Annotated in this window: 56 protein-coding genes and 1 pseudogene (1 of these 57 only partly in view); 33 read left to right on the top strand and 24 right to left on the bottom strand. The window is 67.2% G+C overall.

The genetic code is table 11. The features are described from left to right. Nucleotides 1-356 carry the start of a response regulator gene (locus ER13_RS01490; RefSeq protein WP_008262734.1) on the bottom strand. 382 nt of this gene lie to the left of the window's left edge, so the window shows 356 of its 738 coding nt (coding positions 1-356); the start codon lies at nt 354-356; its stop codon lies beyond the left edge, outside the window. An 82-nt stretch (nt 357-438) separates the two neighbouring features. On the opposite strand from ER13_RS01490, the gene ER13_RS01485 reads away from it, so the two are divergent. Then, entirely contained in the window at nt 439-1,317 is an 879-nt protein-coding gene (locus tag ER13_RS01485; RefSeq protein ID WP_008262906.1) for a branched-chain amino acid aminotransferase, read from the top strand. Nucleotides 1,318-1,324: 7 nt separating this feature from the next. On the opposite strand, the gene ER13_RS01480 is transcribed toward ER13_RS01485, so the two are convergent. Both ER13_RS01480 and ER13_RS01475 read right to left on the bottom strand, forming a co-directional pair. Then, nucleotides 1,325-1,960, bottom strand: a complete 636-nt coding sequence (locus tag ER13_RS01480; RefSeq protein WP_035305658.1) for an NrsF family protein — start codon at nt 1,958-1,960, stop codon at nt 1,325-1,327. Then, the gene (locus ER13_RS01475; protein WP_035305656.1) at nt 1,950-2,492 is read right to left on the bottom strand and encodes a sigma-70 family RNA polymerase sigma factor; all 543 of its coding nucleotides are present in this window, start codon (nt 2,490-2,492) and stop codon (nt 1,950-1,952) included. The genes ER13_RS01480 and ER13_RS01475 overlap by 11 nt, the downstream gene beginning before the upstream one ends. A 152-nt stretch (nt 2,493-2,644) precedes the next feature. Here ER13_RS01475 and ER13_RS01470 point away from each other — a divergent pair, with 152 nt between their 5' ends. The 7 genes from ER13_RS01470 (at nt 2,645) to ER13_RS01440 (ending at nt 7,622) form a co-directional block, all read left to right on the top strand. Further along, entirely contained in the window at nt 2,645-2,938 is a 294-nt protein-coding gene (locus ER13_RS01470; RefSeq protein WP_035305653.1) for a DUF2282 domain-containing protein, read from the top strand. Next, nucleotides 2,938-3,786 (top strand): DUF692 domain-containing protein, encoded by an 849-nt coding sequence (locus tag ER13_RS01465; protein WP_035305650.1) that lies wholly within the window; start codon nt 2,938-2,940, stop codon nt 3,784-3,786. The genes ER13_RS01470 and ER13_RS01465 overlap by 1 nt, the downstream gene beginning before the upstream one ends. Then, complete coding sequence (locus tag ER13_RS01460) at nt 3,783-4,532, top strand: DNA-binding domain-containing protein (RefSeq protein ID WP_035305647.1); 750 nt, start codon at nt 3,783-3,785, stop codon at nt 4,530-4,532. The genes ER13_RS01465 and ER13_RS01460 overlap by 4 nt, the downstream gene beginning before the upstream one ends. Nucleotides 4,533-4,543: 11 nt before the next feature. Next, nucleotides 4,544-4,972 carry a DoxX family protein gene (locus tag ER13_RS01455; protein ID WP_052004678.1) on the top strand — a complete coding sequence of 143 codons (429 nt, stop codon included), beginning with the start codon at nt 4,544-4,546 and terminating at the stop codon, nt 4,970-4,972. Between the two features lie 83 nt (nt 4,973-5,055). Then, the gene (locus tag ER13_RS01450) at nt 5,056-6,330 is read left to right on the top strand and encodes a NupC/NupG family nucleoside CNT transporter (RefSeq protein ID WP_035305644.1); all 1,275 of its coding nucleotides are present in this window, start codon (nt 5,056-5,058) and stop codon (nt 6,328-6,330) included. A 26-nt stretch (nt 6,331-6,356) separates the two neighbouring features. Continuing rightward, entirely contained in the window at nt 6,357-6,977 is a 621-nt protein-coding gene (locus ER13_RS01445) for a glutathione S-transferase family protein (protein WP_008258672.1), read from the top strand. Nucleotides 6,978-6,989: 12 nt separating this feature from the next. Further along, the gene (locus ER13_RS01440) at nt 6,990-7,622 is read left to right on the top strand and encodes a YoaK family protein (protein ID WP_081836072.1); all 633 of its coding nucleotides are present in this window, start codon (nt 6,990-6,992) and stop codon (nt 7,620-7,622) included. On the opposite strand, the gene ER13_RS01435 is transcribed toward ER13_RS01440, so the two are convergent. Then, nucleotides 7,606-8,040 carry a PaaI family thioesterase gene (locus tag ER13_RS01435; RefSeq protein WP_008262173.1) on the bottom strand — a complete coding sequence of 145 codons (435 nt, stop codon included), beginning with the start codon at nt 8,038-8,040 and terminating at the stop codon, nt 7,606-7,608. The two genes, ER13_RS01440 and ER13_RS01435, sit on opposite strands and share 17 nt — an antisense overlap. 47 nt (nt 8,041-8,087) lie before the next feature. Here ER13_RS01435 and ER13_RS01430 point away from each other — a divergent pair, with 47 nt between their 5' ends. From ER13_RS01430 to flhA, 10 genes are all read left to right on the top strand, one after another. After that, nucleotides 8,088-8,390: a DUF3253 domain-containing protein gene (locus ER13_RS01430; RefSeq protein ID WP_035305639.1), complete on the top strand. Its 303-nt coding sequence runs from the start codon at nt 8,088-8,090 to the stop codon at nt 8,388-8,390. Further along, nucleotides 8,380-8,988, top strand: a complete 609-nt coding sequence (locus ER13_RS01425; protein WP_035305637.1) for a uracil-DNA glycosylase family protein — start codon at nt 8,380-8,382, stop codon at nt 8,986-8,988. The genes ER13_RS01430 and ER13_RS01425 overlap by 11 nt, the downstream gene beginning before the upstream one ends. Beyond that, nucleotides 8,985-10,028, top strand: coding sequence for an alpha/beta fold hydrolase (locus tag ER13_RS01420; protein ID WP_035305635.1), 1,044 nt, complete (start codon nt 8,985-8,987; stop codon nt 10,026-10,028). The genes ER13_RS01425 and ER13_RS01420 overlap by 4 nt, the downstream gene beginning before the upstream one ends. 96 nt (nt 10,029-10,124) lie before the next feature. After that, entirely contained in the window at nt 10,125-11,762 is a 1,638-nt protein-coding gene (fliF, locus tag ER13_RS01415) for a flagellar basal-body MS-ring/collar protein FliF (protein WP_008259645.1), read from the top strand. An 11-nt stretch (nt 11,763-11,773) separates the two neighbouring features. Continuing rightward, a complete protein-coding gene (fliG, locus tag ER13_RS01410) occupies nt 11,774-12,796 on the top strand; it encodes a flagellar motor switch protein FliG (protein ID WP_154725765.1) in 1,023 nt (340 codons plus the stop codon). A 1-nt stretch (nt 12,797) separates the two neighbouring features. Then, nucleotides 12,798-13,445, top strand: a complete 648-nt coding sequence (locus tag ER13_RS01405) for a flagellar assembly protein FlbE (protein WP_035305631.1) — start codon at nt 12,798-12,800, stop codon at nt 13,443-13,445. Further along, nucleotides 13,445-13,777 carry a flagellar motor switch protein FliN gene (gene fliN / locus ER13_RS01400; protein WP_008258919.1) on the top strand — a complete coding sequence of 111 codons (333 nt, stop codon included), beginning with the start codon at nt 13,445-13,447 and terminating at the stop codon, nt 13,775-13,777. The genes ER13_RS01405 and fliN overlap by 1 nt, the downstream gene beginning before the upstream one ends. Before the next feature lie 69 nt (nt 13,778-13,846). Then, a complete protein-coding gene (locus tag ER13_RS01395; RefSeq protein WP_035305627.1) occupies nt 13,847-15,265 on the top strand; it encodes a sigma-54-dependent Fis family transcriptional regulator in 1,419 nt (472 codons plus the stop codon). A gap of 14 nt (nt 15,266-15,279) precedes the next feature. Further along, entirely contained in the window at nt 15,280-16,164 is an 885-nt protein-coding gene (gene bla, locus ER13_RS01390) for a class A beta-lactamase (protein ID WP_052004681.1), read from the top strand. A 7-nt stretch (nt 16,165-16,171) separates the two neighbouring features. Then, a complete protein-coding gene (gene flhA, locus ER13_RS01385; RefSeq protein WP_035305621.1) occupies nt 16,172-18,268 on the top strand; it encodes a flagellar biosynthesis protein FlhA in 2,097 nt (698 codons plus the stop codon). Between the two features lie 18 nt (nt 18,269-18,286). Here flhA and ER13_RS01380 read toward each other — a convergent pair whose 3' ends face one another. After that, on the bottom strand, nt 18,287-19,003 hold the full coding sequence (locus ER13_RS01380) for a hypothetical protein (protein ID WP_035305618.1): 717 nt from the start codon (nt 19,001-19,003) through the stop codon (nt 18,287-18,289). 132 nt (nt 19,004-19,135) lie between these two features. On the opposite strand from ER13_RS01380, the gene ER13_RS01375 reads away from it, so the two are divergent. The 5 genes from ER13_RS01375 (at nt 19,136) to ER13_RS01355 (ending at nt 22,843) form a co-directional block, all read left to right on the top strand. After that, complete coding sequence (locus ER13_RS01375; protein WP_035305615.1) at nt 19,136-20,662, top strand: CHASE3 domain-containing protein; 1,527 nt, start codon at nt 19,136-19,138, stop codon at nt 20,660-20,662. After that, nucleotides 20,659-21,084, top strand: coding sequence for a response regulator (locus ER13_RS01370; RefSeq protein WP_231492442.1), 426 nt, complete (start codon nt 20,659-20,661; stop codon nt 21,082-21,084). Before ER13_RS01375 ends, ER13_RS01370 begins: the two co-directional genes overlap by 4 nt. Beyond that, nucleotides 21,081-22,121: a sensor histidine kinase gene (locus tag ER13_RS01365; protein ID WP_008260327.1), complete on the top strand. Its 1,041-nt coding sequence runs from the start codon at nt 21,081-21,083 to the stop codon at nt 22,119-22,121. Before ER13_RS01370 ends, ER13_RS01365 begins: the two co-directional genes overlap by 4 nt. 13 nt (nt 22,122-22,134) lie before the next feature. Further along, nucleotides 22,135-22,578: an NUDIX domain-containing protein gene (locus ER13_RS01360; protein WP_008262403.1), complete on the top strand. Its 444-nt coding sequence runs from the start codon at nt 22,135-22,137 to the stop codon at nt 22,576-22,578. 85 nt (nt 22,579-22,663) lie between these two features. Beyond that, nucleotides 22,664-22,843: a CsbD family protein gene (locus tag ER13_RS01355; RefSeq protein ID WP_035305613.1), complete on the top strand. Its 180-nt coding sequence runs from the start codon at nt 22,664-22,666 to the stop codon at nt 22,841-22,843. Between the two features lie 76 nt (nt 22,844-22,919). Here ER13_RS01355 and ER13_RS01350 read toward each other — a convergent pair whose 3' ends face one another. From ER13_RS01350 to ER13_RS01340, 3 genes are read right to left on the bottom strand one after another with little or no spacing between them, the layout of a single operon-like run. Next, a complete protein-coding gene (locus ER13_RS01350; protein WP_035305611.1) occupies nt 22,920-23,420 on the bottom strand; it encodes a hypothetical protein in 501 nt (166 codons plus the stop codon). 46 nt (nt 23,421-23,466) lie between these two features. Continuing rightward, on the bottom strand, nt 23,467-24,645 hold the full coding sequence (locus ER13_RS01345) for a VWA domain-containing protein (protein WP_008262925.1): 1,179 nt from the start codon (nt 24,643-24,645) through the stop codon (nt 23,467-23,469). 20 nt (nt 24,646-24,665) lie between these two features. Then, nucleotides 24,666-25,193, bottom strand: coding sequence for a GNAT family N-acetyltransferase (locus ER13_RS01340; RefSeq protein WP_008259783.1), 528 nt, complete (start codon nt 25,191-25,193; stop codon nt 24,666-24,668). 64 nt (nt 25,194-25,257) lie between these two features. Here ER13_RS01340 and ER13_RS18210 point away from each other — a divergent pair. From ER13_RS18210 to ER13_RS01310, 7 genes and pseudogenes are all read left to right on the top strand, one after another. Continuing rightward, a pseudogene (locus ER13_RS18210) lies at nt 25,258-25,350 on the top strand (histone deacetylase family protein); the annotation flags it as partial. Nucleotides 25,351-25,390: 40 nt separating this feature from the next. Further along, nucleotides 25,391-26,053 (top strand): histidine phosphatase family protein, encoded by a 663-nt coding sequence (locus tag ER13_RS01335; RefSeq protein ID WP_035305679.1) that lies wholly within the window; start codon nt 25,391-25,393, stop codon nt 26,051-26,053. Nucleotides 26,054-26,101: 48 nt separating this feature from the next. Continuing rightward, nucleotides 26,102-26,353 (top strand): exodeoxyribonuclease VII small subunit, encoded by a 252-nt coding sequence (locus ER13_RS01330; protein WP_035305608.1) that lies wholly within the window; start codon nt 26,102-26,104, stop codon nt 26,351-26,353. Continuing rightward, a complete protein-coding gene (locus ER13_RS01325) occupies nt 26,350-26,691 on the top strand; it encodes a tRNA-binding protein (RefSeq protein WP_035305605.1) in 342 nt (113 codons plus the stop codon). Before ER13_RS01330 ends, ER13_RS01325 begins: the two co-directional genes overlap by 4 nt. A 5-nt stretch (nt 26,692-26,696) precedes the next feature. Next, nucleotides 26,697-27,602 carry a polyprenyl synthetase family protein gene (locus ER13_RS01320; protein ID WP_008261771.1) on the top strand — a complete coding sequence of 302 codons (906 nt, stop codon included), beginning with the start codon at nt 26,697-26,699 and terminating at the stop codon, nt 27,600-27,602. Nucleotides 27,603-27,659: 57 nt separating this feature from the next. Continuing rightward, nucleotides 27,660-29,573 (top strand): 1-deoxy-D-xylulose-5-phosphate synthase, encoded by a 1,914-nt coding sequence (dxs, locus tag ER13_RS01315; protein WP_197019693.1) that lies wholly within the window; start codon nt 27,660-27,662, stop codon nt 29,571-29,573. A 10-nt stretch (nt 29,574-29,583) separates the two neighbouring features. Next, nucleotides 29,584-30,828, top strand: a complete 1,245-nt coding sequence (locus ER13_RS01310; protein ID WP_035305597.1) for an MFS transporter — start codon at nt 29,584-29,586, stop codon at nt 30,826-30,828. On the opposite strand, the gene ER13_RS01305 is transcribed toward ER13_RS01310, so the two are convergent. The 8 genes from ER13_RS01305 to ER13_RS01270 form a co-directional block, all read right to left on the bottom strand. Further along, a complete protein-coding gene (locus ER13_RS01305) occupies nt 30,812-32,506 on the bottom strand; it encodes an alkaline phosphatase (protein WP_035305594.1) in 1,695 nt (564 codons plus the stop codon). The genes ER13_RS01310 and ER13_RS01305 overlap by 17 nt on opposite strands. Nucleotides 32,507-32,516: 10 nt before the next feature. Then, nucleotides 32,517-34,997, bottom strand: coding sequence for a TonB-dependent receptor (locus ER13_RS01300; protein WP_231492440.1), 2,481 nt, complete (start codon nt 34,995-34,997; stop codon nt 32,517-32,519). Nucleotides 34,998-35,216: 219 nt separating this feature from the next. After that, nucleotides 35,217-36,257, bottom strand: coding sequence for a LacI family DNA-binding transcriptional regulator (locus tag ER13_RS01295; protein ID WP_231492438.1), 1,041 nt, complete (start codon nt 36,255-36,257; stop codon nt 35,217-35,219). A gap of 66 nt (nt 36,258-36,323) precedes the next feature. Beyond that, nucleotides 36,324-37,868: a tryptophan halogenase family protein gene (locus ER13_RS01290; protein ID WP_008264259.1), complete on the bottom strand. Its 1,545-nt coding sequence runs from the start codon at nt 37,866-37,868 to the stop codon at nt 36,324-36,326. Between the two features lie 8 nt (nt 37,869-37,876). Continuing rightward, on the bottom strand, nt 37,877-39,406 hold the full coding sequence (locus ER13_RS01285) for a tryptophan halogenase family protein (protein ID WP_008262805.1): 1,530 nt from the start codon (nt 39,404-39,406) through the stop codon (nt 37,877-37,879). Between the two features lie 71 nt (nt 39,407-39,477). After that, entirely contained in the window at nt 39,478-42,639 is a 3,162-nt protein-coding gene (locus ER13_RS01280; RefSeq protein ID WP_230307583.1) for a TonB-dependent receptor, read from the bottom strand. A gap of 49 nt (nt 42,640-42,688) precedes the next feature. Continuing rightward, complete coding sequence (locus ER13_RS01275) at nt 42,689-44,977, bottom strand: glycoside hydrolase family 3 protein (protein ID WP_052004676.1); 2,289 nt, start codon at nt 44,975-44,977, stop codon at nt 42,689-42,691. Between the two features lie 448 nt (nt 44,978-45,425). Continuing rightward, complete coding sequence (locus ER13_RS01270) at nt 45,426-46,217, bottom strand: PhoH family protein (protein WP_154725752.1); 792 nt, start codon at nt 46,215-46,217, stop codon at nt 45,426-45,428. A 311-nt stretch (nt 46,218-46,528) separates the two neighbouring features. On the opposite strand from ER13_RS01270, the gene ER13_RS01265 reads away from it, so the two are divergent. Beyond that, entirely contained in the window at nt 46,529-47,056 is a 528-nt protein-coding gene (locus ER13_RS01265) for a gamma carbonic anhydrase family protein (RefSeq protein ID WP_035305583.1), read from the top strand. A gap of 37 nt (nt 47,057-47,093) precedes the next feature. Here ER13_RS01265 and ER13_RS01260 read toward each other — a convergent pair whose 3' ends face one another. The 4 genes from ER13_RS01260 to ER13_RS01245 form a co-directional block, all read right to left on the bottom strand. Beyond that, complete coding sequence (locus ER13_RS01260) at nt 47,094-48,023, bottom strand: bifunctional riboflavin kinase/FAD synthetase (RefSeq protein ID WP_035305580.1); 930 nt, start codon at nt 48,021-48,023, stop codon at nt 47,094-47,096. Next, a complete protein-coding gene (locus tag ER13_RS01255; RefSeq protein WP_008263736.1) occupies nt 48,023-48,484 on the bottom strand; it encodes a MaoC family dehydratase in 462 nt (153 codons plus the stop codon). The genes ER13_RS01260 and ER13_RS01255 overlap by 1 nt, the downstream gene beginning before the upstream one ends. Nucleotides 48,485-48,523: 39 nt before the next feature. Then, entirely contained in the window at nt 48,524-49,393 is an 870-nt protein-coding gene (locus ER13_RS01250) for a TIGR01459 family HAD-type hydrolase (protein ID WP_035305577.1), read from the bottom strand. A gap of 77 nt (nt 49,394-49,470) precedes the next feature. Then, the gene (locus tag ER13_RS01245; protein WP_008258738.1) at nt 49,471-50,745 is read right to left on the bottom strand and encodes an EAL domain-containing protein; all 1,275 of its coding nucleotides are present in this window, start codon (nt 50,743-50,745) and stop codon (nt 49,471-49,473) included. A 108-nt stretch (nt 50,746-50,853) separates the two neighbouring features. Between ER13_RS01245 and ER13_RS01240 the strand changes: the two genes are divergently transcribed. Both ER13_RS01240 and ER13_RS01235 read left to right on the top strand, forming a co-directional pair. Continuing rightward, on the top strand, nt 50,854-51,624 hold the full coding sequence (locus tag ER13_RS01240; RefSeq protein WP_008260395.1) for an SDR family NAD(P)-dependent oxidoreductase: 771 nt from the start codon (nt 50,854-50,856) through the stop codon (nt 51,622-51,624). A gap of 79 nt (nt 51,625-51,703) precedes the next feature. Beyond that, nucleotides 51,704-52,633 carry a lysophospholipid acyltransferase family protein gene (locus ER13_RS01235; RefSeq protein ID WP_035305573.1) on the top strand — a complete coding sequence of 310 codons (930 nt, stop codon included), beginning with the start codon at nt 51,704-51,706 and terminating at the stop codon, nt 52,631-52,633. Here the strand turns inward: ER13_RS01235 and ER13_RS01230 are convergent. The 4 genes from ER13_RS01230 to ER13_RS01215 form a co-directional block, all read right to left on the bottom strand. Continuing rightward, nucleotides 52,576-53,085, bottom strand: coding sequence for a response regulator (locus tag ER13_RS01230; protein ID WP_035305571.1), 510 nt, complete (start codon nt 53,083-53,085; stop codon nt 52,576-52,578). The genes ER13_RS01235 and ER13_RS01230 overlap by 58 nt on opposite strands. A 67-nt stretch (nt 53,086-53,152) precedes the next feature. Beyond that, nucleotides 53,153-54,016, bottom strand: a complete 864-nt coding sequence (locus tag ER13_RS01225) for a M23 family metallopeptidase (RefSeq protein WP_035305568.1) — start codon at nt 54,014-54,016, stop codon at nt 53,153-53,155. Further along, nucleotides 54,013-54,210 (bottom strand): DUF2093 domain-containing protein, encoded by a 198-nt coding sequence (locus ER13_RS01220; protein WP_008261088.1) that lies wholly within the window; start codon nt 54,208-54,210, stop codon nt 54,013-54,015. The genes ER13_RS01225 and ER13_RS01220 overlap by 4 nt, the downstream gene beginning before the upstream one ends. 43 nt (nt 54,211-54,253) lie before the next feature. Beyond that, on the bottom strand, nt 54,254-55,522 hold the full coding sequence (locus ER13_RS01215; RefSeq protein ID WP_052004674.1) for a cation:proton antiporter: 1,269 nt from the start codon (nt 55,520-55,522) through the stop codon (nt 54,254-54,256). Nucleotides 55,523-56,187 lie beyond the last annotated feature (665 nt).

Here is a 56,187-nt window from a genome sequence, read left to right as displayed (position 1 = left end):
TCGGCGCCCCGCGACAGCCCCTCGATCCGATCCTCGGGATCGCCGCGCGCGGTCAGCAGCAGGACCGGCGTCTTGGAGGTTTCGGCCTTGGCGCGAACCCAGGAGGTCAGGTCCAGGCCGCTTTCGCCCGGCATCATCACGTCCAGCACGACCAGGTCGAACTCGATCAGCTCCATCATCCGCTTGGCCGCCGCCGCGTGGGCGGCTCCGGTGACGCGGTAACCCTCGCGCGACAGATACTCCTTCAGCAGTTCGCGGATGCGGTCGTCGTCGTCGACGATCAGCAGATGGCGACCCACGCCCGGCCCGGCGATGGGACCCGAGCGGCCATATGCGCGCGTTTCGGCCATGCTCATCCGCAATTCTCCCGATCCCGGCCGTTGACCTGAGCGATTCGGGGAGCTCTAACAGACAGACTTCTGCAGGAGACGTGTTTCAATGGCCTTCGTTCCTTTCGACGATCGTGATGGATGGATCTGGTTTGACGGCGATTTCGTGCCCTGGCGGGAAACGAAGACGCATATTCTGACCCATGCCCTCCACTATGGCTCGTCGGTATTCGAGGGTGAGCGTATGTACGGCGGCGAAATCTTCAAGCTGACGCCGCATTCGGAGCGCCTGAAGCGGTCCGCGAACCTGCTCGATTTCGAGATACCTTACAGCGTCGCTGAAATCGACGCCATCTGTAACGAAACCTGCGCCAAAAACGGCTTGCAGGACTGCTACGTGCGCCCGGTCGCCTATCTCGGCCCGGAACAGACCAGTGTTTCGGCCCTGAACAACAAGGTCCATCTGGCGGTGGCCGTCTGGGACTGGCCCAGCTATTTCGACCCTGAGGTCAAGGCGCGCGGCCTGCGTCTGGAATGGTCCAAGTGGCGTCGCCCCGATCCGAGGACGGCGCCGACGACCGCCAAGGCGGCCGGCCTGTACATGATCTGCACCATGTCCAAGAACACAGCCGAGCGGAACGGCTTCGCCGACGCCCTGATGCTGGACTGGCGCGGCTATGTGGCCGAAGCCACCGGCGCCAACGTCTTCTTCGTCAAGGACGGCGTGCTGCACACGCCCAAGGTCGAGCACATCCTGGACGGCATCACCCGCCAGACGGTGATCGAGATCGCCCAGGCCAAGGGGATCGAGGTCGTGGTGCGCGACATCCTGCCGGAAGAACTGTCGGACTTCTCGGAGTGCTTCCTGACCGGCACCGCCGTCGAGGTGACGCCGGTGGCCGAGGTGGGCGACTATCGCTTCACGCCGGGCGCCCTGTCGCTGGACCTGATGGAGACCTACGGCCGGCTGGTGCGCCGCCAGGCCTGAGGCGGCGTCACCAACGCAGGGCGAAGCGGCCGACGGCGGCGCCGATCAGGCCGGCGGCCGCGACCCCCAGCGTATACCAGGTGGCGACGAAGGCGGCGGTCGCCTCGCCACAGTGCAGCAGACCATCGGCGGTGGCGGCGATGCCGCCCGTCGCCAGACCCAGCGCCAGACCGGCCGTCGTCGGCCGTGTCGGCGCCAGCCGCCGCGCCGACAGAAACACCAGCGGCGCGGCGAAGGCCGAGACCAGCACGATGTTGCGGCCGCAGATGTCCCAGGTCTGGCCCAGCCAGCCGGCCATCCGTTGGCCCGGCGGCGTTAGAACCGTCTCGATCCCGCCCCACGCCACGGCGATCCCGACCACAGCCAGCAAGGCGAACAGGGCCGGCCGCGGGTCCAGGCCGGGCCGTCCCAGCCGCGTCGCCAGCCAGATCGCCGTCTGCGCCAGGGCGGCCGTATAGATCGCCTTCAACCAAGGCGTGGGCGCCTGCAGCGCCTGGGTCAGGTCGGACCGCGCCCCCAGCAACAAGATGACCGCCACCGCAGCCGCGCCGCCGGCCCAGGCCAGCAGCGCCGGGTCCAGTCGGGCGGGGCGCACGGGCTCTATACCGGCGGCCAGGGCGTCGATCAGGTCTTCAGTCTTCATTTGGGTTCACGCTGGCGACCAGCGTCTTCATGGAGCGGTGGACGCTGACCTTGGCCGCGCCCTCGGTAAAGCCGTTGCGTTGGGCGGCCTCGGCCAGGCTGAAACCGCCGACGCGGACATCCTCGATGAGGCGGCGCTGGCGCAGCGGCAGGATGGACAGGACCTTCTTCAGATCCCGGCGGACGACGCCGTCCTCGACCGTGTGATCTGCCAGCAGGACCGACGCCTCCTCCAGCGGCACGTCGTGACGGCGGCCCTGGCGGCGGAAATGATCGATCAGCTTGTAACGCGCGATCGCATAGGCCCAGGCCGTGAAGGGCAGCGACCGGTCATAGGTCGCGCGCTTGGCGTGAATGGCGATCAGGCAGTCCTGCACGAGATCCTCCGCATCGGCTTCGCAGCCGGTCAGCCGACGTTTGAAGAAGGGGGTCAGGGCGCCGCGCATTTCGGTCAGCAGGGCGCGCCAGGCCACGGGGTCGCCGTCGAGACCCCGCAACATCAGACGTTTGAGCTCGGCTTCCTTGTCGACCACGCAGCATCCCATTCGCGCCGGACGGGGCGAAGGTTACACGCCCGGCGGCGGACGACGACGAAATATTTCTCGTAACCTTCGCCGCGCCGGGACCGAAACCTCTGCTGTCAGGCCGCTCCGCCCCGGACGGCTGTCACACAGGAAATCGTCCCATGAATATCTCCGCCAAGATCCTGGTCGGCGCCGGCGCCTTGCTGGCCCTGGGCGCCAACGCCGCCGCCGCGCAGAACCGGCCTACGGCCCAGCAGGAAAACGCCATGGAGAAATGCTATGGCGTGGCCAAGGCTGGCCAGAACGACTGCGCCGCCGGGCCCGGCACCACCTGCGCCGGCACCTCGGTGCGCGACTATCAGGGCAATGCCTGGAAACTGGTCGCCAAGGGCACCTGCGCCACGATCCAGACGCCCAAGGGCAACGGTTCGCTGACCCCGATCCCGAACCGCTGATGCCCCCGCTTCCGACCGCCGGACTGGGCCTGAAGCCCCAGCATTATTCGGAGGCCGCGGCCTGTCCGGCGGCCGGAGCCCAGCGCGGCCTGTGGTTCGAGGTTCATCCCGAGAACTACATGGTCGCGGGCGGCCCCCGCCTGTGCTGGCTGGAGACGGTGCGCGCCGTTCACCCGCTGTCGCTGCACGGGGTGGGCCTGTCCCTGGCCGGCGACGAACGCCCGGATCGCGACCATCTGGCCCGGTTCCGCGCCCTGATCGACCGGTTCGAGCCCTTTGTGGTGTCCGAACACCTGGCCTGGTCGCGGCGGGGCGGCGTCTATCATCCCGATCTCCTGCCCGTCCCACGCAGCCGCGAGATGCTGAACCTGGTGTGCGACCATGTCGACGAGGCGCAACAGGCCCTGGGGCGACGGCTGCTGATCGAGAACCCGTCCGCCTATCTGGCCCTGGCCGGCCACGAGTGGGACGAGGTCGAGTTTCTGGTCGAGATCGCCCGGCGGACCGGGTGCGGCCTGCTGATCGACGTCAACAACGTCCATGTCAGCGCCTCGAACATGGGCTTCTCCGCCGAGGCCTGGCTGGACGCCGTACCCGGCGAGCTGGTGGGCGAAATCCATCTGGCGGGTCATCGCCCCGATCCGGTCTGGGGCGAGGCCCTGCTGATCGACAGCCACGACGCCCCCGTGTCCGAGACCGTCTGGACGCTCTATGACCGTCTGATCGCGCGCATCGGCCCTCGGCCGACCCTGGTCGAGCGCGACGGCGATGTTCCCGAATTTCCGGTTCTTTTGATCGAACAGGCGCGCGCCGCCGCAGCGATGACCGCCGTGGAGGCCGTGGCGTGACCGGGTTTCACGCCGCTTTCGACAGGGCGCTGACCGGCGATCTGGAGCCTTTATGGCCGCACCTGGAGCCGGGCGACCGGACGCTGGGGGCGCTGGCCGTCTATCGCAACACGACGATCAAGGGGCGGATCGACGCCCTGGAAGCCAACTATCCCACCGTGTTGCAGATGGTCGGCGAGGACTGGTTCCGCGCCGCCGCCAGCGTCTTTGTCGCAGAACAGCCGGGCGATAGGCCGGTCCTGGTTGACTACGGCGCAGGCTTTCCCGACTGGCTGGCCCGCTTCGAGCCGGCGCGGGACATGACCTATCTGGCGCCCTGCGCCCGGCTGGACCGGGCCTGGACCCAGGCCCATCTCGCGGAGGATGCGGCGCCGTTAGAGGCGCGGGAGGCCGCCGCGCTCGGACCCGCCCTGGCGGGGGCGACGGCGGCTCTGCACCCATCGGTCCGGCTGTTCTGGTTCGAGTGGACGGCGCCCTCGCTCTGGCTCGCGCATCGCTATCCGTCCCCGGACGCGTCTCTTGAATGGCGGGCCGAGGCGCAAGGCCTGCTGGTGCACCGCTCGGGCGCCGAGGTACAGGCGCGGCGGTTGAGTCGCGCGGAATGGGTCTTTCTGGACGCCTGCCGCCTCAACCGGCCGTTCGGCGTCGCTGCGGCTGCGGCCCAGGCCGCCTCGCCCGGCCTGGATCTGTCCGCTCTGTTTGCCGACCTCATCGCGCTCGGCGTCTTCACTTCACCCTCAATCTAGAAGGACCGATCATGAACCGCATCGCGGATATTCACCGACGCATCACCGCCGCCGTACCCGAGGCCGGTCTCGCCCTGTTGCTGCGCGTGGGCGTCGCCACGCCCTTCTTCCTGTCGGGACGGACCAAGGTCGAGGGACTGCTGACGATCACGCCTTCGACGCGCTACCTGTTCGCCGAGGAATACCGCCTGCCCCTGCTGTCCGCTGACCTGGCGGCGCATCTGGCGACCTATGCCGAGCATCTGGCGCCGATCCTGATCGTGCTGGGTCTGGCGACGCGGCCGGCGGCGGCGGGCCTGCTGTTCATGACCCTGGTGATCCAGGTCTTTGTCGAGCCGGGCGGCTGGCCTGTCCACCTGCTTTGGGCCGGACCGCTGGCCTATCTGATCGCGCGCGGGCCGGGTGCGATCAGTCTGGACCGTGTGCTGAAGATCGCCTGATACGCGCACGCCCCTTGTCAGCCGCGTCACTTTGTCCTTGAAGCGGATGAAGCCGGCGCGGGCCGGTCAGGGATCCATCTTTCATGTTCAGCCTTCTGAACCTCCAGAGCCTGTTCGGCCTGGTCGTCATCATCACCCTGTGCTGGGCGATTTCAGAGAACCGCCGGGTCTTTCCTTGGAAGCTGGCCCTGGGCGCCGTGGCGGTTCAGGCCGGGCTGGTGCTGGCGCTGTTCGGCATCCCGGGGTCGCGCACGGTGCTGGCGGCGGTGACGGGCGCCATCGACGGGCTGGCGGTTGCGACGGCCCAGGGGACGCGGTTCGTGTTCGGCTATCTGGCCGGCGGGGACCAGCCCTATGCGGTTCAGAACGAGGGGGCGCTGTTCACCTTCGCCTTCAACGTCCTGCCGCTGATCATGGTGATCTCGGCGCTGTCGGCCCTGTTGTGGCACTGGAAGATCCTGAAGTGGTTGATCCGCGGCTTCGGCCTGCTGTTCCAGCGCACCATGGGCCTGGGCGGCGCCTCGGCCCTGGCTGTGGCGGCCAACATCTTCCTGGGCACGATCGAGAGCCCCATCGTCATCAAGGCCTATCTGGACAAGCTGAGCCGGTCCGAGATCTTCCTGATGATGACCGTGGGCCTGGCGACCGTGGCCGGTTCGACCATGGTCGCCTACGCCAGCATCCTGTCGCAGACCCTGCCCAACGCCGCCGGCCACGTCCTGGTCGCCTCCATCGTCTCGGCCCCGGCCGGGGTGCTGCTGGCGCGGATCATCGTGCCCGAGCCGGACAAGGAGGCCATCCAGTCGATCAGCTATGACTCGGCCCTGAAGTATGACAGCGCCATCGACGCCATCTCCAAGGGCACGTCGGACGGCCTGATGGTGGTGCTGAACATCTCGGCCGTGCTGATCGTCTTCGTGGCCCTGGTGGCCCTGGTCAACCTGATGCTGGGCGGCATCATCATCTTCGGCGAGCCGCTGACGGTCGAGCGGATCCTGGGCGTCCTGTTCACCCCCTTCGCCTGGCTGATCGGGATCGAGGCGCGCGAGGCGGCCCTAGGCGGCTGGCTGCTGGGCGTCAAACTGACCCTGACCGAGTTCGTGGCCTTCATCAATCTGGGCAAGCTGCCGGCCGAGGCGATGAGCGAGCGGACGCGGATGCTGATGACCTACGCCCTGTGCGGCTTCGCCAATATCGGCTCGGTCGGCATCACCGTGACCGGTCTGTCGGTGCTGATGCCTGAACGCCGGCACGAGGTGCTGAGCCTGATCTGGAAGGCCCTGTTCGCCGGCTTCATGGCCACCCTGATGAGCGCGGCCGTCGTCGGCGCCTTGCCAGCGGCGGTGTTCGGGCAGTAGGTTTTTCAAAAGAACGGAGGCGTCCGATGAAGCTCTACACCTCGCACCGCGCGCCCAATCCGCGCCGGGTCCGCTGGGTCATGGCCGAGAAGGGCGTCGAGGACGTCGAACTGGTCGAGATCGACATTCTGACGGGTGATCACAAGAAGCCGGAATATCGCGACAAGGTCGGGGTGCCCCACCTGCCGGCGCTGGAGCTGGACGACGGCACGACCATTTCGGAATCCGTGGCCATCGGCCGCTACCTGGAGGCCCTGTATCCGGAGCCCAATCTGTTCGGTCGCGATGCGCGCGAACAGGCGGTGGTCGAGATGTGGACCCGCCGGTGCGAATTCTATCTGTCCAACCCGATCATGCTGAACGTGCGCCACTCGCATCCGGCCCTGGCGGCGCTGGAGGCGGTGCAGATTCCCCAGGTGGCCGACTACAACCGGCTGTCGGCGGAACGGTTCATGAAGACCCTGGACCGGCATCTGGCCGAGCGGGAGTTCATCGCCCTGGACCGGTTCACCATCGCCGACATCGTCGCGGTGGTCGGCCTGGATTTCGCGCGGATGGTTCGCTATCGCCCCCCGGCCGAGTTCGAGAACCTGCACCGCTGGTTCGACGCCTGCCGAGACCGACCGGCGGCCAAGGCCGGGGTCTGAACGGCCTTGCGGTTGCTGACGCCTTCGGACCGTTGGCTGGCCCTGCTGCTGGCGGGGTTGGCGGGCTATGTGGACAGTCTGGGCTTTCTGCATCTGGGCGGCGTCTTCGTCTCCTTCATGAGCGGGAACTCCACCCGGTTCGCCGCCAGCGTGGCCGAGGGACAGTGGCCGGCGGCGGCGCATCTGGCCGCCATACTCGGCCTGTTCGTCCTGGGATCCTTCGCCGGCGCCCTGGTCGCGGGCGGCGAGGACGTACGCTCGCGTAGTCGGGTGCTGATGTTCGAGGCCTTGCTGCTGGCGCTGGCCGCCGCTGCGGCCGGCGCGGGGCTGACGCCCGCCGCCGTCGGCCTGATGGTCATGGCCATGGGCGCCGAGAACTCGGTCTTCCTGAGGAACGGAGAGGTCGGGGTCAGCCTGACCTATATGACCGGAACCCTGGTCAAGCTGGGGCAGGCCCTGGCAGGCGCTGTAAAGGGCGGAGACCGATACGCCTACAAGGCCTATCTGACCCTGTGGGCAGGGCTGAGCTTCGGGGCGGTGCTGGGCGCCCTGACCTTCGGCCGTCTGGGACTGGCGGCCCTCTGGCCCGCCGCCGGCTTCGCCCTGCTGATGGCCCTGATCGTGCGGCTCAACCGCGCGGCGTGAACTTGCGGATCACGCCCGAGAAGGTCATCAGCAGCCGTTCCCCCGTGTTGATCTGGCCGCGCACGAAGATCAGGCTCTTGCCCGCCTTGGTGACCTGGCCGGTCGCCTCGATCAGTTCGCCGACATAGGCGCCGTCGATGAAGGTGGAGTCCAGCTGGACCGTGACGCCCGAGGCGCCCTCCATCTCCTGATAGGCGATCTGGAACATGGCGATGTCGGCGAAGGTCATCAGGCATCCGCCATGCATCCGCCCGCCGGCGTTCATGTGCTTCTGCTCGGCGCGGAAGGCGCAGCGCATGTGACCGTCAGGATCGAGCTTGCCGTAGAAGGGCCCCACCACGACGTCGAAGGTGTCGTGGAGGTCATAGGTCTGCCAGCCGGCGAATTCGCCCTCGGTGACGGTGATTTTCTTCGGCATGACGACTCGGCCTTACTTCTGGTCTCGCTGTGCAGCATATAGGCGCAATGAGCGATCCGATCGAAACCGCAATCCTGAACAAAATCGCCGGGCTGGAGCCCGGCAAGAGCATCGAGCCGGCTGAAGTGGCCAAAGAGCTACAGCCGGAGCAGTGGCAGCGCATGCTGCCCAAGGTGCGCGCCCTCGCCCTGAGCCTGATGCGCCAGGGCAAGCTGACCATCACCAAGAAGGGCAAGCCGGTCGATCCGGACAATTTCCGAGGGGTGACGCGTCTGCGCCAGCCGACCGAGGAAGAGACGGCCCTGGCGCTGAGCCGCCGTCCGCCGGTCGTCGAGGATGATGACGACTGATCTCGATGCAGTCCTGAGCGACATCCGCGCCTGCCGCGCCTGTGCGGGCGTGCTGCCGCATACGCCGCGCCCGGTGGTGCGGGTCTTTCCCGAGACGCGGCTGCTGATCTGCGGCCAGGCGCCGGGGCGGCGGGTGCATGAAAGCGGCCTGCCGTTCACCGACCCGTCGGGCGACCGGCTGCGCGACTGGATGGGCGTGGACTACGACAGCTTCTACGCCGACCGCCGCATCGGCGTGGCGGCCCAGGCCTTCTGCTATCCGGGCACGGCCCCGAAAGGGGGCGACCATCCGCCGCCGAGCCGGTGCGCCGACCTGTGGCGGCCGTCCTTGTTGGAGGCCCTGCCGCAGATGGAGCTGACCCTGCTGGTCGGCGGCTACGCCCAGGCCTGGGCGCTGAGCGAGCGGGCGAAGCGGAACATGACGGAGACGGTGCGCGCGTGGCGGGACTATGCGCCGGACATTCTGGCCCTGCCGCATCCGTCCTGGCGCAACACGGCCTGGCTGAGAAAGAACCCCTGGTTCGAGGATGAGGTGGTTCCCTATCTGCGGGAACGGGTGCGTTCGATCCTGACGCCCCCCGCAAGGATGCGCGCATGAAAGCCGCCTTCCCCGCCGCCGCCATCGCTCTGACCTTGGGAGCGTCCGCCTGCGCCGCGCCCCACATCCAGCCGCCGCTGACGCCGCCGCCGGACTTCGCCGGCGCTCACGTCGAGGATCGCGCCCTGGTCATGTCGGACGGGGCGCGGCTGCCCTATCTGCGCTGGGGGCCGACCGATCGGGCGCCCTGGGCGGTGATCGTGGCCCTGCACGGCATGAACGACCACGACGCCAGCTTCCGTCTGGCGGGGCCGTGGTGGGCCGAGCAGGGGATAGAGACCTGGGCCTATGACCAACGCGGCTTCGGCGCGGCGCCGGGACGGGGCGTGTGGGCTGGACAGCAGCGGATGACCGACGACCTGCGCGAGGTCACGGCCCTGGCCCGCGCCCGCTATCCCGACGCCGTCATCGCCGTGGTGGGCGAGAGCATGGGCGGATCGGTGGCGGCGGCCGCCTTCGGTTCAGACAATCCGCCGGACGCCGACCGGCTGGTGCTGCTGGCGCCGGGGGTCTGGGGGTGGTCGACCCAGGGGCCGCTGAACAGCGCGGCCCTGAATATCGCGGCGCGCGCGCTCGGCGATGTGGCGCTGGAGCCGCCCGAGTTCATCACCCGCGACATCCACGCCTCCAGCAATACGCTGGAGCTGATCCGCAACGGGCGTGATCCGATGAACATTCTCGCGACCCGGTTCGACACCGTCTATGGCCTGGTCGATCTGATGGAGACGGCGTCGCGCAGCCTGGGCCGCATCCGGGGCGACGCCGTGCTGATGTATGGCGCGCACGACGAGATCGTGAAGCGGGGGCCGATGCGTCTGGCCCTGGAGCGGGCGCTGGCTGACGGCGGCGCCCTGAAGACGGCCTGGTATCCGAACGGCTGGCATCTGCTGAACCGCGATCTGGACGCCGAGATCGTTTACCGGGACGTCGCCGCCTGGCTGAGGAATCCCGACGCGGCGTTGCCGTCGGGCGCGCCCGCGGTGCTGCCGGAGCTGGAGAAGCCGGCCGCTCCCGATGGCCGAGCGGCGAGCCGGCGGTGACCCCGTAAACGTCTCTTAACGTGACGTTTACCATCCAGGCGGCATTTTCTGCCTAGCGGGGCGTCAGTGTCTCCCGCGAGTTTGGGGCGGGAACGCGTGGGCGGCTTTACAGCGGCGTTGCAGAAGTTCGGGATCGGCCGTCTGGCGGCAGTCCTCGGCGTCGCCGCAGGCGTGACCGCCGTGCTGGTGGCCGTCATGCTGCGCATGGGTCAGGCGCCGGACGCCCTGCTGTATTCCAATCTGGATCTGCGCGAGGCCGGCGAGATCACCACGGCCCTGCAACAGGCCGGCATCAAATACACCTCCAAGGGCGACGGTTCGACCGTGATGGTGAACCGGGACGACGTCGGCACCGCGCGGATGCTGATTGCAGGAAAGGGCCTCGTGACCTCGGGGTCGGTCGGCTACGAAATCTTCGACAACCAGTCGGTGCTGGGCCAGACCGAGTTCCAGCAACAGCTGAACGAGCAGCGCGCCCTGCAGGGCGAACTGTCGCGCACCATCATGTCCATGCGCGGCATCACCGCCGCTCGCGTCCACATCACCATGCCGCGTCGCGAGATGTTCACCGCTGCGGCCGGAGATCCCACAGCGGCCGTTCTGGTCGGGCTGGGCGGTCGGGATCTGACGCCTGACCAGGTGCGGGCGATCCGCAACCTGGTGGCCTCGTCCGTGCCGAACCTGAAGCCTGACCGCGTCACCGTCGCCGATCAGAACAACCGCACCCTGGCGGCCGGGTCCGATGACGGAACCTTCTCGTCCGCCTCCGCCGCCGAGACCAAGGGCAATACCGAGGCCCAGCTGCAGTCGCGGATCAAGGATATCGTCGAAGGCGTGGTCGGCATCGGCGCCGCGCGCGTCCAGGTCACGGCCGACATCGATCAGAGCCGCTCCACTACCCAGGAGCAGAAGTTCGATCCCGACGGTCAGGTCGTGCGCTCGACCACCGCCAATGGCTCGCAATCCTCGGACACCACGGGCCAGAACGACGGCGGCGTGACGGCCGCCAACAACATCCCCGGCGGCGCGCCGCCTGCCACCACGCCGGCCGGCGCGACCAGTGCGGAAAACGCCGAGACGACAAATTACGAGATCTCGAACACCACCACCACGACGACCAAGGAGCCGGGCGAGGTCAAGAAACTCGCCGTCGCCGTCGCTGTCGATGGCAAGTGGACCCCGGCCGCAGACGGCAAGGGCGAGCCGACCTATGCGCCGAGAACCGCCGAGGAGATCGCCCAGATCAAGTCCCTGGTCGCCGCCGCCGCAGGCATCGACGAGGCGCGGGGCGACAAGATCGAGGTGATCAATGTCCGCTTCAACCACGACACCGGCATCGCCGGCGGTCTGGAAGGCAAGTCGTCGCTGCTGGACTTCTCCCGCACCGACGTGATGCGTCTGATCGAACTGGGCATCCTGGCCGTCGTGGCGTTGCTGCTGATCTTCTTCGTGCTGCGTCCGCTTTTGAAAACGGCGGGCGGCGCGGCGCCTGGGGCTGTGGCCGCAGCCCCCGCCGGCCTGCCCGTGGCCACGGTGACGACGACCGTCATCGGCGCCGACGGTCAGCCCCAGCTGGTGCAATTGCCGGCCCCGAACGAAATGGATCAGAAGATCGACATCGCCCGTATCGAGGGTCAGGTGAAGGCGTCTTCGGTCAAGAAGGTCGCGGATTTCGTCCAGGCGCACCCGGATGAGGCCGCCGGGATCCTGCGCAACTGGGTGGCCGAAGGCTGATGGCCAAGCTCGTGACCAAGAAGCTGTCGATCGACGATCCCAACAAGCTGACGGGGCCTGAAAAGGCGGCCGTCATCCTGCTGGCTCTGGGCGAGGAGCACACCGCCCTGTGGGAACGGCTGGACGACGAGGAGGTCAAGGAGATCTCCCAGGCCATGGCCACCCTGGGCAATGTCACCGCCGAGGCGGTCGAGGCCCTGATGATCGAATTCGTCTCGGGCCTGGCCGGCTCGGGCTCGGTCATGGGCAGTTATGAACAGACCCAGAGGTTGCTGGCCGCCTTCCTGCCCAAGGACCGCGTCGATGGCCTGATGGAGGAAATCCGGGGTCCGGCCGGCCGGACCATGTGGGACAAGCTGGGCAATGTGAACGAGGCGGTTCTCGCCAACTATCTGAAGAACGAATACCCGCAGACCGTCGCCGTCATCCTGTCCAAGGTGCGTTCGGACCACGCCGCCCGCGTGCTGACCGCACTGCCGGAAGATTTCGCCCTGGAATGCGTGCAGCGGATGCTGCGCATGGAGCCGGTGCAGCGCGAGATTCTGGACAAGATCGAGGCGACGCTGCGGACCGAATTCATGTCGAACCTGGCGCGCACCTCCAAGCGCGACAGCCACGAGATGATGGCCGACATCTTCAACAGTTTCGATCGCCAAACCGAGGCGCGCTTCATCGGCGCCCTGGAAGAACGCAGCCGCGAATCCGCCGAACGGATCCGCGCCCTGATGTTCGTGTTCGAGGATCTGTCCAAGCTGGACCCCGGCGGCGTGCAGACGCTGCTGCGGGCGGTGGACAAGGACTCCCTGGGCCTGGCCCTGAAGGGCGCCTCCGAGCCACTGCGCGAGATGTTCTTCTCCAACATGTCCGAACGGGCCTCCAAGATCATGCGCGAAGACATGGAATCCATGGGGCCGGTCCGGCTGAAGGACGTCGACACCGCTCAGATGGCCATGGTGCAGGTGGCCAAGGATCTGGCCGCCCGCGGCGAGATCATGCTGGCCGGCCAGGGCACCGACGACGAGTTGATCTACTGACATGAGCACTCCCTTCGCCTTCGATACCGAGTTCGACGCCGACGGTTCGGTGGTGCGCGAAAGCGCCTGGAAGCCGACCAAGCGCAGCTATCTGCCGGCCGAGGTGGACGCCCTGGTCGCCCATGCGCAGCTGGAGGCGCGCCAGCAGGCGCTGAACGAGATCGAGAACATCCGGGCCATGGCTCTGACCAATATCGCCCAGGGCGTGGCGGCGGCCTTGCCCTCGCTGAGGAACGTGGCCCAGACGCATCGTGAACAGTCGGCCGACCTGGCCCTGGCGGCCGCCCGGGCCATCGGCGGCGCGGCGCTGGAGCGTTTCCCCCAGGCCCCCTTGCGCGCCGCCCTTGAGGCGCTGGCCCAGGAGATCGACGCCTCGCCGCGTCTGGTCGTGCGCGCGGCCGGTCTGGACGACGAAGGCCGCGCCCAGATCGAGAGCGCCTGCGCCGACAGCGGTTTCAACGGCGTCGTCGCCTTCCGCGACGAGCCGGGCATGGGAGTTGCGGCCTTCCAGCTGGAATGGGCCGACGGCCGCGCCGACCACGATCCGGAAGGCTCGGCCACACGCGTGGCCGAAGCTCTGACCGCCGCCCTGGCCGCCGAGGCCGGGCACGCCGAACCCCCTATCAATACTGACCGGAGTGATTTCTGATGGCCTCCGACGATCTTTCGCTCGAGGAGTTCCCGGACTCCACCGCCCTGGCCGTGGTCGATGATCATGGCGACAAGACCGCCGCCGACCTGGCCACGGTCTTCGAGGTGCCGGTGAACATCTCGGCCGTGCTGGGCAAGTCGCACATGTCGGTGGCCCAGCTGCTGAAACTGAACAAGGGGTCGGTGCTGGAGCTGGACCGCAAGGTCGGCGAGGCCATCGACATCTTCGTCAACAACCGTCTGATCGCGCGTGGCGAGGTCGTCGTCGTCGACGACCGGCTGGGCGTGACCATGACGGAAATCATCAAGACCGAGGACTCGGGGGGCTGAAGCGACGCCGCGCAGGTTCTGCGCGGCTGAACAACGGCGACCCGGATGAAAGTTTAGAGGAGAAGAACAATGCGTCTTCTGGTGGTAGGCAGACTGAGCGGACAGCTCGCTTCGGCGGTGAAGATGGCCATGGCGCACGGCGCCAAGGTCAGCCACGTCGAGCGCGCGGATCAGGCGACCGAGCAGTTGCGACGAGGGCAGGGCGCCGACCTGCTGATGGTCGATTACCAGCTCGACATCGCGGCCCTGATCGCCGCGAACGAGGCCGAACGGATTACGGTGCCGGTGGTGGCCTTCGGCGTCGACGCCGATGCGCGTGAGGCTGCGGCGGCGATCAAGGCCGGGGCCAAGGAGTTCATCCCCCTGCCGCCCGACGCGGAACTGATCGCCGCCGTCCTGGCCGCTGTCGCCGACGACGAGAAGCCGATGATCTCGGCCGACCCGTCGATGAAGGCGGTGTTGCAACTGGCCGACCAGGTGGCGCGCTCGGAAGCCTCGATCCTGATCACCGGCGAAAGCGGCGTCGGCAAGGAGGTGATGGCGCGCTACATGCACGACAATTCGCGCCGGTCGGAACGTCCCTTCATCAGCGTCAACTGCGCCGCCATTCCCGACAATCTGCTGGAATCCGAACTGTTCGGGCACGAGAAGGGCGCCTTCACCGGCGCCGTCGCGCGCCGGATCGGCAAGTTCGAAGAGGCCGATGGCGGCACCCTGCTGCTGGACGAAATCAGCGAAATGGACGCCCGGCTGCAGGCCAAGCTGCTGCGCGCGATCCAGGAACGGGTCATCGACCGCGTCGGCGGCTCCAAGCCGGTGTCGGTCAATATCCGCATCATCGCCACGTCCAACCGCGACCTGGCCCGCGCCGTGTCGGAAGGCACGTTCCGCGAAGACCTGCTGTACCGGCTGAACGTCGTCAATCTGCGCCTGCCGGCCCTGCGCGAGCGGCCGGGCGACATCGGGGTTCTGGCCGAGCATTTCATCAAGAAATACGCCGCCGCCAACGGCGTGCCGGTTCGGCCGATCTCGGCGCGCGCACGCCAAGCCATCAGCGCCCACCGCTGGCCCGGCAACGTCCGTGAGCTGGAAAACGCCATGCACCGGGCAGTGCTGCTGGCGACCGGGCCGGAGATCGACGTCGACGCCATCCGCCTGCCGGACGGTCAGCCCCTGACCCCGGCTTCGGGCATGATGGGCGCGGCCTCGACGGGTCAGGAAAACCCCTACGGCGGCGGCGTCGCGGCGCGGGCGGCCCAGGCGGCCGATGCGGTGACGCGCAGCTTCGTCGGTCAGACGGTGGCGGCGATGGAAAAGACCCTGATCCTGGACACCCTGACCCACTGCCTGGGCAACCGCACCCATGCGGCCAACATCCTGGGCATCTCGATCCGCACCCTGCGCAACAAGCTGAACGAATACGCCGACGAGGGCACGACCATCCCGGCGCCCCAGTCGGGCGTCTCCGCCTCGGGCTACGCAGCCTGAGCATGGGGCGCGGTGTGGACAGACGAAAGCTGATCGCCGGCGCCGGTGCGCTGGGCCTGGCCGCCTGCACGCCGCGCACACAGGACGAGATCCCGGCCGAAAAGGCGCCGGACTTCTTCCTGAACGATCTTGAAGCGCGTCACGGCGGCCGGCTCGGCGTCGCGGCCCTGGACGTCGCCAGCGGCCGACGCGTGCTGTGGCGCGGCCAGGAGCGGTTCGCCTTCTGCTCGACGTTCAAGGCCTTTCTGGCCGCCGCCACCCTGGAGCGGGTGCAGCGCGACGAGGAGAGCCTGGATCGCGCCGTCGCCGTCACCCGCGCCGATATCGTCCCCCATGCGCCTGTGACCGAAAAGGCCGTGGGCCGTACGCTGACGATCCGCGAACTGATGCAGGCGACGGTGGAGGTCAGCGACAATCCGGCCGCCAACATCCTGATCCGCGAAATGGGCGGAATCGCCGTATGGCGTTCGTGGTGGCCGACCTTCGGCGACACCACCACCGTGATTTCGCGCCTGGAGCCGGACCTGAACACCGCCCTGCCCAACGACCCGCGCGACACCTGCCTGCCCGAGCAGACGTTGGCCAATATCCGCGAGATGGCCTTCAGCGAGCGGCTGACGCCGGAGAACGACGCCCTGCTGCACGGCTGGCTGACGGCCTCGCCAACCGGCCCGAACCGGATCAAGGCCGCTGCGCCCGAAGGCTGGACCGTGGCCCACAAGACCGGGACCGGCGCCAACGGCACGGCCAACGACATCGCCATGCTGACGCCGCTGAGCGGTTCGCCGGTCATCGTCGCCGCCTATTTCACCGGCGCGACCGAGGCGACCGACGATCAGCGCGACGCCGTGATCGCCGAGGCGACCCGCCGCGCCCTGAAGGCGCTGGGCCGTGACTGATACGCCCATGATGATGAAGGACGGCATGGCGCGCCCCACCGGGCGCGACGTCCTGGGCTGGGTCAACCGCGGCGAAGTGCTGATGGCCGTCGGCGTGATCGGCGTGATCATGCTGCTGATCCTGCCGGTCCCGAAGATGCTTCTGGACCTGCTGCTGGCGATCTCGCTGGTGTCCAGCGTGCTGATCCTGATGACGGCCGTGATGATGAAGCGGCCGCTGGACTTCGCCATCTTCCCGACCGTGCTGCTGGTCTCGACCCTGTTCCGCCTTGGCCTGAACCTGGCTTCGACGCGCCTGATCCTGACCCACGGCCAGGAAGGCCACGACGCGGCGGGTCAGGTCATCAACGCCTTCGGCCAGCTGATGATGGGCGGCAACTTCATCATCGGGGTGATCATCTTCGCCATCATCCTGGTGGTGAACTTCGTCGTCATCACCAAGGGTTCGACCCGGATCGCCGAGGTCTCGGCCCGCTTCACCCTGGACTCCATGCCGGGCAAGCAGATGGCGATCGACGCCGATCTGTCGTCGGGCCTGATCACCGAGGATCAGGCCAAGCTGCGCCGCAAGGAGCTGGAGCAGGAATCGACCTTCTTCGGCGCCATGGACGGCGCGTCCAAGTTCGTGCGCGGCGACGCCGTGGCCGGTCTGATCATCACCTTCATCAACGCCATCGGCGGCGTCCTGATCGGAACCCTGACACACGGCATGCCGGCGATGGAGGCCGCCAACACCTATGTGCAGCTGACCATCGGCGACGGTCTGGTGACGCAGGTGCCGGCCATCATCATCTCGATCGCCGCCGGCTTCCTGGTGTCCAAGGCGGGCGTCGAGGGTACGGCGGACAAGGCCATGGTGACCCAGCTGGCCACCAACCCGGTGTCGCTGGGCGTTGTGTCCGGCGCCGCCGGCCTGATCGGCCTGATCCCCGGCATGCCGCTGATCCCCTTCGCCGCCCTGGCCATCGGTTCGGGCTTCATGGCCTGGAAACTGGGACGCAGCCGGCTGAAGCCGCAGCCGACGGAGGACGAGATCGCCGCCGCAGCGGCCAAGCCCAAGGAGGAGGTCGAAGAGCCGATCTCCAGCATCCTGACCATCGACGAGGTGAAGATCGAGCTGGGCTATTCGTTGCTCAGCCTGATCAATGATCTGGAGGGGCGTCGCCTGACCGACCAGATCAAGGCCCTGCGCCGGTCGCTGGCCCAGGAATACGGCTTCGTCATCCCGCAGGTGCGCATCCTCGACAATATGCGCCTGCCGACCCAGGGCTACGCCATCCGCATCAAGGAGATGGACGCCGGCGCAGGCGAAGTGCGTCTGGGCCATCTGATGGCGATGGACCCCGCCGGCCGCCAGGTGGAGCTGCCGGGCGAACACATGCGCGAGCCCGCCTTCGGCCTGCCGGCCACCTGGATCAACGAGAACCTGCGCGAGGAAGCGACCTTCCACGGCTACACCCTGGTCGATCCCTCGACGGTGCTGACGACCCACCTGACGGAGATCCTGAAGGAAAACATGGCCGACCTGCTGTCCTACAGCGAGGTGCAGAAGCTGCTGAAGGAACTGGGGGTCGAGGAGAAGAAGCTGGTCGAGGAACTGATCCCCAGCGTCGTCACCGTCACCACCCTGCAGCGCGTGCTGCAGGCCCTGCTGCGCGAAAAGGTCTCGATCCGCGACCTGCCGGCGATCCTGGAGGGCCTGGCCGAGGCGGCGCCCCACAGCACGAGCGTCACCACCCTGGTCGAACACGTCCGCGCCCGCCTGGCCCGCCAGCTGTGCTGGCAGCACCAGGGCGGCGACGGCGCCCTGCCCATTGTCACCCTGTCGCCGGAGTGGGAGAGCGCCTTCGCCGAGAGCCTGGTCGGCGGCGGCGAGGACAAGCAACTGGCCATGGCGCCGTCACGGCTTCAGGACTTCATCCGATCCGTGCGCGAGACCTTCGAACGGATCGCCATGTCAGGCGAAAATCCCGTCCTGCTGACCGGACCCCAGACCCGCCCCTATGTCCGCTCGATCATCGAGCGCTTCCGCGGGCAGACGGTGGTGATGAGTCAGAACGAGATCCACCCGCGCGCCAAGCTGCGCACCCTGGGGCAGGTTTAGACCAGACTGGATCGCGGCCTAGTTCGCCACCGTCCAGCCGCCGGCGGAGGCGTTGCGTGCGACGTCGTTGACGGGGCGGGCGACCAGACCCGACTGGGTGATCCAGACCTCGTAACGGGCGCCGTCGGCCATCGGCATATAGGCGGCCGAGCCGTACAGGGTGTCCGCAGCATCCACATAGCGCCGGTAGCGGCGGATGGCGTCCCAGGCCTCGACCTTGAAGGGGACGGCGCCGTTGCGGGCGTTGGCTTCGGCCGCCGCCAGGTCATAGGCGCTGCGTTCGCCGTGCAACTCCTGTTCGATGGCTCGATACCGGCCGGACAACCGGTCCAGCCGGTATTGCGCATCCAGCCCCAGAACATTGGCCCAAGGCTTCCACTTCAGGACCTGGGCCTCGATCCGCCAGTCGTCGCCGTGAACCGGATAGAGGGCGCCCGCAGCGGCGGCCTGGCCCTCGCGCGGGGGCTGGACCAGGTTGATCTCGTAATACTGCGGCCCGATCTGGCGCAGGGTCAGGGTGGCGACCGGACGCTCGTAGGTGAGGCGGGCGTAGGTCTGAATATTCATGCCGAACAGGGCGGCCAGGCAGGCGGCCCAGAGAATGGCCCCGCCGAAGACTGCGCCCAGGCCCCCGCTCAGAGGCTTGCCGCCGAACAGGGCCCGCAAGCCCCGGATCAGCAGAACCAGCCCGATCAGCGCCACCGCCGTCGGCAAAATCCACCACCACCCGATCATCGTCCCGTCCCCGATTAAGCCCTGCCCCCGCAAGGTCATGCCGGGCCATATTAACCACAAGCCGCGAAAAGCCCGCAGGTTTCGTGCAACAGGCGTTTGACGCACGCCCCGGCGCCGCTAATGCTCCGTGGCATGACACCTCGACAAAGCCAGAACTGGTCGCGTTTCAGCACCTTCCTGCGGACGCCGTCGCTTGTGCGATCCGTCTCGGGTTTGCTGATCCTGGCCTTCGTCCTGCTGCTTACGGTGAATATCTCGACCTTCGTCATGATCCGGCGCACCGCGACGGTGAACGACACGATCGAACATGCACAGCAGATGCGGCGGGCGTCGCGCACCGTCCTGATCTCCATGCTGGACGCCGAGACGGCGCAGCGCGGCTTTCTGCTGACCGGACGGAGCGACTTCCTGCAGCCCTTCGAGGCCGCAAGGGCGGAGCGGGAGCCGGCCCTCAGCTTTCTGGAGCAGGGCGTGGTCGGCGACCCTGTCCTGGAGGAGCCGGTGGCGCGCATACGACGCCTGGCGGACGCCAAGCTTCAAGAAATGGAGGGCACGCTGGCCCTGGCGCGCGCGGGTCGCATAGGGCAGGCGATCCAGTCCGTGCGCTCCGGCGAAGGCAAGCGCTACATGGACGAACTGCGCGTGGCCATCGACGACTTCGACGCCCTCAAGTCCGCCCGCATCGCCGACCGCACCCATGCCTCCGAGCGATCCGCCTTCGTCACGGTGTTGATGAACGCCATGACCGGCCTTCTGGTGCTGATTCTGGCCCTGCTGTCGGCCTGGATGGTGCGTCGCTACGTCGGCGAGATCCAGAGGGCGCGCGAGGAACTGGATGCGGTGAACGCCGGCCTGGAGGACACGGTCCGCGACCGCACCGCCGCCCTGACCCGCGCCAACGACGAGATCCAGCGGTTCGCCTATATCGTCAGCCACGATCTGCGCGCGCCCCTGGTCAATGTCATGGGTTACACCTCCGAACTGGAGCAGGCCGGCAAGGTGATCGATGCGGCGATCCGCGAGGCGGAGGCCGAAGGCCCGGTCAGCGCCGACGTCGTCACGGCCGTGCGCGAGGACATGCCGGAGGCCCTGGGCTTCATCCGGGCCTCCACGGAAAAGATGGACCGGCTGATCAACGCCATCCTGAAACTGTCGCGCGAGGGGCGGCGCAATCTGGCGCCGGAGCGGCTGGACATGACCGCCATGGCCCAGAACATCGCCGACAGCGTCCACCATCAGACCGAGGCCTCCGGCGCACGGATCGTCGTAGAAAGCCTGCCGCCGATCGAGAGCGACCGTCTGTCGATGGAACAGATTCTGGGCAATCTGATCGACAACGCCGTCAAATATCTGGACGCCGGCCGGCCGGGCGAGATCGTCGTCTCGGGAGAAGAGGTCCCCGGCGGCTGGATCGTCTATCGGGTCGCCGACAATGGACGCGGCGTCGCGCCCAGGGACCATGAACGAATCTTCGAACTGTTCCGTCGTTCGGGCAAGCAGGACCGCGCCGGGGAGGGGCTGGGCCTGGCCTTCGTGCGCAACAGCGTGCGCAGGATCGGCGGGGTCATCGATCTGGAGTCCGAGCTTGGCAAGGGCTCGACTTTCCTTCTGAAATTCCCCAAACGACTGATCCTGTCGGAACCCGGAGGCGTGCTGTGACGCAACCCGTCAAAATCATCATGGTCGAAGACGACCACGGTCATGCCAAACTGATCGAGAAGAATATTCGCCGGGCGAATATCAGCAACGAGATCAAGCATTTCGACGAAGGCGGCGCGGCGCTCGACTATCTGTTCAGTGCGGAAATCCTGGCCAACGGCCCGCTGCTGATCCTGCTGGACCTGAACCTGCCGGATATGTCGGGCACCGACATTCTGGAGAAGGTGAAATCCGACGACCGACTGAAGCGCGCGCCCGTCGTGGTTCTGACGACCACGGACGACAAGGTCGAGATCCAGCGCTGCTATGACCTAGGCTGCAACGTCTATATCACCAAGCCGGTCGATTATGAATCCTTCGCCGGCGCGATCCGCCAACTGGGTCTGTTCCTGTCGGTGATGCAGGCCCCGGAGATCGAGTGACCGCAATCTCCGGCGCCATTCGACTGCTCTATATCGACGATGACCGCGGGCTGTCGCGGCTGGTCGAGAAGGAGTTGAGCCGCCACGGCTTCGCCGTCACCTGCGCGCCCGATGGTGACGCCGGGCTGGCGCTGCTTGCGGCCCATGAATACGACGTCTGCGCCCTGGACCACTATATGCCCAGCCGCGACGGGCTGGACGTTCTGCCGGACATCCTGACCCTGAACGCGCCGCCCCCGGTCGTTTACGTGACCGGCGCCCAGGAAGGCCGGATCGCTGTGGCCGCCCTGCGTGCGGGCGCTGCAGACTATGTCATCAAGGACGTGTCGGAAGACTTCACCTCCCTGTTGCGCTCGGCCCTGGAAGACGCCGTTCTGCGTCGCCGGCTGCAGCGTGAGAACGACATCGCGCAGGAGGAAGTCCGTCTGGCCCGTGACCGTGCCGAGGCCATGTTGCGCGAGGTCAATCATCGGGTCGGCAATTCGCTGCAACTGGTGTCCAGCTTCATGTCCCTGCAGATGCGCCAGATCACCGACGAGGGCGCGCGCGAGGCCTTGAGGGAATGCCAGGCGCGGATCGAGGCCGTGGCCCACGTCCATCGCCGCCTCTACACCTCGGGCGACATGAGCCGGGTGGCCATGGACGAATATCTCGAAGGCCTGATGCACGAACTGTCCAAGTCCGTCGGTCCGGGCGAAGGCTCGCCGCGCCTGGTCGTGGACGCCGCGCCGATGTGGGTGACGACGGATCAGGCCGTGTCGCTGGGCGTCGTCGTCGCCGAACTGGTCACCAACGCCGTGAAATACGCCTATCTGCCGGGCCAGGGCGGCGAAATCCGCATCAAGCTGCAGCCCGAGGGCGAACATCGCGCCATATTGACGGTCGAGGACGACGGCCCGGGCCTGGGCGACGGCGCGCCCAAGGGCACGGGCCTGGGCGGCAAGATCATCTCGGCCATGGCCTCGGGCCTGCGTTCGGCCGTCGAGTTCGACGCCGCCCACAAGGGCGTGCGCGCCCGACTGGCCTTCGACCTCTAGGGTCAGTTTGGTCATGCTTCAGTTCGGCGTTCGCAATCCTGCAATCGACTATCGCCACCGGGCGACGGCGTTCGGCGTCGTCGAACGCGACGGCCTGATCGCCTGCGTGCGGGTCGAGCGGACGACCGGAGCCTATTTCGACCTGCCCGGCGGGGCCGTGGACGGCGACGAGAGCGAGGTTCAGGCCCTGGTGCGAGAATTCGTCGAGGAGACCGGCCTGGACGTCAAGCCGCTGAACCGCATCGCCGAGGCGGGCCAGTATCACCTGAAAAGCAATGGCGAGCCGCTGTGCAACATCGGCGGTTTCTGGACCGGCGTGGTCACGGGCGAAAATCCTGACGCCAAATGCGAGGACGATCATACCCTGGTCTGGCTGGACCCGACCGTCGCCCTGTCGCGCCTGCGGCACGACGCTCACGCCTGGGCGGTGGCGGTCTGGCTGCGTCGCGCAAGCTGAGCCTTACGGAACAAGCCTCGCGGCCATCCCGTTCTTCCTGCACGTCGCGGCGCTATGACAGCGCCGCTCGAAAAGGAGAATTCCCATGGCTGATCAAGACCGTATCGAAGGCTCCGCCAAGAACATGGGCGGCAAGATCAAGGAAGGCGCGGGCAAGCTGACCGGCGATTCCAAGCTGCAGGCCGAAGGCAAGGCCGATCAGGTCGAGGGCAAGGTCCAGAACGCCGTCGGCGGCGTGAAGGACAGCTTGAAAGACGACAAGTAAGCCTTCCCCCGGTCCCTAACCGCCCGAACGCCGTCCGCGAAAGCGGGCGGCGTTTCGGTTTGGGCGGACCCTGTTTTCAGTCGTCCTTGCCGCCCCAAAGACGTAGCGACAGACCCTTGTTTTTGGCCTCATCGACCGGCCGGCATTCGGAACTGAAACCGCCTTCGACGGGACGGGGGCGACAATCCATTTCCTGCGGGGTGGACGACGCAGCGGGCGTCCGCGACTGCGGCCCGCATTGCAGGCCATAGGGCGATCCGCGCTCCGTCGCCTGCGTCATCTGGCAATCGCCCGCCATGCCGACGGGTCGCAGCGCATCCGGCAAATCCTCGCCCAGGGCCAAGGCGAGTTGTCCACGCACCTCGGCCTGACAGTCGTCCAGCGTCCTGGCGCCGCGCAGTTGGGGGCTGCAGCGCGCGCGCTCATAGCCGAAGGGATCCGCCAGGCCCCATTCCGGCACCGTATGTGAAGGCGCCGCGATCGGCGTTTCCGTCGCAGGTTCGGCGGCGGGCGCTTCCCACACGACGGAGGCGGCGGTCTGTTGCAGCAACAGCAGGGCGAAGGCGGCGGCGATCATCGGTCAGGCCCTTCGTAATGGGGCGCGTTCGCTTCGAACGCGAAATCTACCTTGTCAGGGCGCGCATCGCCTTGTCGAGGCCTTCCAGCGTCAGGGGGAACATCCGCTCGTCCATCACCTCGCGCAGCAGGCCGACCGAGGCGGTGTAGCTCCAGTATCGTTCCTGCACCGGGTTCAGCCAGATCGACTTCTCCCACTGCTGACGGGCGCGTTTCATCCAGACCGCGCCGGCCTCCTCGTTCCAGTGCTCGACCGAGCCGCCCGGCATGGTGATCTCATAGGGCGACATGGTCGCGTCGCCGACAAAGATGGCCCGCCAGTCCCCGGGATATTTGTGCAGCAGGTCCCAGGTCGGAATCCGCTCGGTGTGACGCCGCCGGTTGTCCTTCCAGACGCCTTCGTACAGGCAGTTGTGGAAGTAGAAGAACTCCAGGTTCTTGAACTCGGTCCGGGCCGCCGAGAACAGCTCCTCCACCAGCTTGATATGGCCGTCCATCGACCCGCCGATGTCGAGGAACAGCAGGACCTTGATCGTGTTGCGCCGCTCGGGCCGCATCTGGATGTCCAGCCAGCCCTGGCGCGCCGTGCCGTCGATGGTGCCGTCGATGTCCAGTTCTTCCGCCGCCCCCTCGCGCGCAAACCGGCGCAGGCGGCGCAAGGCCACCTTGATGTTGCGCGTGCCCAGCTCGACCGTGTCGTCCAGGTTCCGGAACTCGCGCTTCTCCCACACCTTGACCGCCCGGCCATGCTTGCCCGGCCCGCCGATCCGCACCCCCTCAGGATTATAGCCGCCGTGGCCAAAGGGGCTGGTCCCGCCCGTGCCGATCCATTTCGAGCCGCCGGAATGGCGTTCCTTCTGCTCTTCCAGCCGCTGCTTCAGCGTCTCCATCAGCTTGTCGAAGCCGCCCAGCGCCTCGATCTGCGCCTTCTCCTCGTCGGTCAGATATTTTTCGGTCAGCAGCCGCAGCCAGTCCTCGGGGATGTCGGTGGTCAGATCCTCGCCCGCGCCGACCGATTCCACGCCCTTGAACACCGTCCCGAACACCTGATCGAACCGGTCATAGTGTTTCTCGTCCTTGACCAGAACCGCGCGCGACAGGTGATAGAAGGCCTCGATCTCGCGCCCCGCCAGATCGCGATCCATGGCCTCCATCAGATGGAGCCATTCCTTCATCGACACCGGAACCTTGGCGTCGCGCAGGGCGGTGAAGAAGGGGAGGAGCATGGAAAGGATGTGAACCCGGATCAGCCGCGCCGCAAGATGAACTCGTGGTCGCGCCAGGCGCCGACCGGGTATTCGTATTCGCCCGCCTTCTCGAACCCATAGGCGGCGTACAGACGCTGGGCCTTTTCATTTCCGCTCCAGACGCCGATCCAAAGCGGCCCCTGGGTATGGGCCTCCATCCAGTCCAGCGACAGGGTCAGCAGTTTCGTGCCCAGGCCCAGGCCTTGCGCGGCCTTCGACACATAGAGGCGGCGCAACTCCATGTGCTCCGGGCGCGCCTCGGGGTGGGGCAGGCCGTTGGGACCCGCGTTGGCGAAGGCCAGCAGGGCGCCGTCCCGCTCGGCCACCCACCAGGCGCAGCCGGGTTCGGTCAGCTTCTTTCGCGTCGGCTCGGGGTCGAAACTGGCGTCCAGGAAGGCCTTCAGGTCCATCTCTGGATAGGGGATGGCGAATCCGGTCACGAAGGTGTCGATGAAGGTCCGGCGACCTAGGGCGCCCAGGGGTTCGGCGTCTTCGAGGCGGGCAGGGCGGATCAGAGTCTCGGTCATGATCCGGCTCTACAATGGGGCGAGACGCGCGTCACCGCCGACAGGCGGCGCGCAGACATGTTCGGGCAAGGTTGTGTCCGCGCTCGAGGGCGGTTACGACCTTGAAGGACTAGGCCGCTCCGCGGTCGCACACGTCGCCGCGCTCGGGGAGGAATAGGACGTCTAAAGCCTTGAAACTTAAGGGCCGTCCGATCGCCATGTCATCCCCCGCCCTGTCCCTCGATTCGACCGATCAGCCTGCGCCGCAGGCCGCAGGATCGACTGAGTCCGGCGCTGTAACGGCTCTGCGCCTGGGCGCCATCACCCTGACGCGTCACGGCGAGCCCGCCCTGTCGCGCAAATGCCTGATCACCGCGCGTCAGTACGGCGACTGGTGGGCCAAATACGAGATCGGCGGCCTGCTGGCCGGCCAGACTCCGCCGCCCGAACTGGTCGCCACGGCCCAAGGCGCCGGCGCCATCTACGCCTCGACCCGTCAGCGCGCCCAGGAAACCGCCGCCGCCGCCGCCGCCGGGCGTGAGGTCATGTCGGACGTCCTGTTCATCGAGGCGCCCCTGCCGCCGCCGCCAATTCCCGACTGGATCAAGCTGTCGCCGAAATGGTGGGGCGTGGTGTCGCGCTTCTGGTGGCACGCCTTCGACCACCACGGCGGCCAGGAAACCCGCGCCGAGGCCGAGGCCCGCGCCGAACAGGCGGCGCGCAAGCTGATCGCCCGCGCCGAAACCGGCCAGGACGTGCTGGTCTTCGCCCACGGCTATTTCAATCACATGGTCGGCGCCCGTCTGAAGGCCGACGGCTGGAAACTGGTGCATAATCAGGGCTTCAAATACTGGTCCCAGCGCCGCTACGAGAAGCGATAGCCGCATCCACCGTTGATGCAGGCTTCGACCCCCTCTAGGGTCCGCGCCATGACCGATACCGCCGCCGCCATCCCCGCCGACCTCAGCTTCGAAGACGCCCTGCAGCGTCTGGAGACCATCGTGTCACGCCTGGAATCAGGCCAGGCGCCGTTGGAGGAATCCATCGCCCTGTACGAAGAGGGCGCTCGGCTGAAGGCCCATTGCGAGGCCCGTCTGAAGGCGGCCCAATTGCGCGTCGAGAAGATCGTCGTCGGACCGGACGGCCAGGCCAAGGGCGTCGAGGCGGCGTCGTTCGAATGACGCCGACCATCGCCTTCGACGACTTCATGAAGGTCGATATTCGCGTCGGCCGGATCGTCAAGGCCGAGCCGTTTCCTGAGGCGCGCAAGCCGGCGTTCAAGCTCCAGATCGATTTCGGCCCCGAGATCGGCGTCAAGAAATCCTCGGCCCAGATCACCCGCCACTACACGCTGGAAGAACTGGAAGGCCGCAAGGTCGCCGCCGTCGTCAACTTTCCGCCGCGCCAGATCGGGCCGGTGAAGTCCGAGGTGCTGACACTCGGCTTTCCCGATGCGGACGGCGAGGTGGTGCTGGTCGGGGTGGACCGCGACCTGCCGCTGGGCGGGCGACTGTTTTGACCCCTATGCTCGCCGCCAATTCGCCCGAACAGGCCGTGATCGACCGGGTGGCCGAGGTCGCCGATCTGGTCACGGTCGCGCTGGACCAGTTGTTGCCGCGCGCCGACGGACCGGAAGCCCGCCTGACCGAGGCCATGCGTTACGCGGCCCTGGGCCCCGGCAAACGGCTGCGCCCCTTCTTCGCGCTTGAGGCCGCGCGCCTGTTCAATATCGACGAACGGTCGGTGCTGCGCGCCGCCTGCGCCCTGGAATGCGTCCACGCCTACAGCCTGGTGCACGACGACCTGCCGTGCATGGACGACGATGACATGCGGCGTGGGCGCCCAACGGTCCACCGCGCCTATGACGAGGCCACGGCGGTCCTGGCCGGCGACGCGCTTCAGACGGCGGCTTTCGACATCATCCTGCACGAGGACACCCACGAAGACGCGGTCGTGCGGTGCGAACTGGCGGCGCGGCTGTCGATGGCCTCGGGCGCGCGGGGCATGGCCGGCGGTCAGATGATCGACCTGCTGGGCGTGCGCGACGATCTGGGCGGCGTCGCCCGGATGCAGCGGCTGAAGACCGGCGCCCTGTTCGCCTACGCTTTCGAGATTCCGCTGATCATCGCCGAGGCCTCGGCCCAGCATCAGCACGCCCTGATCAGCTTCGCCCACGATGTCGGCCTGGCCTATCAGATCGTCGATGATCTTCTGGATGCGGAAGGTTCGGCCGAAGAAATGGGCAAGGCCGCCGGCGGCAAGGACGCGGCCCTGGGCAAGACCAATTTCGTCACCCTGCTGGGGCTCGAGGCGGCGCGACAGAGGGTCGCGCACCTGTCTGACCAGGCCAGGGCTCACCTGGAGCCGTTCGGGCACGAGGCGGAAATCCTCAAGGCGAGCGTGGACTTTGTGCTAAAGCGCCGGTCCTGATACGAAACATTGATCTCCCCCAGGGGTTGATTGATCAGACTTTCAAGGTTTTCCCGGCTGATGCCCGACACCCCGCTTCTCGACACCGTCAAGTTTCCCGCCGACATGCGGGGCTTCGACATCGCCCAGCTGAAACAGCTGGCGCAAGAAGTGCGGGCCGAGACCATCGACGCGGTGTCGGTCACGGGCGGCCACCTGGGCGCGGGCCTGGGCGTGGTCGAGCTGACGACGGCGCTTCACCATGTGTTCGAGACGCCCAAGGACATCCTGATCTGGGACGTCGGCCACCAGTGCTATCCGCACAAGATCCTGACCGGCCGTCGCGACCGCATCCGCACCCTGCGCCAGCCCGGCGGCCTGTCGGGCTTCACCAAGCGCAGCGAGAGCGAGTACGACCCCTTCGGCGCCGCCCACGCCTCGACCTCGATCAGCGCCGCCCTCGGCTTCGCCGCCGCACGCGACCAGAAGGGCGAGAAGAACAAGGTCGTAGCGGTCATCGGCGACGGCTCCATGTCGGCCGGCATGGCCTATGAGGCGATGAACAACGCCGCCGAGGCGACCAATGGCCAGCTGATGGTCATCCTGAACGACAACGACATGTCCATCGCCCCGCCGGTCGGGGGCATGAGCGCCTATCTGGCCGGTCTGGTGTCGGGCGGCGCCTATCAGAACGTCCGCCGCCTGGGTCGTTCGGTCGCCCAGCACCTGCCGCGCCCGTTCCGTAACGCGGCCAAGAAGGCCGAGGAATACGCCCGCGGCATGGTCACCGGCGGCACCCTGTTCGAGGAACTGGGCTTCTACTACGTCGGCCCCATCGACGGGCACGACATGGAGAATCTGGTCCCGATCCTGAAGAAGGCGGCGGCCATCGAGGACCGACCCGTGCTGGTCCATGTCGTGACGCAGAAGGGCAAGGGCTACGCCCCGGCCGAGAGCAGCGCTGACAAGCTCCATGCGGTGGTCAAGTTCGACGTGATCTCGGGCAAACAGGCCAAGTCCGTGTCGAACGCGCCCAGCTACACCAAGGTGTTCGGGACCGAGCTGATCAAGCACGCCGCCCTGGATTCCTCGATCGTGGCGATCACCGCCGCCATGCCCTCGGGCACGGGACTGGACCTGTTCGGCCAGGCCTTCCCCGACCGCACCTATGACGTCGGCATCGCCGAACAGCACGCCGTCACCTTCGCCGCCGGCCTGGCCGCTGACGGGATGAAGCCGGTCTGCGCCATCTATTCCACCTTCCTTCAGCGCGGCTATGACCAGGTGGTCCATGACGTGGCCATCCAGTCTCTGCCGGTGCGGTTCGCCATGGACCGGGCCGGTCTGGTGGGCGCAGACGGCGCGACCCACGCCGGGTCGTTCGACATCGGCTTCATGGGCGCCTTGCCCGGCATGGTGCTGATGGCCGCCGCCGATGAGGCCGAACTGGCGGGCATGATCTCGACCAGCCTGGCTGTCGACGACCGCCCCAGCGCCTTCCGCTATCCGCGCGGCGACGGCGTCGGGGTCGAGATCCCGGAACTGGCCGCCCCGTTCGAGATCGGTCGCGGCCGGATCGTGCGCGAGGGGACCTCTGTCGCCATCCTGTCCCTGGGCACCCGCTTGCAGGAATCGCTTAAGGCCGCCGATCTGCTGGCCGCCCGGGGCGTGTCGGCGACAGTCGCCGACGCCCGCTTCGCCAAACCGCTGGACGCCGACCTGATCCTGCGCCTGGCGCGGGAGCACGAGGCCCTGATCACGGTGGAGGAGGGGGCCATGGGCGGCTTCGGCGCCTTCGTGCTGCAACTTCTGGCCGAGAAGGGCGCGCTGGATCGCGGGTTGAAGGTCCGCACCCTGAACCTGCCTGACGTCTTCCAGGACCAGGACTCCCCCGCCGCCATGTATGCTCTGGCGGGGCTCAACGCGGACCATATCGCCGCCGCCGCCTTGCGCGCGCTGGGCGTCGAGACGGCGCGGGCCGCCCGGGCCTGAGACCCGCAGCATGACCGCCGGCGTGTCTCCCCGGCCGGTCGGGTCGGCCTTCCTGATCGGTTACGCCGTCGCCTATATCGGCGCCTTTATCGGCGTGGCGCCCCTCCTTCAGGTGCTCGCGCCCCTCCACGCCGAGATGATCGACGGTCAGGCCAAGGGGCCGTTGCTCAGCCAGGCCCTGTTCTGGGGCTGTATGGCCGCCGGGCTCGGCAATATCGTCGGCGGCGCCCTCAGCGACCGGACCCGGTCGCGGCACGGCCGGCGGCGCCCCTGGATCGTGGTCGGCGCGGTGCTGACCATCGGCAGCTACGCCGCCATCCAGCAGTCCTCGACCCCGCTGGGCCTGGTGCTGGGCCTGGTCGCTTTCCAACTGACCTTCAATATCCTGCTGGCCCCTCTGATCGCCCTGTTCGCGGACCGTGTGCCCGAGAACCGGCGCAGCGCCATGTCCGCGGTCATGGGCATGGGCTATCCGCTGGCCGCCATGATCGGTTCGGTCGTGATGGCCTGGGGGCCGCAGGGCGAGGTCGCGCGGTTCGCGACCCTGGCCGCCGTTGTTCTGGCGGCGACCGTGCCCTTCGCCCTGCTGTCGCGCGAGGATCCGGCGCCCGCCGACCGGGGGCGGGCGCCCTTGTCAGGGTTTTCTCTGCCCAGCCTGCTGCACCCCTTCGCCGTTCGCGACTTCACCCTGGCCTGGACCTATCGGTTCCTGGTGGTGACCGGCTATTCGCTGGTGGCCTTCTATCTGCTCTTCTACATCGCCGACGCCATCGGCTTTCCGATCCTGTTTCCCGGCCGCTCGGCCGAGGCCGGCCATTCGCTGCTGACCGCCATCGCCGTCGTGGGGGTGGTCGGGGTCAGCACGGTCGTCGCCATGGGCGGCTCGCGGATCACGCGGCGCAAGCCGCTCGCCATCGCCGGCGGGGTGCTGCTGGCCATCGCGGCGGCTGTGCTGGCGACCACGCAGGACTGGACCACCGTGGTCGTCGCCTTCGCCCTCTATGGGGTGGGCCAGGGCTGCTATGGCGCGATCGACATCGCCCTGATGACCGATGTCCTGCCCTCGGTCGAGGACCGGGGCAAGGATCTGGGCCTGATCAATCTGGCCGTGACCCTGCCCCAGGCGATCGCGCCCCTGATCGCCCTGGTCCTGCTGGAGAACCTGGGTCTGGACTTCCGCAGCCTGTTCCTGGCCGCCGCCGCCTGTTTCGGCGGGGCGACCCTGGCGGTGGCCTCGATCAGGCGGGTTCGGTGACGTCTTCCAGCGGACCCAGACCGGTCGCGGTCTGAGCCAACCGATAGCGTTTCACCGTCTTGTTCTGATACGGCTTGGCCAGGATGGTCGAGACGGCGCGCAGTTCGCCCACCGCCTGATCCCGGTCCAGGGTCAGCAGGACATAGCCCTTGGACGCCTGGTCGCAGAACTTGACCTCGGGATTGGCGGCTTCCAGCGCCAGGCCCAGCGGCAGGCCGCCGACCATGTCGCCGGGCGACGGACTGGAGATGGCCGAGGTCCCGAACTCGACCGCGCGACGCTGGCCGCCGTTGTCATACAGTTCGTTGACCCAGAAGGCGTGGCTGTCGCCGGCCAGGACGATCGGCTCGACGCCCGCCTGTTTCATCGTCTCGTACAGACGCTCGCGACCGGCCGGATAGCCGTCCCAGCTGTCCAGGTTGAACGGCAGGCCCAGCTTGAACAGCTGGATCGCGGCCTCGACCTGGGGCTGGATATCGGCGGGCAGGCTGGCGATCATCTGCGCCACCTGGGCGGGCGGCAGCATCTGTTCGATGTTCGGGCCCTTGACCCGGGCCATGACGACCTGGTTGCCCAGGATCTGCCACGGACGACCGGCGGCCTTGGACTGGCTCATGGCCTCGCCCAGCCAGCGGCGTTGACCTTCGCCCAGCAGGTCGCGCGACGGCTCCTGACGCTGGGCCTCGAAGGCGGCGATGTCCGGGCGGCCGTCGGCGGTCTTGGGGATGTTGGCGAAGTCCATCTGTTCGGCGCGGGCCGTCAGACGGGTTTCGACCATGTGCAGGCTGGCCAGATCGCCGAAGTGGAAGCTGCGGTTGATCGCTTCCTTCATCGCGCCGGCCTTGGCCTCGCGGATCGGCATCCATTCGTAATAGGCGCGCAGGGCCGCCGCCTTGCGCGTGGCGAAGTCGCCTTCGGTCGCCGGCTGATGGTTCTCGGCCCCCATCATCCAGACGTCGTTGGCGACCTCGTGGTCGTCCCAGACGCAGATGAAGGCGGCGCGGGCGTGGGCGGCCTGCAGATCGGGATCGGTCTTGTATTGGGCGTGGCGCGTCCGATAGTCGGCCAGGCTGATGATTTCGTGGGGCGGCAGGGGCGCCCGGTTCAGCGGCGCGCCCGTCGCCATGCCGTAGTCGCCCGGCGCCGCGCCGTATTCGTAGATGTAGTCGCCCAGGTGAACGACGGCGTCCAACCGGTCCAGCTGCGAGATGGCCTCATAGGCGTTGAACAGGCCGCCCGGATAGAGCTGGCAAGACACCACGGCCAGGTTGACCTGCGGCGTCGCGCCCTGGGGCAGGGTGCGGACCCGACCCGCCGGCGAGGTCACGCCATTGGCGATGAAGCGATAGAAATACTCCCGACCCGGCTCCAGGCCGCGACCGTTCAGGTCGTGCTTGACGGTGAAGTCGCGCTCGGCCCGGGCGGTCAGGTCGGTAAAGCGACGCACCATGTCGGTGAAGTCGGCGTCCCTGGCCACTTCAAGAACCACCGCAATCTCCCCGACCGACGGATCGGCCGGGGTGACGCGGGTCCAGAAGACCGCGGAATGCTGATCCGGATCGCCGCTGGCCACCCCGTGAAGGAAGGCGACCTGACCGGCATGGGCGGTCTGGGCGACGGCGGGCGTCGCCGCCCCCGCGCCGATCAGTCCCAGAAGGCTGCGGCGATCCAGATTCATCGTTCGATCCTCAGAGTTTCAGTTTGAACACCAGGCCGTACGCCGCCGGGCGACCGGCGATGAAGGTCGGCATGCCCAGGGCGTCGCCGGTGTTGCCGGCGTCCTTGATGTATTCCTCGTCGAGAATGTTCTCGCCGAAGGCTTCGACGCCCCAGTTGGTCGAGTCCGGGGTGTAGCGGATACGCAGGTTCAACAGACCGTAGGCGTCCTGATATTCGTCCTGGATCAGGTCGGCGACGAAGTTGGCCGTCTGCAGCGCCGGGATGTCGTTGTCGTCGCTGAAGAAGACCTTGGACTGCCAGGTGTAGGTCGGCTGGACCTCGATCTCGCCGCCGGTCACCGGCAGGCGCCAGGTCGCGCCGATCGAGGCGGCGTTGTCTGGCGACAGGCGGAACTGGTTGCCGTCGTAGATGCCGTTCTCGAAGCGCGAGTGGTTGTAGGCGTAGGTGGCGAACAGGTCGAGCATCGAGGCCACGGCGAAGTTGGCCTGGCCCTCGAAGCCGTAGGACTTGGCCTCGCCGGCGTTGGTGGTGATGAACTGCGTGCCTTGCTGGATCGTCGTCTGGAAGTTTTCGTAGTTGTACATGAAGACCGCGCCGTCCACGCGCAGGCGCCCGTCCAGCAGGGCCGATTTGGCGCCGATCTCGTAGCTGTCGACGGTTTCCGCATCGACCGGGCTGAAGCGCGCCGCGCCGCCGGGGGCGGACGGACCCGAGGCGCTGATCACTTCCGGACGACGGCCCCGTGCATAGTTGGCGTAGAGATTGGTGTCGTCGGTCAGTTCGTAGCGGGCCGTGACCCGCCAGGTGACGCCGTCGTCTTCCGAGTCATAGTAGGAGAAATCGCCGTTGTTGGCCGTCGGCTGCGATGTCAGGCCGAACAGCGGGAAGACGCTGGCGGGCAGGTTGGCGAAGGCCGGATTGGCCATGGCGGCCAGGAAGGCCGGCACCTGGGCCGCCGGGATCGCGCCGGCCTGGATCGCCAGCAGGGCGCCGAGGGCCGACCGGCTATCGACCGAGCTGGCATAGCCGGTGGTCTTGTCGTCGCGGGTGTAGCGGACGCCAGCCGACATTTCGAACTTGTCGGTGAAGGCGTAGGTGGCGTCGGCGAAGACGTCATAGGACGTCAGTTCCGAGCTGTTGGTCGAGGTCTCGATATGGTTCGAGTCGAGGTTGGCGGTGATCGGAGCAGCGTAGGCGCCGGCGCCCAACGGCGTCAGCATAGAGGTCAGCACGTTGCGCGCCACCGTCGGATAGACCGACAGCGGCAGGGTGTTGTCGCCGACCGCCGTCGGCGATCCGTCCAGCAGCCCGGCCAGTTGTGCCAGAACCAGACGTTCGTCGAACTGGGCCGGGGCGCGCTGGTAGCCTTCCTCGTGGAACCAGCCGGCGCCGACGAAGCCCGTCAGGCGACCGCCGTTGTCGAAGCCCAGGCGCAGGTCCTGGCTCCATTGTTCGCCATGGGTCTCTTCCGCCGCCGTCAGGATGGGCAGGGAGACGCCGTCCGCGTCGAAGGTCTCGTAGTTGTCGAACTCGCGATAGGCGGTGGTCGAGTTCAGGGTCCAGGCCGAATTCAGATTGATCCGGGCCAGACCCGTCACGCCCCAGACTTCGCGGCTCAGGCCCAGCGTCTTGCCGCCGTCGAAATCGCCGCCCGGCGTCAGGGCCGCGCCCTCCCAGGGCTCCTTGCCGCCCAACACCGCGCCGGTGTTCGGATCGGCCGGTTCGTAGGCGATCGACTTGAACGAGGTGCCCGAGGCGTGGTCGTTCTGATAGTTGCCGATCACGTCGAACCGCATGGCGTCCGATGGCGCCCAGGCGCCCGACAGACGCACGGCCTTGGTCTCGATGGCGTTATAGTCTTCGCCGCCCAGCAGGTTCTCGACCGAACCGCCGCGCGTCTTCAGGCGGGTGGCGAGGCGCAGGCCGCCCGTCTCGCCGACGGGCAGGTTCAGCGCGCCCTCGACCATCCGATAGTCTTCGTTGCCGGCCTCGATATTGGCGTAGGCTTCGGTCTCACCCGGCTGAGCGCGGTTCTGGACCAGGTTGACGGCGCCGATCAGGGCGCCGCGGCCGTACAGGGTCGACTGCGGACCCTTGGCGATCTCGACGCGCTCCAGGTCGAACAGTTCGACATAGGAGCCGCGCGACTTGGAGATCGACACGCCGTCCTGGAACACCGACACGCGCGGCTCGGCCGTGGCGGCGCCCGAGTCTGAGGTGATGCCGCGCATCACGAAACCGGGGTTGTTGGGCGACTGGTTCTGCACCAGGAAGCCGGGCACGAAGGCCGACAGCTGTTCGAACTCCTGAATGCCCAGGTCTTCCAGGAACTGGCCGGAATAAGCGGTCAGGGCGAACGGGACCTCAATGGTCTTCTGTGCGCGCAATTGGGCCGTGACGATGATCTCGTCCAGCGTCGCCGGCTCCGCCGACTGGGCCTGGGCCCCGTGCGCCGCCGCCATCACGCCGGTCAGCGCCGCGGCAGCCATAAGCCGCGTCTTGAATTCACTCGCCATCGTTTTTCCCCAAGCTTGGCCTGAACGGCGATCAGTAACCGGCGGTGATGTCGCCGAGGCGACACTGCGAACGCCGATGCATGACGTTGAGGCGGCGGATGAAAGACAATTAAGCCGTGTACGTTTCATTAACCGCCCAGGCCGCGACGACAGCGGCGTCGGGCGTTTGGCCGAGCGGGTCCGGACGACGGATCAGGTCGTCGGCGGCGCCGTGGAGCCTCTGGGGGCGAAGCCGAAATCGACCATGCTCTGCCGGGGCAGTTCGGCGTCGCCGGCCGTGGAGCGGATCAGCAGTTCGGCGGCGACCGCGCTCATTTCGGCGATAGGCTGAATGACGGCGGTCATGTCGGCGAACCGGGCCAGGGGCGTGTTGTCGAAGCTGATGACCGACAGGTCGGCAGGGACCGCCAGGCCGTTCCGTCTGGCCGTGCGCAGGGCCGCGTGGGCCATGCGGTCGTTGCTGGCCAGAACGGCGGTGGGCCGCGCCGGCAGGGCCAGCAGGGTCTCCATGGCGGCGACGCCGGACTCGTAGGAAAAATCGCCGCGCGCGACCAGCGTCTCGTCCAGGCCGTGCGCCGAGGCCGACATGGCGCGGCGATACCCCTCCAGCCGCGCCCCGCTGACCGCATATTCCTCGCTGCCGGTTATGAAGCCGATGCGGACATGGCCCAGGCCCAGCAAATGGTCGGTCGCAAAGGCGGCCGCCTTGGCGTCGTCCATCGACACCGCGAATCCGTCCCCTTCTGCGATCGAGGCGATCCGGGCGAAGGGCAGGCCCAGCTGGCTCAGCAGGCCGGTGATGGCCGGGTTCTCAGAGTGGGGAGGGGTCAGGATGACGCCGTCGGGGTGCAGGGCGGCGATGGCCCCGCGCACCGCCGCATCGACGTGGTCCGAATGGGTGTCGACCAGTTCGAAGATCATCCGATAGCCGTGGGCCTCGCACTTCAGCATGCCGCCCATCAGCATCTGATCGACCCAGTCGGTGCCCTCGCCGGACTTCCAGCCCTCGATGGTCCGGTCTCGGTCGTTCAGCGCCATCAGCAGATAGGAGCGTGATCCCCCCATTCGCCGCGCCGCCAGACTGGGAACATAGCCCAGCTTGGCCACGGCGGCGCGTACACGCTCCTGCACAACCGGTCGAACATTCGGCTCGTTGTTGATGACCCGCGACACGGTCTGCAGCGAAACGCCCGCCTCGGCGGCGACGTGTTTGATGGTGACGGCGCGACGCAAACTCTGATCCCTTATCCCCTGCGCCATTGTGTCAGCCTTGGCCGCGCGAAGGCAAGCACGCCGGTATCAGGCCGGCACGGCCAATGGGGCGGGCAGGTCCACCGACGGGGCTGGACAATGGGTGTCGATGAAGGCCTGATGCGTCGGCAGGTCGGCGACGAAGGCGTTCAGAATATTGGCGGCGCGGTCCATCTCGTCGGTCAGGCCGGTGGAATCGATCCGGTCCACCAGCGGCGGATAGGACCGGGGCCTCACTCCCATGCCGTCCATCACCGCATACCAGCTGACATTGCGGAACAACGGGTCCAGCGCCTCGACAAGGCTGCCGTTGGCGCGGAAGACCTCCAGCTTGTGCTGCAGCCCTTCGGGCAGGACCATGTCGCGGCATTGCCGCCAGAAGGCCGTGTCGTCCCGCCGCGTCAGGGCGTAGTGCAGGATGATGAAATCGCGAATCTCCTCGTAATCCACCGTCATCCGCCGATTGTACTCGGCCGCCAGGTTCGGATCGCAGTCCAGGTCCGGCATCAGGCGGAACAGGAAGTCCATGCCGCGATAGATCAGGTGGATGGCCGTCGATTCCAGCGGTTCGATAAACCCGCTCGCCAGACCCAGCGACAGGACGTTCTTGTCCCAGATCTTCTCGCGCACTCCGGTCTTGAACGGCACCACCATCGGATTGACCACCGGCCGCCCTTCGACCTGCGCCAACAGGCGCGCCGTCGCCTCGTCGTCCGACATGTAGCGGCTGCAGAAGACATGGCCGTTGCCGGTGCGGTGCTGCAACGGGATGCGCCAGCGCCAGCCGCAGTCCTGAGCCTGAGCCAGGGTATAGGGTGTGGGCGGCCCCACATTCTCGGTCTGGACGGCGATGGCCCGATCGCACATCAGCCATTCGGACCAGTCCGTATAGCCGACGCCAAGGGTCTTGCCGATCAGCAGGGCGCGGAAGCCGGTGCAGTCGATGAAGAAGTCCGCCTCGACCGTCTGGCCCGATTTCAGCTTCAGCCCGCTGACGAAGCCGTCGGGCCGCGTCATCACATCCTCGACGATCCCCTCGGTGCGTTTGACGCCCCGCGCCTCGGCGAAGTCGCGCAGATAACGGGCCACCCGTTTCGCATCGACATGGACGGCGTAGGACGCGCCACCGATCGGGGTGCGCTGGGCCTTGAACGGCAGCATGAAACGCCCTTGGGACGCCATCCGGGCCGCAGCGGCGAAATCCATCAGCGGCCGGTCATAACCGTTCATCCGCGCCTTCAGCCAGACCGGATAGAAGTCGCTGATATCCACCGGAACCCCAACGGCGCCGAACGGGTGGAAATAGCTCTCGCCCTTCTGCGTCCAGTCCTCGAACTGGATGCCCAGCTTGAAACTGGCCTGGGTCTTCTGGATGAAGTCGCGCTCGTCGATGCCCAGCCGCTTCAGCATTTCCAGAAAGGGCGGCACGGTGGACTCGCCGACGCCGATCGTGCCGATGTCGTCGGACTCGACCAGTTCGATCTCGGCCATCCGCCCCTTGAAATGTTCGGCCATCAGGGCGGCGGCGACCCAGCCGGCGGTGCCCCCGCCGACAATGCAGATCTTCTTCAGGGGGCGGCGGGGCTGGTCCATGTCGGGTCTCATGCGGCGGAGGCGGCAGGGTCTAGCCCCGCCAGGAATTGGGCGTGTTCGGGGGTGCGGGCGACCAGATCGGCGATATTGGCGCGCATCTCGGCCAGGCTGCGCGCCAGATAGGCCGGGTCCATGGCGTCCACGGCGGGATCATGATGGTCGGGGTACAGGCCGAAGCCGTCATAGATGGCCAGCCAGCTGGCCGGGTGGAACATTTCCCACCGATAGCGGACGAACTGGCCCCGCGCGGTCCACAGGGCGATCTTGCGCTCCAGCGTCTCGGGGACCGGCATCTCGCGACAGTCGCGCCAGAAGTCCGTGTCGGTCCGCCGGTTCAGCTTGTAGTGCAGGATGATGAAGTCGCGGACCCGCTCCATCTCGCGCGCGGTCTGGTCGTTGAACTCGTCCAGGATCGGCTGGGCGAAGCGGCGGTCGGGGAACAGGGCTTTCAGCCGTTCGATCCCGGTCTCGATCAGGGCGATACTGGTGCTCTCCAGTGGCTCCAGGAAGCCGGACGACAGACCTATGGCGACGCAGTTCTTGGCCCACGCCTGCGATCGCCGACCGGGGCGGAAGGGAATGCGGCGCGGCTCCGTCAGCGGATCGCCCAGCAGGTGTGGCATAAGCTCGGCCAGGGCCTGATCGTCGCTCAGATGGGCGCTGGAGAAGACCAGTCCGTTGCCCGCCCGGTGTCGCAGCGGGATCCCCCACTGCCAGCCGGCCGATCGGGCGGTGACGCGGGTGAAGGGCGCCGGCGCGTCGCCGGGCCGGTTCTCGCTCTGCACCGCATAGGCGGCGTCGCACGGCAGCCAGCGGCCCCAGTCCTCGAACCCGACGCCCAGCGCCTCGCCGATCACCAGCCCCTTGAAGCCCGAGCAGTCGACGAAAAGATCGCCCTCGACCTCGCGTCCGTCGTCCAGGGTCAAGGCGCGCACGAAACCGTCCTCGGGCCGCAGCTCGACCGAGCGGATGCGGGCGTCGATCCGGGCGCAGCCCCCGGCCTCGGCATAGGCGCGCAGATGCTGGGCGAACAGGCCGGCGTCCAGATGAAGCGCCCAGTCGAACACCGACAACTGCGACGGCGGATGGGGCGAGGGCAGGGTGAACTTGCCGCCCGCGGCCAGCGCCGCCCCCAGCGAATAGGCCGCCAGCGGAGCGGCGTCGCCCGCGCGGCGCTGTTTCAGCCAGTAGTGATGAAAGCCGATCCCTTTGACGTCCTGTCCATACAGGCCGAAGGGATGGATGAAGTCCGAGCCCGGCCCGGACCAGTCCAGAAAACGAATACCCAGTTTGCAGGTCGCCTGGGTCGCGCGCATCACGTCGTCGTCGCGCAGCCCCAACTGGCCATAGAAGCGACGGATGGTGGGAATGGTCGCCTCGCCCACGCCGATCGTGCCGATGTCGGACGACTCGACCACGGTGATCTTCAGCGGCGCAGTGCGGAAATGCTGGACCAGGGCCGCAGCCGTCATCCAGCCGGCGGTGCCGCCGCCGACGATGACGACAGAACGGATGCGAGGATCGTCGATCTCATCCATGGACGAATACCAATACGCGAAAAAAGAGGCCGGCGACACGAATGTCGCCGGCCAGTCTGCTCAGGAAGAGATCAGAAGCGAGCGCGCACGCCGAGCATGTAACGGGGCTCGAACTGATTGCGGCTGTGGAACTGCTTCTGGCCGGGTTCGAACTCGAAGTAGTATTCCTCGATTTCACCGAAGACGTTCGAGCCGTTGGCGTAGACGGTCACCATGTCGTTGACGTCATAGGTGATGTTGGCGTCCACGTACTGCGACGTATCCTGGTAGATCGGGATTGCGCCAAAGGTGTTGGCCAGTCGCGGCGTGCGATAGTTCCACGCCACACGAACCTGCAGACGGTCGCCCTGGTACCAGACGGCGGCGTTCATCGAATGCTCGGAGTTGTCGGGGAAGGGCAGGTCCTCGCCCGACAGGTTCTGCGCGTTCTGTGAACTGTCCGAATAGGTATAGCTGCCGTCGAAGCCGAAATCGCTCCAGATCGGCGTGTCGATGAAGTCCGACAGGCCGATCTTGGCGCCCAGTTCGACGCCCTGCAGTTCGCCACCCTCGCCCTGGACTGGGCGATTGACGTCGACCATGCGGCGAATGATGCCGTCGCCGTCAGGATAGGAGCCGCTCAGGGGCACGGTTTCGCGCTTGACGAAGCTCTCGATGTTCAGGCGGAAAATGCCCGCATTGAACATGGTCGCCGGGCCGAAATAATACTCCAGCGCCAGATCGTAATTCGTCGAGCGCCAGGGATCGAGTTCGACCGTGCCGCCGATGGTCGCGCCGGTGACGCGTCGGATGCCGAGGGGCGGGGCGCTGGGATCGTCTGGCGTCGGACCCAGGGAGTCCACCGTCGAGATCGTCACGCCACCGCCGTAGTTGCCGAGATCCAGAGGGATCATCGTCTTGGCGTAGGACGCGCGAAGTTTCAGCTTGTCGGTGAAATCGTACCGGAAGTTCGCCGTCGGCAGCCAGTCCGTATAGCTTCGGCTCGAGATGGTGTCGCCGACGTCGTTGTTGGTGTCGCCATAGGCACGCGTATCACCCGTCAGATTTTGGCGAGCCCGCAGTTCCGTGCGCACCATCCGCACGCCCAGGTCTCCGGTCAGATTGCCGAAGCCCAGGGCGAAGTTGGTGTAGGCGCTGTCCTCGTACAGATCGACGTCATAAGTGTTGCCCGGAATGATGACCTCGTAGGCGTTGCCGAACACGCGCTCCTGGAAAGCGCGCACGTCGTCGAAGTCGCGCGGATCAGCCACCCACACGCCCGGCAGGCCTGAGGTGATCGAGCCGTAGTCGGACATGAAATAGGTGTTGTTGTTCTCGCGCAGCAAGGTCGGACGGTTGACCGTATAGCCTTGGAAGCAGGTCGGGGTGTTCGCGACGGTCCCAGCGGTGCAACTGTTTGGCGTCGCATCGACCGGAAGCGACGCGTTGAAGCCGGGGTTGGTGACGAACTCACCCGACTGGCACTGCGTGTTGTCCATCACGACGTCGATGGCTTTCCACTGGGCCGCGCAGCCCGCCTGGTTCCCTGCGCCTTGTCCGGCGTAGAAGTCGGAGAACAGGTGGAAGTTGCGGATTTCGACCTCTCGGCCGCTGTGCCGGACGCCGACGTCGATCTTGTTGACGAAGCCGAACAGCGGCGTGTCCTGGAACTCATAGCCGCCGTCGAAGCGCACCACGGTAAGGTCGGAGTTGTTGCGCTGGTTGCCTTCCGACGAATAGGCGCCGACCGTGTAGGAATCGAGATTGGACATGTAGTCGGTCAGCGGCACGGTCCCCAGACCGCCCGGCAGCGGCGTGTCGAAACCGCTCCAGGCCAGACTGGAGCCCGTCTGGCTGATGTGCAACTGCGGGTCCGCGCCATAGCCGAACGGGTTGGGCGAAATGTAACGTCCGCCCTGGCTGCCGACGACGCCGTTGGAATAGCGCGAGGCGGGATAAAGCGCCGCGATCGAGGCGGGATAGAAGGTGCCGCGCGTCCGGTCCGCGCCTTGGCGGAACAGGGTGAAGGTACGATCAGGACCGTATTCCCAGTTGGACAGATCGCCCTGGACCTGACCGTTCATACTCTCCAGGTTGGCTTCGGCCTTGATGGCCCTTGCGCTGAAGGTGAACGGGCCGCCCTTGTCGTAATCCAGCTCCAGATTGAAGTTCTTGGACTCGTTCTCGGTCGCCCGGTTCACGGTGAATGAGTTCATCCACCAGACGTCGAGGTCGTATTCGCTGACATTCAACCAGGGCAGACCATTGGGGCCGCCGTTCACGCCGGTCTCGACGAAGTCTGTCGGCGTCGTCCAACCCAGCCCGCTCCAGCGGTTCGAGATGTTCAGGCCGGCGGCGCGGTTGTATTCCTGCTGGTGGGTGTAGAAGACCTCGGCCGTCAGGCGGACGCCGTCCTCGATGTCGAACTGGAAGGCGCCGTTCAGGCTGTAGCGTTCGCGCTCAACGGCCCGGCTGAAGCTGTCGTAACCATGAGGCGAAATCCAGTTGGGATCGGTGGAATCAGGACCGCTCCAGTCGTTGTTGCCCAGAACGCTCTGGCTGATGCCCGAATAGTTATTGCCCAGGTTCGACTTGCTCATCACCCCCGAGATCATCACGCCCAGCCGGTCGCCGCGCCAGTTCAGCAGGCCGTTGACCAGATAGTCGTCTTCCGCCGTGCGTTCGCCGGTCTGATACTCGGCGGCGGTGAAGACGGTCGGGCCGTAGTCGAAGTCCATCGGGCGGCGCGTCCGCAGGTCGATGGTGCCGGAGATGCCGGAAAGGGCGTTCGACACGTCCTGCGACTTGAACACGACGATCGAGTTCATCAATTGCGACGGCACGTCGTTCAGGTTCGGCTGGGCCGTACCCAGGTTGCCGGGCGCCAGATATTGTTCACCGTTCAGCAGGGTGATCACCTGAGGCAGGCCGCGGATGTTGACGGTCGAACCCTCGCCCGCGGACCGCTGCACCTGGATGCCCGGAATACGCTGCAGGGCGTCGGCGACGGTGACGTCGGGCAGTTTGCCGATGTCTTCCGCCGAGATGGCGTCGACCAGAGCGGATTCGTTGCGCTTGATGTTGATGGCCTGGGCCTGCGACGCCCGGATGCCGGTGACGACGATTTCGCCGACCTCGGTCGGGTCTTGGGGCGCCGGGATCGGCGCCTGTTCCGCGGTCTGGGCATAGGCCGGCGCGACAAGCGCCGAACTCGCCATCAAGGCCGCCAGCATGGGCCTCTTGTGGATTCTCATCTCGTTTTCCCTCCTCATTGGCGCCGCGTTTTTGTTGTGCGGCATTGGCTCAAGGCTTGATGATCGACCCTGAAAGCGTGACGTTCGCGCTCAACCCCGCCTCGGCGGCGTCGCGGGCGACGGTGATGCGGTAATCGCCCGGCGCGATGCGCCAGCCGGGCAATGCGGTGTCATATTCGGCCAGGATGCGCGGCTCGGCCTTCAGCACGATGCGACGCGTCTCGCCCGGCGACAGCGTCATCCGCGCAAAGGCGGCCAGACGCCTGGGCTGGTCGGCCGAGGCGACATACAGCTGGGCCACCTCGGCTCCCGCCCGGTCGCCGCTGTTGGTCACATCGACGGCGACGCTCAGACCCTGGGTGTTCGAGACCGCCAGGTTGGAATAGGCGAAGCTTGTGTAGCTGAGGCCGTAACCGAACGGGAACAGGGGTTTGCGTCCCTCGCGTTCGTACCAGCGGTAACCGACGTCCGATCCCTCGACATAATCGACGGCGAAGGGCTGCAGCACGGCCCCCTGCGGCGCCCCGGGGTTGGAGGCGGAGGCGGCGTCCACGGCCTTCATCTCGGCCAGGCCTGGCACGGTCGGGCGCGGCGCCTGATCGGCCGAGGCGGGGAAGGTGATCGGCAGGCGGCCGGACGGATTGACCTCGCCGAACAGGATGCGGGCGATGGCTTCGCCGCCGCGCTGGCCGGGGTACCAGGCCTGGATCACCGCCGGGGGCTTCTCCAGCCAAGGCATCAGCACCGGCCCGCCGGTCTCCAGCACCACCACCGTCCTGGCGTTGGCGGCGGCCACGGCCTCGATCAGCCCGTCCTGGTCGTCCGGCAGCGACAGGCTCTCGACGTCCTGGGCCTCTGTGGTCCACTGGGTGGCGAAGACGACGGCGATGTCCGCCGCGCGCGCCGCCGCAGCCGCCGCCGCAGGATCCCTGCCATCGACATAGGTCACGGTCGCGTCCGGCGTGACGGCGCGGATCGCGTTCAGCGGCGAGGACGCATGCCAGGTCATCCGCGCGAAAGACGCCGCAGCGCCTGAGGTCAGCGGAATCTCGACCGGCGCGCCGCCGACCGACCGCACCTGGGACGATCCTCCGCCCGACAGCACGCCGACATCGGCATGGCCGCCGATGAGCACGATCCGCTTCGCCGTCCTGGCCAGGGGCAGGACCCCGCCCTCGTTCTTCAGCAGCACGATCCCCGCCTCGGCCGCGCGCTGGGCGATCTCGGCGTTCCGGGCGTAGTCGATGGGCTGCGGGGTCGTGACCACCGGCGCGTCCAGCACCCCGGTCTCGATCAGGCCGACCAGCAGGCGACGCACCATGTCGTCCAGCCGCGCCTCGGGGATCCGCCCGGCGTCCAGGGCTTCACGGAAGGGGGCGTCGAAATACAGGGCCCGGTCCAGCTCCTGGCCCGAGGCCTGGTCCAGTCCCGCCAGGGCCGCCTTCTCGGTCGAATGGACCGCGCCCCAGTCGGACATGACCCAGCCGTCGTACTTCCAGTCGCGCTTCAGCACCTGGTTCAGCAGGAAGTCGTTCTCGCAGGCCCAGTCGCCGTTGACCTTGTTGTAGGCGCACATGACCGAGCCGGGATTTCCCCGCTCGATGGCGATCTGGAAGGCCAGCAGGTCGCTTTCGCGCAGGGACGCCTCGTCCAGGCGCGCGTCCATGATCATCCGCCCGGTCTCTTGCGAGTTGAAGGCGAAATGCTTGATGGTCGAGACGATCTTATTCGACTGGACGCCGCGGATATGGTCCCCGGCCATGACCCCGGCCAGCAGCGGATCCTCGCCCAGATATTCGAAATTCCGTCCGTTCCACGGATCGCGGGTGAGGTTCACCCCGCCGGCCAGCAGGATGTTGAAGGTCTTGGCCCGCGCCTCGGACCCGATCATGGCCCCGCCGGCATAGGCGATCTCGGGATCGAAGGTGGCGGCCGTCGCCAGGCTGGAGGGCAGGGCGGTGGCGACGTCGCCCTTGCGCTGTTCGACCTGGTTGGCGACGCCCAGGCTGGCGTCGCTTTCGCGCAGGGTCGGTATGCCCAGGCGGGGTATGCCGGGGATATGGCCGGCCGAAGGAATCATGTCGGCGACGGGGGCGCCGGGCGTCTGCGCGGCCATCGGCGGGAAGTAGCCGTGGATCAGTTGCAACTTCTCGTCACGCGTCATCCGGGCCAGCAAGGCGTCGGCCCGGGCGGCGGCTTCGGTTGGGACTGGGGTGGCCGAGGCGGGTTCGCTCGAGACTGCCCGGCCGTCCGTCTGGGCGAAGACCGCGACAGGCGTCATGCCGATGGCCGTCGCCAGGGCGAGACGACTGATCAGCGACAACGAGAGGAAATTCATGCCGGCTCCCAAACTCATCCAGGGACGGCGACGGCCGTCAGAACAGAAGTTGGGACGCGGCGCACACCATCGGGGATGACGGCGGACAGCCGACATCGTTGCTCGCCGAGGCGAGCTTTTCGATCATGTTTGCGGATGGCGTTTGTCGCGCCGTGGTTCGCCGGCCCGAATGGCCGATGATCGTTCCGCTCCCTGCACGGAGGATCTTCGTCCTCTCGCAGGCAAAGGAAAGCACGGATTGAGAGCGTTCACAATACGAAATGGATGTAATGGAACGGCGTTATGCCTGGTGGCTGGATCACAAGTCGTTTCAGTCAGAGGTCCAGTCAAACGCCGCAGCGCAAGTCCGCCCGGGCGCACCTAAGCGTAAAACCCAGGCGCGCACTGCGCCTGGGTTTGCCGGTCCGTCTGACCACACAGAGAAGCTTGGATGCAGGGCGGTTCGGGCTCAGATCACCCCGATCATCGAGGCCACCAGCGGGTGGCGCACGATGTCGCGTTCGGCGAGGCGCACCACGGCGATCTCGTCGATGGCCTCCAGACGGGCCGAAATATCGGCCAGGCCGGAAATGCCCGGCAGCAGGTCGGACTGCTGCGGGTCGCCCGTGACCACCATGGTCGAATGCCAGCCCAGCCGCGTCAGCAGCATCTTCAGCTGCACATAGGTGCAGTTCTGGGCCTCGTCGACGACGATGAAGGCGTTGTTCAGGGTGCGGCCGCGCATATAGCCGATGGGCGCGATCTCGATCAGGCCCTCCGCCATCAAGGCCTTGACCCGCTTCATGCTCAGCCGGTCCGAAAGGGCGTCGTAAAGCGGGCGCAGATAGGGGGCCAGCTTGTCCTCCATGTCGCCGGGCAGGAAGCCGATCGACTCCCCGGCCTCGACGGCGGGGCGGCTCAGCACGATGCGGCCGACCTTGCCGGCCTCCAGCGCCTCGACCGCCTTGGCCACGGCCAGATAGGTCTTGCCCGTGCCTGCCGGGCCCAGCGCCATGACCAGATTATGCGCGTCGATGGCCGCCATCATTTCCGTCTGGCCCTCCGACTTCGGCTTCAGCGTCTTCAGATAGCCCTGCTCGCGGTCGTCGTTCGAGGAATGGGGCGACCATCCCGACCGTTCGTTATGGGGGGCGTGGAGCCGACGCACCTTCGACTCCTCCATGAACTCCCGCGAATCCAGGATTCCGTTTTCACGGGACTGACGCTTCATTGCCGCACGCTTTGTCATGGACGTCTCCAGGGCATGAAAAAAGGCGGACCCATACGGGTTCCGCCTTGGCTGGTCTTGGGGAGGAAAAGGCCGTGGCCCGTGTCGTGACGGCCGCCCGGATCGACAGCTTGGCCGTCAGAAACGGGACTGACCCGCCGCCCAACAACCGAACCCGGATCCCAACGCGCCATGCGAAGCCCCGACTAATGACCGGATCGGGCTTGATCCGGCTTCGGATCCGGGGCCGAAATGGCGACCCACGAATCGCATCAACACTCTGATGCTAACGTGGTTAGAAATCTGTTAAAGCCCTCGTTTTTAGAAGATTAGGCGGCGTTCTGATGACCATTTACACATTGGGCGACAGCAAACCGCAGTTTCCCGCGCCCGGCGAATACTGGGTCGCGCCGAGCGCATCGGTGATTGGGAACGTGATTCTGCACCCCAACGCCAGCGTCTGGTTCGGCGCGGTGCTGCGTGGCGACAACGAGCCGATCACTGTGGGGCCCGACAGCAACATCCAGGACGGCAGCGTCCTGCACACCGACATGGGCTCGCCCCTGACCCTGGGCCGGGGCGTCACCGTCGGCCACCAGGCCATGCTGCACGGCTGCGAGGTCGGCGACTACAGCCTGATCGGCATCGGGGCGGTGGTGCTGAACGGTGTGAAGATCGGCCGCAACTGCATCATCGGCGCGAACGCCCTGCTGACCGAGGGCAAGATCATTCCCGACAACAGTCTGGTCGTGGGCCAGCCGGGCAAGGTGGTGCGAGAGCGCGATCCCGACCAGATCGCCGTCCTGCAGATGTCGGCCGAACATTACGTGCAGAACTGGAAACGGTTCGCGGCGGATCTGCGCGCCCTCTAGTCTCCGCTCAACCCGGCTTGCGCCGGGATGCGCGGGATCAGGAGGCTAGAATCCTTCGCGCCGCATCGGCGTCCTTGTCGATCTGGGCCTTCAGGGCGCCCAGCCCGTCGAAGCTTTCCTCGCCGCGCAGCCAAGCGACCAGTTCCGTCTCGATGACCTGCCCGTACAGGTCGCCGTCGAAATCGAACAGCCAGACCTCGAGCAGCGGGGTCTCCAGCGCATACATGGGCCGCACGCCCAGGCTGGCGACGCCGTTGACGACCCGCCCGTCCGCCAGACGGCTGCGGGTCGCATAGACGCCGTAGGCGGGGCGCATGTAATCGCCCAGCGCGATGTTGGCGGTCGGCACGCCGATGGTGCGGCCGCGCTTGTCGCCGTGGATCACCTCGCCCTGAAGAGCGAAGGGGCGGCCCAGGATGGCGGCGGCCCGGTCCATGTCCCCGGCCTTCAGGGCTTCCCGCACGGCGCTGGATGACAGTTTCAGCCCGTCGGCGTCATCCAGCCGCTCGGCCACCGAAACCGTGAAGCCCAGCCGCTCGCCATAGGTCTTCAAGGCTTCGGGCGAGCCGGACCGCCCCTTGCCGAAGGTGAAGTCGAAGCCGACGGCGGCATGGCGCACGCCAAGCCCCCGCGCCAGCACCTTTTCGGCGAAGTCCGCATCGCTCATGCCCGCCATCTCGCCGTCGAACGGCAGCAGATACAGGATGTCGACCCCCAGGGGCGCCAGGGCCTGGGCCATCTGGTCCGCCGTCATCAGGCGAAAGGGCGCCGCCTCGGGTTGGAACCAACGGCGCGGATGGGGATCGAAACTGACCACGCCGAGCGGCGCGCCCAGCCGTTCGGCGGCGGCCTTTGCGCCCGCAATGACCGCCTGATGCCCCCGGTGGACGCCGTCGAAGGCGCCGACCGCGACCGCTGCGCCCCTCAGGGCGTTCGGCAGGTCGCGCCAGTCGCGGACGATCTGCATCAGCGCTGGGAGGGCTTGCGCCGGCGCGGAACGCGGACGACGGCGACGCCGTCCATGATCATGGTCTCGCCGACAAAGCCTTCGCAGCTCAGCTTGACCCGTGCGCTCTCGGCCTCGACCTCGATCACCGTAATCAGGATGCGGACGACGTCGTCGATCCGCACCGGCTGATGAAAGGCCAGGGTCTGGGAGATGTAGATCGACCCGGCGCCCGGCAGGATGGTGCCGACCACGGCCGATCCGAACGAGGCGCTCAGCAGGCCATGCGCGATCCGGCCGCGATAGGCGGTCTTGGACGCAAAGGCCTCGTCCAGGTGGACAGGGTTGAAGTCGTCGGACGCCTCGGCGAACAGCCGAATCCGGTCCTCCGTGGCGACCACGATTTTCTCGGCGGCCATGCCGACGTGAAGTTCGTCCAGGATGTAACCACCGGACGGATGCTGCTGAACCAATTCGACCATGCTGCAGGCTTTAGCTGCGGTGCGACAAAATGGCGAGCCTTACCAGGCGAGTTCGAGCGCGGCGTATCGCGCATATGTTGTTTCAGCCTTCAGCAGATCGCTGGCGCGGGCGGGATCCAGCGTCCCATCCTCGCCTCGGGCCTGGTCGCCGTGGATGCCCTGGGCGATGAACAGGCAGTCCAGGGCCTGGGCGTTGGCCCCCATGATGTCGGTGACGACGCCGTCGCCGATGCACAGGACGCGCGACCGATCGACCGGCCGGCCCAGCAGCGTCTGCGCCTCCTTGATCGCCAGATCATAGATCGGGGCATAGGGCTTGCCGGCCATGACGACCCGACCGCCCAGCGACTCGTACAGGTCGGCCAGCGCCCCGCCGCAATAGATCAGCTTGTCGCCGCGCTGAACCACCCGATCGGGGTTGGCGCAGATCAGCTCCAGATCGCGCGCCGCGCCGACCGCGAACCGCTCGCGATAGTCCTCAGGCGTCTCGGTCGTGTCGTCCACGGGGCCGGTGACGGAGATGAAGGCGGCGTCCTCTGCGCCGGCGGCGCGGTCCAGCCCCAGTCCGGCGTAGAGGGGGGCGTCACGCTCTGGCCCGACGATCCAGGCCGGGCCGGGCGCCCGCTTGGCCAGTTCGGCGCGCGTGGCGTCCCCGGAGGTGACGAAGGCCTTCCAGGCCTCGCGCGGCACGCCCAGGCCGTCCAACTGGGCGATCACGTCCGAGGCCGGTCGGGGCGAGTTGGAGATCAGCACCACATGCCCGCCCTCGCGGTTGAACCGCATCAGAGCCTCGCACGGGGTCGCCCAGCTTTCGCGCCCGTTGTGGATCACCCCCCAGACGTCGCAGAGCAGGATGTCATAATCGCCGGCGACGGCGCCGAGGTGGGGCAGGGCGTGGGGGAGGGTCATGGGCGTCTGAGTAGCCGCTCGGACGCCATGACGAAAGTCTCCTCCCCATCAAATGGGGAGGAGGCAGACAGGCCGGTTCAGCTGAACCGACGCCTTTGTTCGGCGCTGCGCAGGGTGGAGCGCAGGAAGTCGGCGGGCGGGTCGGTCTCGGCCAGCACCTGTTCCTTGATGGCGCGGGGTTCGCCGAACAGGTGGCCCTGGCCCATCGCGACGTCCAGCTCGAGGATGTCGACGACCTGACGCTCGTTCTCGACCTTTTCGGCGATGACCTCGACGCCGTAGCGGCGGGTCAGGGCGGCGAAGTCGGCGGCCTGGATGTCGGGCATGGAGCGCAGCGGCGCTCCGCCGTCGAGATCCAGAAGCTGTTCGATCAGCAGGTCGGCCGACACCTTGATGAACTTGACGTCCGCCCGCTGCAGGTCGGCGAAGTCGAGGTCCAGCGTCTGGACCTTGTCCAGCGAGAAGCGGAATCCCATGTCGGCCAGCCGCGCCATGTTGCGCGCCTCCACGGCGCCGCGCGCGTCGAAATTGGCCTGGCCCAGCTCGAAGATCAGGGCCTGGTTCAGATCGCGGTTCTCGCTGAGGAACTCCAGGAAACGCGGGAAGAAGGTCTCGTCGCCCAGCGAGGTCAGGGCCACGTTGCAGAAGACCCCGACCTTGCGGTCCTGGCGCGCCAGCCGGCGCACGATCTGGGCGCAGCGGAACAGCAGCAGATTGTCGATGGCGGGCACCAGGCCCTCGCCTTCGGCCAGCGACAGATATTCGGCCGGCATCATGACCCGGTCGGTCGCGTCGCGCAGGCGGGTGAAGCTCTCGTAAAAGATCGTGCGGCGCTGGGGCAGGGATACGACGGGCTGAAGATAGAGGTCCACCCGACCCTCGCTGAGCGCCTCGTGGATGGTGCGCAGCAGGACGTTCGACTGGGCCTGGCGCCGGCCTTCGAAGGTCTCGACCCCGATGCTGGGGGCGGCCGACAGCCGGTGGTCGATGCTCTCGCTCATCTGCTGGACCAGGGTCTCCAGCATTCGCACTTCGCCGGTCAGGGCGTCTGTGTCTGACAGGGCGCCGCTCTCGATGGCGTGGGCCAGTTCGGTCAGGGCGCCCTGGGTCGACTCCATCGCATCGGCCAGCAGGCGGTGGGCCTCGCGGACCTGGTCGATCTCCTTCTTCAGGGCGCGACGGGCGGCGACGCCCGTGACGATGCCGTGGAAGGCGCCCAGCAGACCCAGCGCCCCGAGCGCGCCCGCCACGCCCGCGCCGGCGCCCAGGCCCGCACGCCACAGGAACGCCCCCACGGTCATGCCGAGGAACAGATAGGCGAAGTACAGAAAGCCCGTGGTCAGGTTACGCATCGGCTGGCGGTGGCCACTCCCGGATGGAATCGCCTGAGTATCAGGCTATCAATGTCGTTCGGCTAGAGCCGGGGCGCAAATAACCCGGCGGAACTCAAGGGAAACCCAATGGAACTGTTCGATCTCACCGGCAAGGTCGCCATCATCACCGGCTCGTCGCGGGGCATAGGCAAGGCGATCGCCGAGCGGCTGGCCGAACACGGGGCCAAGGTGGTCATCTCCTCGCGCAAGGCCGGGCCGTGCGACGAGGTCGCCGCCGAGATCAACGGCAAGTACGGCGAGGGGCGCGCCATCGCGGTTCCCGCCAATATCGCCTCCAAGGAGGATCTGCAGCGGCTGGTGGACGAGACGAACGCCGCCTTCGGTCAGATCGACATCCTGGTCTGCAACGCCGCGACCAATCCCTACGCCGGGCCGATGGGCGGGATCGCCGACGATCAGTTCGAGAAGATCCTGCAGAATAACGTCATCTCGAACCATTGGCTGATCCAGATGGTCGCGCCGCAGATGGTGGAGCGCAAGGACGGGGCGATCCTGGTGATCTCGTCCATCGGCGGCCTGCGCGGCAACGCCCTGATCGGCGCCTACAATATCTCCAAGGCGGCCGACATGCAGCTGGTGCGGAACCTGGCGGTGGAGTGGGGCCCGTCGAACGTGCGGGTCAACTGTATCGCCCCGGGCCTGGTCCAGACCGATTTCGCCAAATATCTGTGGGAGAATCCGGAGCTGCTGAAGACGGTGACGGAGCCCGCGCCGCTGAAAAGGATCGGCCAGCCGGATGAAATCGCCGGCACGGCGGTCTATCTGTGCAGCCCCGCCTCGGCCTATGTGACGGGGCAGACCCTTGTGGTGGACGGTGGATTGACGATTGCCTGGTGAAAACACGCGAGAAGAGCCGAAGTTTGAGCGCGCCTCAGAGGCGCGCTCAAACAGCCCGAGGGGCGGCAGCGCCACAAGCGTGCGGCAGGACCTGATCTGGCGCCTGCAGGCCGTCGCCTTCCAGGCGCTGTTTTCGTTCCTGCGCCTGCTCGGGGTCGAGCGCGCCTCGGGCCTGGGCGGCTGGCTGTTGCGGACGCTGGGACCGAAGACGGGCACCCAGAAGACGGTGATGCGCAATCTGCGGATCGCCTTCCCCGACATGACGGACGCCCAGCGCGAGGCCCTGGCGCTGGAACAGTGGGACCGGACGGGTCGGACCTTCGCCGAACTGGCGGTCATGGATCAGCTGACGCCCGAGGGCGGGCGGGTCGAGGTGGTCGGGATGGAGCGGCTGCACGCCCTGCGTGACAGCGGCAAGGCGGCTGTGCTGATCTCGGGCCATCTGGCGAATTTCGAAGTCATGGCGGCGGTGATCATGGCCTCGGGCCTGCCGTGCCAGGTGACCTATCGGGCGGCGAACAATCCCTATGTGGACGCCCTGATCCGCCAGAGCCGCGAGCGCTACGGCATTCGCCTGTTCGCGCCCAAGGGCGACGGGACGCGCGAGCTGATGGCGGGGATGAAGCGGGGCGATTCCATCGCGCTTCTGGTCGATCAGAAATACAATCAGGGGCCGGAGGTCGAGTTCTTTGGTCAGCCGGTCAACGCCTCGGCGGGGGCGGCGCGGCTGGCGCTGAAGTTCGGGGCGGTGATCCAGCCCCTGTCGGTGGTGCGTCTGCCCGGCGTGCGGTTCCGGGTGACGGCGCATGAGCCGATCATGATCCCCGAGACCGCGGACAAGGCGGCTGACGTGCTGGCGGGCGTCCAGGCGGTGAACCGCTTTGTCGAGGATCGGGTTCGCGAGGTTCCGGAGGACTGGTTCTGGGTTCACCGGCGCTGGCCGGACAGGGTCTATGCGGCCCTGGGCGATCGCCTGGAATCGGCCGCGCGGCGGAACGGCCCGGCATAGGCCTCGACGTCGCGACGTCGGCGGCAGGGACCGCAGTAGGCGCTCGTCTTGATGAAGGCGCGGGGCTTGAGGATGACCGCGTTTATCCGGTCGAGGATGGCCTTGGCGGTGATCGGCTTGACCAGGAATTCGGTGACGCCGGCGTCGCGGGCCGCATAGATGCGGCTCTTTTCGGCATGGCCGCTCATCATGATGATGGGCAGGTAGATGTTGGCGCTGTCCGGGCCGGTGCGGACCAGCCGCGTGAACTCGACGCCGTCCAGCGGGAACATGTTGTAATCAACGATGGCCAGATCGACGGGCTGGTGGCTGAGAATGTCCAGGGCCACGGCGCCGTCGGGCGCTTCGTGAACCTTGTGGATGCCGGCGGAATTCAGCACGGCCGAGGTGATGGCGCGCATATGCTGATTGTCGTCCACTAGCAGAACGGCCAGCGATTGAAGCGATGACATCGGAGCCCCCGAAGCGAGGCGGGGAAACTACGTGTTTATCCTTACTCTCGCAAGCTGAGCCATAAAATCAGGCCAGACGCCGGGGCGCGCGGGCGCCGACCAGCAGGGACGGGTCCAGATTGCGGTCGCGCCATTTCAGGCGCCAGCACAGATGGGGGCCGGTGGCGCGGCCCGTCATGCCGACGCGGCCCAGGGGATCGCCGCGCCGGACGGGCTGGTTCGGGGTCACGTCCAGTTGCGACTGGTGCAGATAGGCGCTGATCAGGCCCTGGCCGTGGTCGATCAGGGTCAGACCGCCCTCGAAATGCATGTCCGGGCGGGTGAAGACGATGCGGCCGTCGGCCGGGGCGCGGATCACGGTCCCGGCCGGGGCGGCCAGATCGACGCCGTAATGGGGCCGCGCGGGCGTGCCGTTCAGGATACGCTGGGCGCCCCATTCGCTGGAGATGCGGTAGGTCTCGAGCGGCCAGATGAAGCCGTCGCGGAAGTCGTCGGCGTCGGCCCGGCTGGCGAAGGCCTCGGTCTTGAGGGCGACCTCCTGGCGGATGCGGTCCAGAAGCGCCGGATCGCTGGGTTCGACCGTGGCGGGCGGCAGGCCGTCCACGCGGGTCGAGGGGAAGGCGTAGGGCGCGACGTCCAGGACGCGGCGGGTGGATCGGGCGCCGGATCGGACCTCGATCTCGGCCAGGGCGGGGGCGTCGCGGTCGAAGCCGACGATGAAGAGGCCGTCGGTCGAGGCGGTGGACAGGGCCTCGCCGTCCACGAGGATCAGGGCGCGCGGCTCGGTGCGGCCCAGGGCGTAGCCGCCCTGACGCCAGGCGCCGTTCAGGACCAGATCGACCGCGCCCTGAGCCGGGGCCGAGGCGCCCAGCATCCGCGGGGTCGCCAGGGCCGCGCCGAAGCCGAGCAGCAGCGGGCGGCGGCCGATCAAGGGGCGGTCATCCGGGCGATGAACTCGGCCGGGCCGAAATAGGCCTCCTGCCGGGTCGGGCTCCAGTAGCGCAGCACCTCCAGCGGGATAGGCTTTTCCGTGACGGCGCAGCGCACGAACCGTCCCGGTTTCAACACCGCGAATTCGCCGTCGCCATAGTGGAGGGCGGCCTGTGTCGTGTTCGTCGCGTCCATGGGGTCAGTTAACGATGATCGGGGTTCGAGGCCAAGGACAGTTTCACGCCGTCGCCGGGTTGGGGCCGGCCATTTCGGCCTTGTGATCGATGGCGGCCTGTTTGGCCTCGGGCGAGCCCGAGACCGGCGGGCGGGGCCGGCCGCCCATCCGGTCGGTGAACAGGAAGACGAAGGGGTTCAGCGAGATCGACAGCAGGGCGGCGGCCAGGATCAGGTCGTGGGTCTCGCGGCTCATGGCCCCCAGGCTGACGCCCAGGGCGGCCAGGATGAAGGAGAACTCGCCGATCTGGGCCAGGGAGGCGGCGACGGTCAGGCCGGTGGACCGGTCCAGCCTGAAGACGCGGGCGATGGCCAGGGCGGCCAGCGACTTGCCGATGATGACGATGCCGAGGACGCCCAGAACGGCCCAGGGCTGGCGCACCAGGATCATGGGGTCGAACAACATGCCGACCGAGACGAAGAACAGCACGGCGAAGGCGTCGCGCAGGGGCAGGGACCGTTCGGCGGCGTTGTGGCCCAGCGGCGAGGCGTTCATCACCAGGCCGGCCAGGAAGGCGCCGAGCGCGAACGAATGGAACAGATAATAGGCCAGCCAGGCGATGCCCAGGGCGATGGCCAGGACGCCCAGGGTGAAGAGCTCGCGCGAGCGGGTGTGGGCGATGCGGACCAGCAGCCAGGGGATCAGCTTGCCGCCGACGACCAGCATGCCGGCGACGAACAGGCCGACCTTCAGCAGGGTCCAGCCGATGCCCATGCCCAGGGCGGCGAGATCGGTCTGGGTTCCGGCGGGGACGATGATCATGGGCAGCATGACCAGGGCGATGACGATGACCATGTCCTCCACGATCAGCCAGCCCACGGCGATACGGCCGACCTCGCCCTTGACCTGTTTGCGCTCTTCCAGGGCGCGCAGCAGGACCACGGTGGAGGCGACCGACAGGGCGAAGCCCATCAGCAGGGCCTCGACATCCCCCAGGCCCAGCACCACCCGGCCCAGGGCCCAGCCCAGGACGGTGGCGACGGCGATCTGGACCAGGGCGCCGGGCACGGCGACCTTGCGCACCTGCATCAGATCCCGGGGCGAGAAGTGCAGCCCGACCCCGAACATCAGCAGGATGACGCCGATCTCGGCCAGTTGCGGCGCCAGTTCGGTGTCGGCGACGAAACCGCCCGTATAGGGGCCGACGGCGACGCCCGCGACCAGATAGCCGACCAGGGGCGACAGCTTCAGCCGATTGGCCAACATGCCGAACACGAAGGCGAGGACGAATCCTCCGACCAGGGTGAGAATCAGGCTGTCGGCATGCGGCATCAAGGCTCCTGTCGCGGGCGAAGGGGTGATTTTTGGATAGGTTCAGGTGGGGCGCTTTGCCCCGTCTGACAAGATGACGCAGTGTCGCGTCGGGTTGAATTGGCGTCGTCTTCGCGCTTTCGCTGCGAAGTTCGGAGGGCTGGGCGGGGCGCCGGGCCTTCGCCCGGAGTTTGATCTAGAAATACCGTTTCGACGAAGGTTTGACGCCCCGCGCGGTTGGTTGGTCTGCAAGCTCGGGGCGCCGAGCGGTGGCGGTCTTATCGCCTAACCCCATAAGCCTGCGACGGGTCGGCGGTCCCTGCGAAGAACCGTCCCGAGTGCGGCCGAGTATCCCCCTCGACCCTCCGACGGCGTTTTGAGACGCCGTCGGCGCGGAGGGATTGCACCCCCGCTCCCGTTCCATCCGCTCCCGCCGCCGCAAGGTCGCAGGCCAAGCGAGCCCTCCAAGCGACGAGACCGGGAGTGATTATAGGGGGTGGGCGAACCCAGGCGGGGAAGTCGGGACGAGAATCTGACAAGCCGCTGGAATCGTTACGGCAGGACCAGCGTCATTGTGATAGTTGGACCCGTTCGGGCCCCCTCCGTCACGGCGCTCTGCGCCGCGCCACCTCCCCCAAGGGGAGAGGATCTCCGTCATCGCATTCCTCCCCCCTTGGGGGAGGTGG

Origin of the sequence: Brevundimonas sp. EAKA, assembly GCF_000698025.1 — a bacterium.
Lineage (GTDB): Bacteria > Pseudomonadota > Alphaproteobacteria > Caulobacterales > Caulobacteraceae > Brevundimonas > Brevundimonas mediterranea_A.
Note: the sequence above shows the minus strand (reverse complement) of the source record. Positions and strands in the feature narration are given on the sequence as shown.

Excerpts from the sequence above, each read along its gene's own strand:
- ER13_RS01485 (WP_008262906.1), top strand. The coding sequence starts at position 439 with ATGGCCTTCGTTCCTTTCGACGATCGTGATGGATGGATCTGGTTTGAC.
- ER13_RS01480 (WP_035305658.1), bottom strand. The coding sequence starts at position 1,960 with ATGAAGACTGAAGACCTGATCGACGCCCTGGCCGCCGGTATAGAGCCC.
- ER13_RS01470 (WP_035305653.1), top strand. The coding sequence starts at position 2,645 with ATGAATATCTCCGCCAAGATCCTGGTCGGCGCCGGCGCCTTGCTGGCC.
- ER13_RS01465 (WP_035305650.1), top strand. The coding sequence starts at position 2,938 with ATGCCCCCGCTTCCGACCGCCGGACTGGGCCTGAAGCCCCAGCATTAT.
- ER13_RS01455 (WP_052004678.1), top strand. The coding sequence starts at position 4,544 with ATGAACCGCATCGCGGATATTCACCGACGCATCACCGCCGCCGTACCC.
- ER13_RS01450 (WP_035305644.1), top strand. The coding sequence starts at position 5,056 with ATGTTCAGCCTTCTGAACCTCCAGAGCCTGTTCGGCCTGGTCGTCATC.
- ER13_RS01445 (WP_008258672.1), top strand. The coding sequence starts at position 6,357 with ATGAAGCTCTACACCTCGCACCGCGCGCCCAATCCGCGCCGGGTCCGC.
- ER13_RS01435 (WP_008262173.1), bottom strand. The coding sequence starts at position 8,040 with ATGCCGAAGAAAATCACCGTCACCGAGGGCGAATTCGCCGGCTGGCAG.
- ER13_RS01430 (WP_035305639.1), top strand. The coding sequence starts at position 8,088 with ATGAGCGATCCGATCGAAACCGCAATCCTGAACAAAATCGCCGGGCTG.
- ER13_RS01425 (WP_035305637.1), top strand. The coding sequence starts at position 8,380 with ATGACGACTGATCTCGATGCAGTCCTGAGCGACATCCGCGCCTGCCGC.
- ER13_RS01420 (WP_035305635.1), top strand. The coding sequence starts at position 8,985 with ATGAAAGCCGCCTTCCCCGCCGCCGCCATCGCTCTGACCTTGGGAGCG.
- ER13_RS01405 (WP_035305631.1), top strand. The coding sequence starts at position 12,798 with ATGAGCACTCCCTTCGCCTTCGATACCGAGTTCGACGCCGACGGTTCG.
- fliN (WP_008258919.1), top strand. The coding sequence starts at position 13,445 with ATGGCCTCCGACGATCTTTCGCTCGAGGAGTTCCCGGACTCCACCGCC.
- ER13_RS01395 (WP_035305627.1), top strand. The coding sequence starts at position 13,847 with ATGCGTCTTCTGGTGGTAGGCAGACTGAGCGGACAGCTCGCTTCGGCG.
- flhA (WP_035305621.1), top strand. The coding sequence starts at position 16,172 with ATGATGATGAAGGACGGCATGGCGCGCCCCACCGGGCGCGACGTCCTG.
- ER13_RS01380 (WP_035305618.1), bottom strand. The coding sequence starts at position 19,003 with ATGATCGGGTGGTGGTGGATTTTGCCGACGGCGGTGGCGCTGATCGGG.
- ER13_RS01375 (WP_035305615.1), top strand. The coding sequence starts at position 19,136 with ATGACACCTCGACAAAGCCAGAACTGGTCGCGTTTCAGCACCTTCCTG.
- ER13_RS01360 (WP_008262403.1), top strand. The coding sequence starts at position 22,135 with ATGCTTCAGTTCGGCGTTCGCAATCCTGCAATCGACTATCGCCACCGG.
- ER13_RS01355 (WP_035305613.1), top strand. The coding sequence starts at position 22,664 with ATGGCTGATCAAGACCGTATCGAAGGCTCCGCCAAGAACATGGGCGGC.
- ER13_RS01350 (WP_035305611.1), bottom strand. The coding sequence starts at position 23,420 with ATGATCGCCGCCGCCTTCGCCCTGCTGTTGCTGCAACAGACCGCCGCC.
- ER13_RS01345 (WP_008262925.1), bottom strand. The coding sequence starts at position 24,645 with ATGCTCCTCCCCTTCTTCACCGCCCTGCGCGACGCCAAGGTTCCGGTG.
- ER13_RS01340 (WP_008259783.1), bottom strand. The coding sequence starts at position 25,193 with ATGACCGAGACTCTGATCCGCCCTGCCCGCCTCGAAGACGCCGAACCC.
- ER13_RS01335 (WP_035305679.1), top strand. The coding sequence starts at position 25,391 with ATGTCATCCCCCGCCCTGTCCCTCGATTCGACCGATCAGCCTGCGCCG.
- ER13_RS01330 (WP_035305608.1), top strand. The coding sequence starts at position 26,102 with ATGACCGATACCGCCGCCGCCATCCCCGCCGACCTCAGCTTCGAAGAC.
- ER13_RS01325 (WP_035305605.1), top strand. The coding sequence starts at position 26,350 with ATGACGCCGACCATCGCCTTCGACGACTTCATGAAGGTCGATATTCGC.
- ER13_RS01320 (WP_008261771.1), top strand. The coding sequence starts at position 26,697 with ATGCTCGCCGCCAATTCGCCCGAACAGGCCGTGATCGACCGGGTGGCC.
- ER13_RS01310 (WP_035305597.1), top strand. The coding sequence starts at position 29,584 with ATGACCGCCGGCGTGTCTCCCCGGCCGGTCGGGTCGGCCTTCCTGATC.
- ER13_RS01305 (WP_035305594.1), bottom strand. The coding sequence starts at position 32,506 with ATGAATCTGGATCGCCGCAGCCTTCTGGGACTGATCGGCGCGGGGGCG.
- ER13_RS01300 (WP_231492440.1), bottom strand. The coding sequence starts at position 34,997 with ATGGCTGCCGCGGCGCTGACCGGCGTGATGGCGGCGGCGCACGGGGCC.
- ER13_RS01290 (WP_008264259.1), bottom strand. The coding sequence starts at position 37,868 with ATGGACCAGCCCCGCCGCCCCCTGAAGAAGATCTGCATTGTCGGCGGG.
- ER13_RS01285 (WP_008262805.1), bottom strand. The coding sequence starts at position 39,406 with ATGGATGAGATCGACGATCCTCGCATCCGTTCTGTCGTCATCGTCGGC.
- ER13_RS01280 (WP_230307583.1), bottom strand. The coding sequence starts at position 42,639 with ATGAGAATCCACAAGAGGCCCATGCTGGCGGCCTTGATGGCGAGTTCG.
- ER13_RS01275 (WP_052004676.1), bottom strand. The coding sequence starts at position 44,977 with ATGAATTTCCTCTCGTTGTCGCTGATCAGTCGTCTCGCCCTGGCGACG.
- ER13_RS01265 (WP_035305583.1), top strand. The coding sequence starts at position 46,529 with ATGACCATTTACACATTGGGCGACAGCAAACCGCAGTTTCCCGCGCCC.
- ER13_RS01260 (WP_035305580.1), bottom strand. The coding sequence starts at position 48,023 with ATGCAGATCGTCCGCGACTGGCGCGACCTGCCGAACGCCCTGAGGGGC.
- ER13_RS01255 (WP_008263736.1), bottom strand. The coding sequence starts at position 48,484 with ATGGTCGAATTGGTTCAGCAGCATCCGTCCGGTGGTTACATCCTGGAC.
- ER13_RS01250 (WP_035305577.1), bottom strand. The coding sequence starts at position 49,393 with ATGACCCTCCCCCACGCCCTGCCCCACCTCGGCGCCGTCGCCGGCGAT.
- ER13_RS01245 (WP_008258738.1), bottom strand. The coding sequence starts at position 50,745 with ATGCGTAACCTGACCACGGGCTTTCTGTACTTCGCCTATCTGTTCCTC.
- ER13_RS01240 (WP_008260395.1), top strand. The coding sequence starts at position 50,854 with ATGGAACTGTTCGATCTCACCGGCAAGGTCGCCATCATCACCGGCTCG.
- ER13_RS01230 (WP_035305571.1), bottom strand. The coding sequence starts at position 53,085 with ATGTCATCGCTTCAATCGCTGGCCGTTCTGCTAGTGGACGACAATCAG.
- ER13_RS01220 (WP_008261088.1), bottom strand. The coding sequence starts at position 54,210 with ATGGACGCGACGAACACGACACAGGCCGCCCTCCACTATGGCGACGGC.
- ER13_RS01215 (WP_052004674.1), bottom strand. The coding sequence starts at position 55,522 with ATGCCGCATGCCGACAGCCTGATTCTCACCCTGGTCGGAGGATTCGTC.